Source organism: Rhizobium sp. WSM1274, assembly GCF_025200775.1.
Classification (GTDB): Bacteria; Pseudomonadota; Alphaproteobacteria; order Rhizobiales; family Rhizobiaceae; genus Rhizobium; species Rhizobium leguminosarum_I.
Map to the genome: position 1 here is coordinate 171,685 of NZ_CP104142.1, position 57,088 is coordinate 228,772.

A 57,088-nucleotide genomic window follows, 5' to 3' on the forward strand; every position below is an offset into this window, starting at 1 on the left:
CCTTCGAGCAGCACGCTACCGCCTTCGATCTTCAGCAGCGAGGAGGGCAGCAGGCGCACCAGGGAACGGCAAAACAGGCTCTTGCCCGAGCCGCTCTCGCCGACGAGACCGAGAATCTCGCCCTTGCCGAGGTCGAGCGAGACCGCATCGAGCAGCGTGCGCGGGCCGGAATCGACATGTGCCCTGACGGTGAGATCACGGACGGACAGCACCGAGCCGCTCATTCATGCACCCCCAGCAGTTCGCCGAGCGCGTCGCCCAGCATGCTGAAGCCGAAGGCGAGGCAGACGATGGAGAGGCCGGGAAACAACGTGATCCACCATGCCGTGGTGATGAAGCTCTGTCCTTCCGCGACCATGACGCCCCATTCGGCGATCGGCGGCTGGACGCCGAGGCCGAGATAGCTGACGGCAGCGCCGCTGAGCAGCACCAGCGTCGCGTCGGACATCGAAAAGACGACCGAGCCGGCGATCGCGTTCGGCAGCAGGTGGCGGAACATGATGCGCGGGCGGCTGAAGCCGAGGCTGACGGCGGCAACGGCATAGTCGCTGCCCTTCAGCACCAGCATCTGCGCCCGGATCAGCCGCGCATAGGAGACCCAGCCGACCAGCGCCATGGCAATGTAGAAGCTGCCGAGGCCCGGGCCGAGGATCGCGATGATCGACAGCATCAGCACGAGGAAGGGGAAGGCGAGGATGATATCGACGAGGCGCATGAACAGCGCATCGACGATGCCGCCGAAAAAGCCGGCGATGGTGCCGACCGTCGTGCCGATCACGAAGGGGAAGATGACGCCGATCAGCGCCATCTGCAGGTCGAGGCGCGCGCCCCAGATGACGCGGGAAATGATATCGCGGCCGAAATTGTCGGTGCCGAAGGGATGCAACAGCGAAGGCGCCTGCAGGCGCACCTCGGCGTTCTGCATGATCGGGTCGTAAGGCGCGACAATGGGTGCGCCGATCGCCAGCAGGGCGAAGAACAGCAACAATCCGGCACTGAGAACAAGCATCGGCCGCCGGCCGAAGAACCGGCGCCAGCCAAGAGATGCCGGGGCGATCGCCTCGATGCTCATAGCTTCACCCTCGGATCGACGGCGACAGTGACGATGTCGGCGATGAAGTTGATGAGCACGGTGGCGCAGGCAAAGACCATGGCGACACCCTGGACCACCATGTAGTCGCGCGAGAAGATCGCCCTGACGAGCAGCTGTCCCATGCCGGGCAACGCAAAGACGCTCTCGACCACCACCGTGCCGCCGATCAGCCAGCCGATATTGACGGCCAGCAGATTGATCGTCGGCACCAGCGAATTCGGCAGAACATGCCGCCAGAAGACGATCCCTTCCGGCATGCCGCGGGCGCGCGCCGCGGTCGCAACATCCGATTTCAGCTGCTCGATCATCGCCGCCCGCAGGCTGCGCGTCAGCACGGTCGAGAGCGACAGCGCGACCGTCAGGCTCGGCAGCACGAGATGCGACAGCTTTTCGCCGATCGTTGCACCATAGCCCGAAACCGGCAGCACACCGAGTTCGACGCTGAAGAGGATGATCAGCATCAACCCCAGCCAGAAGGGCGGAAAACCGATGCCGAAGGTCGAGACGACGCGCACTGCATGATCCGGCGCCCAGCCGGCATTGCGTGCGGCAATCGCCGCCATCGGCACGGCGATCAGGACCGAAAGCACGACGCTGGAGACCACGAGCGCAAGCGTCGGCTCGATACGGGTGACGATCAGCTTCAGCACGTCGATCTTGTAAAGGATCGACTTGCCCATCTCGCCGCTGGCGAGGTTCTTGAGGAAATAGACATATTGCAGCCACATCGGCTGGTCGAGGCCGTACTGGGCGCGGATGCTGGCAATTGCTGCCGGAGTCGCGCGCGTGCCGAGGATGTTGCGCGCCGGATCGCCGGGGATCAGCCGGACCAGAATGAAAGTGATGACGCTGATGCCGAAGATGACGGGCAGGAACTGCAGCGGTCGCATCAGAACGAATTTATAGCGATGCATGACGGCGATCGCCCCCTTGTCTTCGTCGGGTTCGGTCCGCTCCCTCTTGCATCAGCCTGCCTTGTGCCGGTCGAGAAAATCGAGAAGCGCCGGATAATAATCCTGCGGGTTCTCATAGAACGGCATATGGCTGGCATTGGCAAATACCTTGAGTTCGGCATTCGGCAGCGCAAGCTTCATCCTGAGCGCACAGGCTGGCGTCAGCTCGTCATGCTCTCCCGTCGTGATGAGCACCGGCAGCGTCAGTCGCGGCAGATCGGGAATGCGGTTCCAGTCCTTGAGGTTGCCGATATAGAGAAACTCGTTCGGCCCCTGCATCGTCTGATAAGGCGCCATGTTCCAATCGTCGAGCGAGCGGCGCACCGGCGCCGGCCATTCCGGCAGACGGCAGACATGGCGATAGTTGAGGATGGTGACGGCAGCGAGATATTCCGGATGATTGTAGGTGCCCTGCGCCTCGTGCTTCTGCATCATCGACACGGTTTCGGGACCGAGTGCCGCGCGCAGCCGTTCCAGTTCCGAAATCAGATGCGGCATGTCGGCGACGGTATCCTCGAGGATCAGCGTCTTCAGGTTCTCGGGATAGGTCAGCGCATATTCAATCGCCAGCCAGCCGCCCCAGGAATGGCCGAGCATGTGGACCTTGCCGAGCCCCAGCGCCTTGCGCACGGTCTCCGTCTCCTCGACGTAACGGCCGATCGTCCAGAGCGAGAGATCGTCCGGACGATCGGAAGCGCCAGTGCCGAGTTGATCGAAGGCGACGACACGATAGCGCTTGTCGGTCAGACAGGAATGCGCCTCGCGCAGGTAATCGCAGGGCAGACCCGGCCCGCCGTTCAGGCAAAAAACCGTCTCGCTGCCGGTTCCGAAACTATAGGCAACGACGCGATAGCCATCGACATCGATCTCGAATCGCTGGTCCGGCCGTATTTCACGCCACATTGATCGCTCCGGCAGAAGATTTCGCTTGCTCAATATTTGGGCATGGCTAAATTTTTACCTCAAATCCCATTCTGTGCCAGCTATAAGAAGTGATAGGGTGGGCGCCATGCCGAACCTGGGAGCAGCCCATGCTTGACGACCCCATTCGTGACGACCCTATTCTTGACGAGATCGGAACGATCAGACGGCAGTTTACAGTACATGAAACGCTGGACGGCAGGATCGACCAGGCCTTCGAGGCGATGAAGCAGATCGGCTTCGAGGCGCTGATCTACGACTATACCCCGGTGCCCTACGATCTCGATGGCGCGATCATGATACCGTCGCTGCTGAAGCTGCGGAATATCTCGGACGACATGCACGACTACTGGTTCAATCGCGGCTATTTCCGTATCGATCCGGTGCAGCAGGTGGCGCTGCGCACCTCCGCACCCTTCTTCTGGAACTATGACCCGGACGCCGACACGCTGATCAACCGCTTCATGAACGACGACACCGCGCCGGTGACGCGCTATCTGAGCGAACGCGATATGTCGACCGGCGTCACCGTGCCGGTTCATATGCCACGCGGCGACTATGCGACCGTCACCGGCATCCGCTTCGGCCGGAACAAAGAGTTCGAACGGCACGCGTTGCGATATATCGCCGACTTCAACCTGCTTGCCCATGTTTTCCATGAGACCGCCTATTCGCTTTTCGACACGCGGGCGAAAAGCGTCGGCACGATCCGCCTGACCGAGCGGGAACGCGAATGCCTGCGCCATTCGGCGGAAGGTTATTCCGCCAAGGAAATTTCCCGCATCATCGACCGTTCCGTACCGACGGTCGTGATGCATCTGAACGCCGCGGCAAAGAAACTTGGCGCCCGCAACCGCACCCAGGCGGTGGTGCGTGCCACCCATTACCGCCTGCTCGAAGACCGGCCGACCCATAATTGGCCACCCTATAACTTGTGATAGCTGCCTTGGCCGTCGCCGCCGCGTTATGATTTTTTTCATGACGCCAAGAGATGGAGACGCCCGTGGGCGAAGTCACAACCAACGAAGCCTATCTGCCCTTTCGCGATTATCGCACCTGGTATCGCGTTACCGGTTCGCTGGAGAGCGGCAAGCTGCCCCTCGTCGTCGCCCATGGCGGGCCCGGCTGCACCCATGATTATGTCGATTCCTTCAAGGATATCGCCACCCTCGACGGCCGTCCCGTCATCCATTACGACCAACTCGGCAATGGCAATTCCACCCGACTTCCGGAAAAGGGCCCGGATTTCTGGACCGTCGAACTGTTCCTCGAGGAGCTGGATGCCCTGCTTTCCCATCTCGGCATTCGGGATCGTTATGCCTTCATCGGCCAGTCCTGGGGCGGCATGCTGGGTGCGGAACACGCAGTGCGCCGGCCGCAAGGCCTGAAGGCGCTTGTCATCGCCAACTCGCCGGCCAACATGCATACCTGGGTTTCGGAGGCGAACCGGCTGAGGCAGGAACTGCCGAAAGAGGTGCAGGACACGCTGCTGAAGCATGAACTGGCAGGAAGCCTCGCCGACCCGGAATATATCGCCGCCTCGCGTGTCTTCTATGACCGCCATGTCTGCCGGGTGGTGCCGTGGCCGCCTGAAGTGGCGCGGACCTTTGCGATCATGGACGAGGACAACACCGTCTACCGCAACATGAATGGCCCGACGGAATTTCACGTCATCGGCACGATGAAGGACTGGACGATCGAGAACAGGCTCGACCGCATCGAAGCCCCGACGCTGCTGATCTCGGGAAAATACGACGAGGCGACACCCTTGGTGGTCAGGCCCTATCTCGAACGCGTTCCGGGCTGCGAATGGGTGCTCTTCGAAAATTCCAGCCACATGCCGCATGTCGAGGAAAAGCAGCTTTGCCTGGCGACCGTTTCCGGTTTCCTGTCCCGGCACGACTGAGAAAACCCGCCCACGCCGCAACACCGTTTCTTGCCGCGAAGGCGACGCTTGGGATAGTCTTGGTCCCATTCGAGAACGACGGAACGGACCGATGAACGATCATCCGCAGGCAGGGAGCGCGACAATCCTCGCATCAAGCGCGGGACGCGGCTGGCGCGGTCTGGAGGCCGATCTGGTGCGCATCCCGCCTGGCCGCACGCATATTTCAGGCACGCCCTATCATCGCCTCGGAATCCATGTCGGCCGGCCGGTGCGGGCGCAATGCCGCTGTGACGGGCGGGAGCATCGCCGACTGCAGAAGCATGGCGATACCGACGTGGTGCCAGCCGGCCTTGATGGAGTCTGGGAGGACGACCGCGAATGCATGATCCTGCGGCTGAAGATCAGCAAGGATCTTTTCCATCGGGCTGCGATCGATCTCGGCCGCGATCCCGCGACGGCAATCGTGCCGCATATAATTAGAGCATAATGTCATCCGAAAACCTCCCACACTTTTCGGCATCATGCTCTGGTCAGCTTGGGAACAGGTTAAGCCGTGATGTTCGGACCAGGCCCATTGCGCGATAATGCCCAACCTCCTCGACGGCGTCATGAAAAACGAAAAGATCTATGTAACGAAGCCCAGCCTGCCGCCGCTCGAAGAATTCATTCCGTCGCTGGAAGCGATCTGGAACAACCGCATCCTGACCAATGGCGGGCCATTCCACCAGCAGCTGGAGCAGGAGCTCTGCGGCCATCTCGGCGTGAAGCACATCAGCCTCTTTTCCAACGCCACGGTCGCGCTGTTGACGGCGCTTCAGGCGCTGCGCGTCACGGGCGAAGTCATCACCACGCCTTATTCCTTCGTGGCCACTTCGCATTCGCTTCTGTGGAACGGCTTGAAGCCCGTCTTCGTCGACGTCGACCCGGTGACGCTCAATCTCGATCCGGCGAAGATCGAGGCGGCGATCACGCAGCAGACAACGGCGATCATGCCGGTGCATTGCTACGGCCACCCTTGCGACGTCGATGCGATCCAGAAGATCGCCGATCTCTACAATCTCAAGGTCATCTATGACGCTGCCCATGCCTTTGGCGTGGAAGACGAGCGGGGAAGCATTCTCAATCACGGCGACCTTTCGATCCTGAGCTTCCACGCGACGAAGGTTTTTAACACATTCGAAGGCGGAGCCATCATCTGCCCTGATATCAAGACAAAGACCCGAATCGACCAGCTGAAGAACTTCGGTTACGTCGACGAAGTGACCGTGGTGGCACCAGGCACAAACGGCAAGATGAGCGAGTTCAACGCTGCGCTCGGCCTGTTGCAGCTGAAATATATCAAATTCGTCCTTGAAAGGCGTGGACTCATCGACAGTGCATACCGTGAGCGGCTCCGCGGCGTGGCAGGCATAGAATGCCTGGAGCGTTCCGGCGAGACCGTCTCCAACTTCTCTTATTTCCCGATCCTCGTACGTCCCGGCTATCCCATTTCACGCGATGGGCTCTATGAACTGTTGAAGGAAAACAGCATTCATCCGCGCCGCTATTTTTATCCGCTGATTTCAAGCTTCTCGATGTACCGCAGCCTGCCTTCCTCGCAGCCGTCGAATCTGCCGGTCGCAACCGAAGCCGCACAACAGGTGCTCTGCCTTCCCATCTATCCGGACATGGAGATGGAGATCGTCGACAAGGTCTGCGCGCTGATCGAGTCGGCTTAAAAAAGGTGTTTCGACCGTCATCGCACCGCAGATCGAAAGTATCTGCGGTGCGAGATCGTGCGCCAATAGGCCGGTTAGAGCGTGATGCCGAAAAGCATAAGCGGTTTTCGGGCGACATCCTGTTCTAGCCGCCTCACTTGTCAGCAAAGACTTGAAGCGCGAGTTCTGCCTGCCAGATAAGAAAATCGCGAGCCGGCGCGTTGCAGGTGGCTGCTCATACGAAAGCGGCGTGACCATCGATCCGCCGCTTTCGTCATCTCATAGACGCCAGATTTAAAGCGCCAGTTGCGGAGGTCGGATTTCGAGCCGCTCCGTCGCCGGGCGCTGTACGCCTCGCGGTTCAATCTCGACCCAGCGGTGTTCAAGCCGCGAGCATTCGATCGCTTCCAGCAGCCGTAATCCTTCCTCCGCCTCCTCTAGCCCAAGCACGTAGGGATGGGGCAGGCGTGCGGTATTGATCTTGCGTTGCAGCAGGGCGTCGGCAAGGTCGACATAATAATTCGCGAAGGCTTCGATGAATCCCGACGGATGGCCTGGCTTGAACCGCTCGTAGCGGATATTGTTAGCGATCATGATATCCGGGCTGGCGCGATCGAGGATCTGCTTGCGGCCGTTGCAGTCATAGAAATAGGCAAGCTCGGGGGTTTCCTGAAGCCATTCGATCGATGCCTTGGAGCCATAGAGCCGCACACGCAGTCCATTGCGTTGCCCGAGCGCGGTCTTGCCGTACCACATGCTGCAATGCAGGCCGCCGGCGCAGCGCACGAGCGCCTGCACATTGTCGAGCACCTGCGGAAAGTGACCGAAACTGTGGCTGGTTGCGCAGACTTCTTCCGACTCCCGCTGCGTGAGGAAATGAAGCAGCGAGTGCACATGAACGCCGAGATCGAGCGAAACCGTCGGCACGGCGCCGTCGCGCAGGCGCCAATCCTGCGGTGTCATCGGCGTGCCGTCACGGCGGAGCCGGAGAAAACTCTCCTGCGGCATCTCAATATGGATCTGCTGCAATTCGCCGAAAACACCATGCTCGACCATGCCGCGGATTTCACGGAGCATGGGATATCCCGTGTAGTTGTAGGTTACGGCCAAAAAGGCCCCGTTACTGCGAGCATTGCCGATCATGCGCGTCTCGGCGCTCGAACCGGCAAGGGCCTTTTCCGAGATCACCGAAACACCTGCCTCAAGTGCGGCGACAACCTGCTTCGTATGCTGCTGCGTCGGCGTTAGCACGACGAGAGCATCGATGTTGTCGGCCTCTTTCGAGAGCAAAGTATCGAAGTCGGCGTGGCAGCGCTCCGGCGAAATGCGGTACTGCCCCGCCGTTTCGCGATTGATGTCGCCATGGCGGCTGAAGCAGCCGGCGACAAGATCGAATTTCTGATCAAGCTCGATCGCATCGCGATGAGCGCGACCCACAGCGGAATTGACGGCACCGCCTAGAAAGGCGAGGCGCAGCTTCTCCGGTACTCCCTGATTTGAGCGGATCATGCGAGATCTCCTTGCATCGTTTGGAGCGAAATGAACGTTTTGAAATCCGGCGCCACCTTCAGCATCTCGTCCCGCGACTCGAAACGGGCGTATAGGATGGCGAGCTTGTCGAGCGGTGCCGCATTCATTGGTTTGCCGGTGGTCTTGAGCTGCGTGATGCGGACATCGGATGATGGAATGGAATGCGAGAAGGAAAACGGCGTCGAGGGCGTGTCGGAGGTGATGGTGTGGCGCCCGAAGAACAGCGGTGGATCGAAGCGCGGTTCGGCCGAAAATTCCTCACCCAGCAGCAGCGTTATGACGAGATCGGCGTAATCGATGCCGAGAGACTGATCGACAAGTGAGCCGTAAAGATCGCCCGGGCAGCGCCGCATGCATTCGACGATCCAGACATCGTCGCCATTCGACAGGAACTGCGTGTGAATGAGGCCGTCCTGCAGTCCGAGCAGCTTGACGACGCGCGCCATAATGGCCCGCGTCTTCGAGCGGACGGTTTCGGAAAGGCGCGAGGGATGGTTCGATGAATCGACCTGGTATGGATAGACCGTGCAATATTCGTCGACGAAGACGTCGAAGACGATCTCCTGGTCCTTGATGAAGGCGGAATGGCTGTGCAGGCTGCCTTCGATGAATTCCTCGATAACGATCTCCGCCGCGCGCGAGTTTCGCCGGGCATCGGCGATGGCGGCGGCAAGTTCAGTCCGGTCGAAAACCTTTGTGACGCCGCGGCCGCTGAAACTATCGCTCGGCTTCACCAGCAGCGGATAACGCAGCGCCTCGGTCTCGATTGGCGAATCGCCCTGCAGGCGCACCGAGCGCGGGGCAGGGATATCGTGCTGCTCAGTAAAGCTACGGAATGCCTGCTTCGTGTGAATGATGGTCGCAGTTTCCATCGAATCGAAGCGTGGGAATCCGAGTTTTTCGGCAACGAAGCTGGTCGACATATATGCAACATCATTGCCCGTCGGCACGATGAAATCGAAATCACCGTTCTCGACGAGGGCGAGCAGCGCGTTCGGATTGCTGTAGTCGATGAAATGCGATTGATGCGCATGCGCATGGCAGGGCTCGTCCGGCCGATTTCCGCAAACGGAAATATGGAGGCCGCGCCTTCTCAAAGCGAATAGAAGAGGAACTGCGCTGAAGTTACTGCCGACGAGCAATGCTCTCTTGGTCATTTTCAAATCCATTCCACGCACCCGGCTGGCCTGTTGAAACGGCACAGCCGAAACAGGGTGTGCAGTCCCACTTCGTCCGTTTTCGATATGCGAAAGACTAAAACGGCCGCGATAGCGAGAGTCATAGGATGCGGGCGTTACCCGAGGCTTGCCGCCTGGAGGTCTGGGCGGCGTCTGTGTTCACCCCGGCGTCGTTGCCTTGCTTGTGGGAAGCAGACGGGCCGCCTTGTTAAGCCGAGTACCATCTCATACGCTTTCGGCTGTGATTCCAACGTCGGCATCGGACAAAGATGCAGACTGCAGCTGCGAAAAGAGACACCGCGCAATGAACGAGAAACTGCCTGATCTGATTGAAGGCGAGCGTATTTTCTTCCAAAAGGTGTTCGAACGGCAGTCCCGCGCGACAATGGAGATGCGGGAGCGATGGCGCGCGGAAACGATTCTTCAGCGTAGAAGACGCGTGTCGTCTGAGATCTACGATCTACTTGGTGGGGTGGTGAAATACGGTCCGTTCAAGGGGCTGTCGCTTGCGAAGAACAACTGGTGGGGCGGTGGCGACTTCGGGTCGATGCTCTTGGGCCTTTATGAGAAGGAAGTACTGGATTTCCTGTTCTCCGAAAGATTGGATGCCGTTGAGAGCTTCGTCGATGTCGGCGCCGCCGACGGATATTACGCGATCGGCATGGTTCGGTCGGGTCGGGCGAAAAACGCCGTTTGCTTTGAACTGAGCGAGGAAGGGCAGCGCACCATTGCATCGAACGCCGAGGCGAATTCGACGTCGGACAGGATCGAAATATTCGGCGCCGCAGACAGGCTATTTCATGAAAAGCTCAGCCATCTTGATCTGGCGAAAACAGTCGTCCTCGTTGACGCCGAGGGTGCGGAGTTCGAAATCCTGGACGATGACTCCTTATCGGCATTGAAACAGGCGACGATTGTCATCGAGATTCACAACTGGGTCGAGGGTTTCTGGGAGAAGTACACCCGTCTCCTCACATCGGCTTCAGCGTTATTCAATGTCGAATTCATTGCGCCCGCCATCAGAGATCTGACGCAATTTCCGGAATTGAACGATTTCACCGACGACAACCGCTACCTCATTTGCTCCGAGGGGCGGCCAAATATTATGCGCTTCATGCTCTTGACGCCCAAAGGCTGATTGCGTCGACAGGTTGGTGCGCACACAAGCGCTCCAGCCTGTCATTCAGGCACGGCATTGCCTTCCAATCTTGCCGATATTCCCACCGAGCTCCAGAAGTCCCGGGTGAAGAGGTAGCCGAATTCCTTTTCCTCGCGCTCTACTTTGAGCTTGGCATTCAAGATATCGTGCAGCTTCGGCAAATTGTAATAGGGAACCGACGGCAGCAGGTGGTGCTCGGCGTGATAATTCATGTTGGCATAGAAGAATGCAATCGGTGTCGGCAGATTGACCGTTCTTGAAAAAAGAAGCGCGCTTTCGTCCTTGTGATCTTCGAGGCCGACGTGCTGCGCTAGCGCCAGAACACGATTTGGGAGCGATCCGACGAACGGTGTGATGAAAAACATGAACGTCAGGGCAGGCGATCGCGTCGCAAGGAAAAACAGCGCCAGCCAGATGGCGTTGAGCGCAAGCATAAAGATCGCATCGGATTGCGCAGCGCGTCGTTCGGCGGGCATCAGTTTCAATCGGATGCCTTTGCCGAAATACGCTTCGTAGCCGAAGGCGTTGCAGAGCGCATAGAGGATCCGCCTGCAAAGGCTTTGATAATCAAGCAGGACGAGACGCGCTGCGCCCAGCAAGTCGAGCGGAAAATCGCGATAGATTTCGCTGTCATCCTCATGGAAAGTGGAAGCGTGGTGGAACTGATGGCTTTTTTCGAAATAGCTCGGATTGTTCCAGGTCACATAGGAAAACAGCTTGAAGAACAGAGTGTTCAGCCATTTCCTGCTGAAGACCTTCTTGTGAAACAGCTCATGGCCGATGCCGGCATAGCCGGCGAACTGCCATAGGACGGCGTTAAGATAAAAGGCTGCGAAAGCAAGCGCAGGATAGCCGCCTTCCCATGCGCGGACCATCGCGAAAAGCAGGCCGGCATGGATGCCGATCCTGAGCGCAAGGTGGGAATAAGCGATCCGGTCGTTCGATGCCGTGAGGTCCCGGAACTCGTCCTTCGTCAACAGGCTGCCCATTCTGATCTCGCTAGCACCCATGATCAGAGCTCTATATTAACCAACGCAAAGGCCACAAGGCTGTTTGCGACATGGAAGACCACCTGCGATTTCGAGAACTCCGCCAAATACTCGGTGACGTCCCCGTGGATCTTGGAATTGTAGTCATGCCAGACGATGACGCCGCGCTTGACGATGCCGAATGCGTTTTCCGTATCCGCCCGGACGATCTGGTTCTCATGTCCGCCATCGATGAAGATCATCTCGGCCGACTGGAAGGCCTCCTTGAAATTGATCGTCGTTGAGTCTTCCTTGACGAGTGTGAGGCGCTTCCTTTGCGTCTCGGTGATCGACGCCAGATAGGCCTCGCCATCGATTTCCTGGCGCTTGCGGAGATAGTCGTCATTCTGCTCGGCGGATGACAAGGCGCTACGCTCGTCCGTCTCGGCTAGATGCGCCGTGAGGCCCTTCGGCAGGTCGATGGAGACCACGTCGCAGTCTTCCGGCGTGTTTTCGATGAAAAGGCGTGTGGTGAAACCTTTGTACGTGCCGATCTCGATGATCTTCCGGGGCTTCACGATCTTGGCGAGCAACACCAGGACAACCTGGTCGACAAGCGTGATGCTGCCGATATCAATCGGCGGCAGACTGGCGGTGTACTCGTTCGCAATTTTCAATTCGTCGGCGAGTTCCAGAAGCGCTCGCAATTTCAGTTCGTAAACTCCCGATTTCGCAGCAAGCGCCGGGCGCAACGCCGCGGCACTTTCAATGAGCTTCTGCATCTCTGATCCCGTGATTCCGTCCATCGTGATTTAATCCTTTGCGATTTCTATTGCGCCTGCGTGGGACTTAGAGACGTGTGCTGATGCGGGCGATCCGTTCATCCAGTTCCGGGAACGATCCTCTCCAGTAGGAATAGTGATTGATGAGGTTCCGATAGGCGATGGGCAGATCGGAGGGCTGCAGGTAGCCCTTCTCGATCGCGAGATCGAGCACTTCCTCGTAGTAGGTGATCGAGTAGATGAAATAGCGGTTGGCCGCTGGATTGGACTGCGAATTGGAATGCTGACGGAAATAGGAGAGGGGCATGGGATGCCCGACGATCGCTCCGCGGAGGGAGAGCCCAACCCAGGATGAAAGATCGAGCGGTCCGGAAATGATGCCGTCCACGACCTTGAAAAGACTGAAACGGCCGGATTCATCAAAGCAATCGGCCGTTCTCAAGAGCGCCGATGAGAACTCGCCAAGCAGATTATGATGCTTGACGGCAGTGATGCGTATGAAGTCGCGGCCCTCGATCACCTTCAGCGAGCCTTCGACCATCAATCCGTTGCCGAGATTTGTAACCTGGTTCCGCTCGTCGATGAAATAGCGCGGGGAAAACGCGAGTTTCGTTCCTCTGTTCTGTGTGGCTTCAAGCGCTTGGAGCAGGTACTGGATACAGAACGGATTAAGGACGTCGTCGTCGAAGAGATACTTGATGTACTCGCCGCCGGCGAGCCCGGCGAGCCGTATGACGTTCTTGTACTCGGCCGGATCCGGATTGCGGCTGTACTGGATAACGCCTGAGTATCTCTCGCAGATTTTCTCGATTGCATCGGTCGGGCAATCGTCAGAGACTATGATTTCCGTGTCATCGAAACTTTGCGCGATTGCGCTCTTCAGGGCGAGTTCAAAGAAATCGGGCTTATAGGCCGGGATACAGATCGATACGCGCGGCAAATGTTTCTCCCCTTGAGACGCCCCCTCCAGCCTCCGTCGGCGAGAGCGGTGATCGGCGCTCCGAACGACCGAAGCAGACTACTTGCCATGATCATAGAGCGCGGACGTTACGCGAGGCTTGTGCAGAGGAAGAGGCACAAGCGGAAAAAAGGCCTTGATCTCGCCCAATACATAGATAATTTTTGGGAGAAACGGGGCACGCCCTCGGGCATTCGCAAGTGCGTTCCACGAGATTCTTACGTATTCAATTCAATCACGAAAATCTGCGATTATCTCGGCATCAAGACAGAATTCATCGTCTCTTCCAAAATGACAATAGATCTTTTCTAAGGCAATTCAGGCGGCTCGAAAGCTGGCTGAGGGTAAAGACAGAATGCTCGCTGGCGTTCGAGAAGCGGCGAATTTCACTCGCCCTATCGCTTTCGCAGGACGTAGCTGTGCTCGTACTCCGGCAATTGACCCAAGATATCATAGCTTTCGAATAAGCCCGCTGCACGTATCCGATCTACGGCGGGTCCTACTTCTGGTGAATGGGCAAAATCGCCATAGTCGTCGAAGACGATATAGCCACCAGGTACGACAAATCGCTCATAAAGAAGGAAATCTGCCCATACATTCTCGCTCGCATGACCGCCATCAATATGCAAAATCTTGAACCGTTGGGAAGCCTGCAGCGTGCGCTCGACTGCATTCTGCGAGTAACCTCTTATCAAAATGCAGGTTCTATAAAGAATGTTTCGCAAATAATCGACTTCTTGAAGCTGCCCTTGCAGTTCGAATGGATCAATTCCAACGAGTTTTGTTGAAGGTGACGAAAGCCTTTGCATAAAGGCGAGAGACTTGCCTTTCCAGACTCCGATCTCAACGATGTCTGCCTCCAGTGAGGCCACGTCGATACTGAGAAATCCCAAAAGCTTGACGTAAGAATGAAAAGACAATTCTGTCCGCGACATGTACTTGGCTGGCATCGCGGCATAAGCTGCGGCAAAATCTGTCCCCAGCTTATCCCATTCATTGTCCACGCGTGCCCGCGTTGCAGGGTCCGTCATCAGCGTTTTAAGACTATCCATTACCCTGTCCATGATTGGCCTGCCAGATTTCTACCATTTCTTCGATGTGTTATTGCTCTGATTCTGTCAATATGGAGTGCCCCATTTCGGCCCCAGCCGGAACCGACTTCAAGTACGATCGCCTAACCGCCGGATCGTATTCACTGATGAAACCCCTGTATAGAGCGTCACCTGTCGGTCAAATCCTGGACGGCGAATGCGATTCCAACCGCACGATTCACGGCCGCCGCAAGAACGGACATGTGGGTCTCGCCGGCATAAAGCTCGAATTCCGTACGCACTCCGTCTGCAGTGCCGTCTAATCGCTCCGCCATCTCCCGCGCCAGGAGGACGGTCCGCTCCGTCTTCCTCTTCTCCAGACGCGCAGGGGCATCCTCGTTTCCGTACTGGAAGGGCGCCAGCTCATCGCCTTCGTATTCTCCGGCGGACAAATGCAGAAAGGGTGAATTCCCCGGCGCCTCTTGACGTTGCGCCTCGTTCTTGAGGATTTCGCTGTTCTCCCAATAGATGGTTGGGCTGGCCGCAATCCAATTGGAAAACAGAGCTGGACGCTCGAACAGGGCATAGAGAGTAAAGAGGCCGCCGAAGGAATGTCCGAAAAGCGATCGGCGTCTCGGATCCAGGATCACCCTCTCTGTAATCCGCGGGATAAGCTCGTTCTCGATGAAATCCAGCAGCTTGCCGGTCCCTCCGATGACCACCGGCGGACCGCCCTCAACGAACGGCGGATAGGATTTGACCGGCGGAGGCCCCAGGTCCCAAGACCGGCGGAGCGGATCATAGGGCTCGTCGGACGGGTAGCCGATCGCCGCGATCACCCCCGACCGACATTCGTCCCCGTCGGATAAGGTGCCTGGGTGACCAAGCTGGCGACCGCGAAGGGAAAGTGGCGTTGCCGTCGGTCATGACGAGAAGCGGCCATCCTCCCGTAGGAATATGCGATAGGGCTGGCCGCCCGCAGCAGGAGCTAGATCGAAAAAACACGTTCCGGGCATCGAATTGACGCTGGTACGATTGATCAGGTTTCTGATGCTTGGATAGGAGGATCGGAGAAGGGACATTGATGTTGGTGCAGTTCATTAGTGGGTTTCGAAGCTTCCAAGGTTGGTGCAACGCTTGCTGATGTCCAGACTTCCGCGAAAGCGCTTCGTGGCTAGGCTGATCTAACCTGGTTCCGGCATGATTTGAAGACCCGGAGCTATCGAGTCGCCGGGCTCGTTCTTCGATCGCTGGCCGTGCTATTCAACGCGCGGGTGTGACATTCCAACTTTGCAGAAACAAGACACGTCAACTTTGCGGCCATGCGGCTACAAAGGATAGAGCGGAACTTAAGTCTTTGTAATAACATAGATGTATCTAGTTCCATAACATGCGTTACGCCGCAAATTTGTGTAGCCGACATTTTATTTCCAACTGCGACATGCCAATGTTTACAATGTTTCGCCTTGGTGATCTTGCGTGTCGCTTTGCTATACCCTTGGCGCTTGCCGAAAACCTGCTCCTCTCAGGAACTCGCCAGCCGCTGACTTGTTTTACATTCTGCACCACCCAGAAGTTTGCCCAAGGCGCAATCGGCGACAGTGGGACTGATCCATGGATATGACGCGCATCCGAGATCGCATGGTGGAGTACCACGTTACGCGCCGTGGCATTCGCGATCCACGCGTGACCGAAGCGATGCGCACGGTGCCGCGCGAAAAATTCGTTCCTCCAGGCTCCGAGGAATGCGCCTATCAGGATGCGCCGCTGCCGATCGGCGAAGGCCAGACAATTTCGCAGCCGTTCATCGTCGCTCTGATGCTCGAAAAGGCCAATCTGGATACCGGCGACACAGTGCTCGAGGTCGGAACGGGCTCCGGCTACGCTTCAGCCCTCCTGAGCCGGATAGCAAGGCACGTCTATTCCATCGAGCGCCATGAAGGGCTGGCGCTTCAAGCCAAGGAACGGTTCGAGAAGCTGGGATACCGCAACGTCGACGTTCGCGTCGGCGACGGCAGCAAAGGCTGGGTGGAAGCCGCTCCGTTCGATGCCATTATCGTTTCTGCGAGCGCGCCCGAGGTGCCAACCGCCTTGAAAGAACAGTTGGGCTTCGGAGGGCGGCTCATCATTCCGGTCGGCCGCGGTGAAGGGCAGCGCCTGAAACGCCTCACCCGTACCGGGGACATCACGTTCGAAGAAGAAGATCTCGGTGGGGTGATCTTCGTTCCCTTGATCGGCGAAGACGCCTGGACTGCAACCCATCCGATGTACACGGCAACGGCCCCCTCATTGCCGGGAACGGTTGCCTCCGAACGAGCTTCTCCGCATGAAGGACAGGGAGGGGGCATGGGAAAGACACAGACATTGCTCGCGTTGCCGGAAGGTGTGGTTGACCACAGCGAATTTCAGCGAACCTTCTGGGAAGTTCAACGTATTTCCTGGATCGTGTTCACGCTTCTTCTGCTGACCTGCTTGCTGGGTTTGCTTGGAAGAGGCGGTCCGTTTTCACGGCAAACACTTTTGTTGCCCGAAGGATCCGTGGATTTTCCGGTCATCTCCCGATGGAATGCTCCCGAGGACATGACGGTGACCTTCGCGCCGTCATCCGAAGACAGGGTCTTCACGATCGATGCCGCCTTTCTTCAAGGCTTTTCGGTCCAGGGCATCGATCCGCCTCAAAAGGCGACCTTCGCGCGCGGTGGCCGGATAGGCTATGTGTTTCCTGCCGACCCGGCAGAACCGACACAGATCGTCTTCCGTCTGCAAACGCAACTCGCCGGCCCTCGCCGCGCCACTATCGGCATGGGCGGGGAGACTCGCAGCCAATCCACGTTCATCTTTCCATGAGGGCGGCACGGTGGATGCAGTATTACGCGGATTGGCAATCTATTTCACGCTGCTTGTGATCACCCGTCTGTCGGGAAGACGGACATTGGCCCAGATGACCCCGTTCGATCTAGTCATCGTGCTGGTGATCTCCGAGACTACCCAGCAGGCGATGCTGGGCGATGACTTCTCGATCACCAACGCCGTTATCCTGATCCTCACGCTGTTTACGACCGACATCGGTCTGTCTTACGTGAAGAGGTGGTGGCCTGGCGCAGCTCATATCATCGATGGCGTTCCGACCGTTCTGGTGACGGATGGCGTCTACGATGAGCGCGCGCTCAAAGGCGCCCGACTGCAGAAGGAAGACGTCATGCAAGCGGCTCGAAGCCAGGAAGGCATTGAGAGTGTTACGGAGATAAAATTTGCCATCCTCGAAGTGAGCGGCAACATCAGCATCATCAAGAAGCAGAAATCCGGCTGACAATTGCCAGCGAAGGAGCATCCCGCGGTATGGCAGGAACTCCCTGGCAATTTCGAGCTGCCAGCTGTGGGACGCGCTTCAGAAGGATAGGTCGAGCACCCTGCCCTCGAACAAGCGGTCCCGGGAGCCTTCGAGATGCGCCTTCATCAGTCTCTGTGCATCGTCAGGCCGGCCATCGGCGATCGCCTTATAGATGGCGTTATGCTCTTCGTAGACCTGTTCTAGCCCTTGGCGGGGGCCAAGCAAAGAGAGGCCATGGAGATGCATGCCAACGGCGATATGGGCCTTCAGCGCGTCGATCGAGGCCGTGTAATAATGATTGTTGGCAGCCTCCGTGACCGCGCGGTGGAAGAGGAAATCGGCGTCGGTGCGGTGAAGCTGATGGCTGGTCGCTTCGCGCAGATCCGCAAGCGCGCTGGCGATCTTTTGGATCGCCTGCTCATTGCGGCGCTTGGCGGCAAAATAGGCGGCCGCCGGCTCGATCGTCAGGCGGAATTCGTAGCAGCGCTGAATGTCGGCGATCGTCTTCACCGGCGAATAGGCAAGCTGCGTCGTCGGCGATCCATGTGCGCTGACGAAGGTGCCGGCGCCCTGCCGGGCATAGACCATACCCTGATCGCGCAGGCGCGCTAAGGCATCACGGACGATCGGCCGCGACACACCCAAAATCGAGGCAAGCTCATGCTCGCCGGGAAGGCGTGAATCCGGCGGATAGTTTCCGCCGCGGATACGCTCGAGCAACTGGTCGAAGACGCGATCGACCAGCTTGACGGCCTTGCCGCGTTCGGGCTTGCCCGGTGGGCCGGCTTCCGCGTTCAAAGATTCGCCATTCACTTCAGCCACGTCATTCTCCCCGGCGGTATCTTGCTATGCCGCCCGATTCCAAAGAACCAGTCTTAACAAACTATCGGGCTTGCCGAAGCCCCCCGACTTCACGGCGCACCGAAAATGCCGCCCGTCGGCTGCCGTGACATCGAACCACGGCACGCCGGCTTCTATTTCGCCCTGGGGCGCCAGAACTCTGACCCCGAGCGCCAGGAAAACGGCAAGCGCCGTATCGCCGCCGCCGACCATCAGCATATCAGGCCTCGTGTCGTCGATGACCGTTCTGACGCCTGCCGCAAAACGGCGAGCGACCAGTGCCGCATCGGCCGCCATATCGCCAGTGCAACGCAGCAGCGCCGGCAGCGCTATGCCCTCTCCGACTTCGACCTGCCCCTTCGGCGCGTCCACGACCATGCGTAGGACACCCGAGGCTTGGAGCCGGTCCATCTGGATAGCAGTAATCGGGTCGCGCGAGCCAAAGGCGAACAGGGTGCGCCGGGTCGCCGCAAATTCCGGCAGCGGCTGCCGCCCCATTTCGCCGAGCCGGCGGGCAAGCGCGGCCCCGAGGCCCCTTGCGCCGACAGCAAGTGTCGTCAGCCAGTCATGCCCCTCCGCGATCTGGTCGAGATCGCCATCGTCCTCGGCATCGGCAATCACGACGCCGTCCGCGCTGATTTCGAACAGCTCAGCGATCGGTAGCGGCTGGTTGATGCCGCGGCCGACGACACACCCTCGGTAGGTCAACCGCTCCTGATCGGGAATGGCGGGCGCTACTAGGATGGTCTTCAGATCGAATGCCTTCGCCAGCGCCAGGCTCTCGGCCGCGACATTGCCCTTGAGCCGGGAATCGATCTTCTTCATGATGACCGCCGGCTTCTCGCGACGAAACACCGCTGCCGCCGACCGTACTCTTTCGGCGGCTTCGCGCTCATCCAGCGCGCGGGAGGCGGTGTTGATGACGACAACGTCACAGCCGGTGGCGATCGCATCCTCTGCGGCCTCGACATCGACGGCGACCGCAACCGAAAGCCCGGCTTCGACGAAGGGCGTGCCGGTATCGAGCGCGCCCGTCAGATCATCGGCAATAATGGCCGCCTTCAGCGTCATGCGGTCTGTCCGGTGTTGACGGCGTGGCAGGCGACGAGATGGCCGGGCTTTGCCTCCTTCCACGCGGGAATGATCTTGCTGCAGACGTCCATGGCGATCGGGCAACGCGTGTGGAAACGGCAGCCCGACGGCGGGTTCAGCGGGCTCGGCACATCACCCTGCAGGATCTGGCGCTGGCGCGTGCGCTCATGCTCCGGATCGGTTTCCGGGACGGCCGACAGCAACGCCCTGGTATAGGGGTGCAGCGGATTGTCGAAGAGTTCCTCGCGGGTGGCAAGTTCGGCGAGCCGCCCGAGATACATGACGCCGACGCGGGTGCTGATATGGCGCACGACTGCGAGATCATGGGCGATGAACAGATAGGTCAGCCCGTATTTTTCCTGCAGATCGAGCAGCAGGTTGATGATCTGCGCCTGGATCGACACGTCGAGCGCCGAGATCGCCTCGTCACAGACGATAAATTTCGGCTGGCAGGCGAGCGCGCGGGCAATGACGACGCGCTGTCGCTGGCCGCCGGAAAGCTCATGCGGGTAACGCTGGGCAAATCGCTTGGGCAGGCCGACATCGGTGAGCAGCGTTGCCACCCTGTCCTTCAGCTCGGCCTTGGTGCAGAGCCTATGAAAAAGGATGGGTTCGCCGATCGCCTCACCCACCGTCATGCGCGGATTGAGCGTCGAATACGGATCCTGGAAGACGATCTGCAGGTCCCGGCGGAAGGGCCGCATCTGTTTTTCATCGAGCGTCGCGAGGTCCTGGCCCTTGTAGACGACCTTGCCGCTGGTCGCCTTGTAGAGGTTGAGGATGGTGAAACCTGTCGTCGACTTGCCGCAGCCGGATTCGCCGACGAGGCTCAGCGTCTCGCCTTCCATGATGTCGAGGTTGACATTGTCGAGCGCATAGACGGTCGCCGAGCGTTCGCCGAAGGCGCCGAGCTTGACGTGGAAATGCTTGACCAGGTTTTCGATCTTGAGCAGCGGTTGAGCGCCCATCACGCGGCCTCCTGCATTCTCTGGACGACGAAACAGGCGGCGCGGTGATTGGCGCTGCCGCTCAACGGTTCGAGCTGCGGCACCTTCTCGTGACAGATGTTTTCGGCAAGCGGGCAGCGCGGCGCAAATGGGCAACCCTTCGGCCGGCGGCCAGGCTCCGGCGGCGTGCCGCCGATCGAGCTCAGCCGGCTTGCCGGCGGATCCGAGAGTTTCGGGATCGAAGACAGCAGGCCGCGCGTATAGGGATGGCTCGGTCGGGCATAGAGCTCGTCGACCGGCGCATCCTCGACGACCGTGCCGGCATAGAGCACGGCGACGCGATCGACGAGGCCGGCGATAAGCGCCAGATCATGGGTGATCCAGACGACCGACATGCCGAGCTTGGCCCTGAGATCCTTCACCAGATCGACGATCTGGGCCTGGATGGTGACGTCGAGCGCCGTCGTCGGCTCATCGGCAATCAAAAGCTTCGGATTGCAGGCAAGGCCGATCGCGATCATCACGCGCTGGCGCATGCCACCGGAAAGCTCGTGCGGATAGGCCTGCAGACGCTCTTCCGGACCGGGAATGCCGACGAGACGCAAGAGTTCGACGGCGCGGGTGCGAGCTTCGGCCTTTTTCATTCCGCGGTGATAGATCAGCGGTTCGCAGATCTGGTCGCCGACGCGCATGACCGGATTGAGCGAGGTCATCGGATCCTGAAAGACGAAGCCGACATCGCCGCCGCGCACCTTGCGCAGCTCGCGATTTGACATCGTCTGCAGGTCGTGGCCATCGAATGTCGCCGATCCCCTAGTGACTTTGATCTTGTTCGGCAACAGCCGCATCAGGCTCAGCATGGTCAGGCTCTTGCCGCAGCCGGATTCGCCGACCACGCCAAGGGTCTCACCCCTGTCGACATGGAGATCAATACCATCGACGACCACGGCCGGGCCATTGCGGCCGTCGATCTCGACGGTGAGGTTCCTGACATCGAGCAGGCGGTCGGTGTCTTTCGTATCCATCATTTGCTGCCCCGCGGATTGAGCGCGTCGTTAAGGCCATCGCCGAGGAAGCTGAAGGCAACCGAAGCAAGGCCGAGCACGGCCGCCGGAGCGGCGAGAAGGTGGGGATAATGCTGCCAGACACGCAGGCCGTCGGAGATCATGTTGCCCCAGCTCGGTGTCGGCGGATTGACCCCGACGCCAAGGAAGCTGAAGGCGCTTTCCAGCACCATCGCCGTGCCGAGGCCGGCGCTGACCGAGACGATCAAAGGCCCCAGCGCATTCGGAATGACATAGCGCTTGATGATGATCCAGTTCGACAGGCCGAGCGCCTGCGCCGCGGTGATATAGGGCCGGCTGCGGATCGACAGCACCTGGGCGCGGACGAGACGGGCGTAAGGCGGCCAGGAGATCAGCGCCATCGAGCCGAAGACGAGGATGAAATCCACCCACATGGTTTCGCGGTAGAAGGGATTGAGGGTCGCGAGGTAACGCGCCTCCATCCATTTGCTGATCGGCGATTTCAGCGAGGCGTTGATGACGACGACGAGCAACAGGTTGGGAACCGACATCGTCACGTCGGTCAGCCACATGATGACGCGATCGAACGGATTGCCGAAGAAACCGGCGACTGCCCCGAGCACCAGGCCGATCAGCACGGCGAAGACGGTGACAATGACGGCGACGAGGAAAGCGGTGCGCGTGCCGAAAACCACCCGGCTGAAGACGTCGCGGCCGAGATCATCGGTTCCGAAGAGGTGGCTCATCGACGGCAGGACGTTGCGGGCGTTGAGATCCTGGCTCAGATAATCATAGGGCGTGAGGTAAGGCCCGAAGATCGCCGTGAAGGCGAGGATCACGACGATGACGAGGCCGAAGATGGCAAGCCTGTTGCGCTTCAGCCGATACCAGGCGTCGCGCCACAGACTGACCGGTTCTTCGACGGTTTCGATGGTGGAAAGAGGGATGGCGGACATGGTCAGCGGCTCCTTCTTGAATCGTTGGCGCGCGGATCGAGCAGCGGATAGAGCACATCCACCAGGAGGTTCGAGACCATCACCAGGAACGATCCGATCAGTGTGATCGCCAGAATGACGGGATAATCGGAATTGATCAGCGCCTGCACCGTCAATCGGCCGAGGCCCGGCAGGCCGAAGACAAGTTCGACGAAGATCGCGCCGTTGACGATGGTGATCATGATCAGGCCGAGCTGCGTGACGACGGGCGTCAGCACCGGCCGCAAGATGTGGCGGAGCGCCACGATGATCTCTGGCACGCCCTTGGCGCGGGCGGTGCGGACGAAATCCTCCGACAGAACCTCGATGACGGCGGCGCGCGTCTGACGCACGATTAGCGCGATCGGCTGGAAGGAAAGGACGAGCAGCGGCAGCAGGATACGGACATCGAGGATGCCGCCCCAGCCATAGGGCACGCTCGCACCCGGCAGCAGCACGATCAGGCCGACCATCAGCAGCGGACCGGCGACATAGGCCGGGATCGCCCAGAGGAAGAGCGCGGAGCCCAGAATGGCATAGTCAATGCGCGAATTCTGGTTGAGCGCGGCGATCATGCCGAGCGGGATCGCAACGACGGCGGTCAGGATGATGGAACAGAGGGCAAGCTGGAAGGAGACGGGTGCTGCGGCGGAGACCATCGCCCAGACAGAGCGGCCCGAGGTCAACGAATTGCCGAACTGACCGTGCAGCAAGTTCCAGATGTAAAGGCCGAACTGGATGATGAAGGGTTTGTTGAGGCCGGCACTTTCGCGAATGGCTTCGATGCGCTGCGGATTATAGGCGACGTCGCCCGGCGCGCGCAGGAAGATCAGCTTGATCGGATCGCCGGCGCCATAGAAGGCCAGCGCGTAAACCGCCAGCATCACCACCAGAACGGACGGAATCCAGATGGCAAATCGGGTTAGCACGTAGCGCAGCAAGGCCACCTCCCACCTGTTGTTCGATGCGTTCCCGCTTTTGGCTGCGATCGCATCTCTTCTTCTTGAAACTTGCGCGAAGGCCTTGCGGCCTTCGCGCGGGTTATTGCCGATTGGAACGATTTCCGCCGGATCAACCGATGGAAATGTTCCAGGGTTCGACGACCTGCCAGTCAAGGTTCTTTTCCAGGCCCTTGACGTCCTTGGTGGCCCAGCGCGACATCGCCTGAGAATACCATGGAATGAAGGCCCAATCCTCGCGGAACGCCTTCTGGGCTGCCTGAGCGAGAGCGATACGCTGCGGATCATCCGCAGCCTTGGTCGTGGCTTCGGCCAGAGCGCTGTCGACCTTGTCGTTTTTGTATCCGCCAAGCTTGTTTTGCGCATTCGACGAGGTCGAGGCGATGCTGCCCGCCAGATAGGAGACGGCATCCGGCACACGGGTGCCGACGTCGTCGCGAAAGATCTGGATCGAATTCTGATCCGGACCCGCATAGGCGTCCTGCTGCGGCTTCATGTCGACGGCCGTGATGCCGAGATTCTGGCGCCACTGCTCGGCGATGAACTGGGCGGCAGCCTGAATGGCCGGCCCCGAGATGCCGACGAATAGGATCTTCGGCAAGCGCTCCGGGCCGCCATAGGTCGATTCCGCAAGCAGCTTCTTGGCAGCCGCCGGATCGTAAGGGTATGGCTCGAAACCGGAATTCTCCGCACCCGGAACCGCGTTGAGGATCTGGTCGGCCTTCTTGTGCGGCCCGTCGGGGTAGGACGCCTTGAACAGGCCATCGCGATCGACCGCCATGATCAGTGCCTGGCGGACCTTCGGATCGTCCATCGGCGCACGGGAGATGTTGAACCAGAAGTGCTGGCTGGTCGGGATCAGCGGGCCGGCGGAAAATTCCGGGCCGAGATCCTGGATGATGGTCGAGGTGATCAGTTCGGTATGAGCGTTGAACTCGCCCGACTTGATCAGCGACGTCGCGGAGACATTGTCCTCGATCGAGGTGATGTCGATGCGCGCAAGCTTCGGCTTCGGTCCGAAGAAGTTCTCATTCGGCTCGAACGTGATCTTGCCGGCGTCGATGTCGATGCTGGTGAGTTTGAACGGACCCGAAAAGACCGGCTTGTTGTCAGGCTTGTACCAGTCGATAATCTCCTCGCCGTCGCTGCCGCGCGACTGCGACGCCTTGGTGATCGGCGCGATGTGGTTTGCCAGGCGCATGAAGAAGATCGGATCGGCGGCTGCCAGCGTCACGACGACCGTTCCATCGTCGGGCGTCGCGACACCCGTCAACTCGTTGCCGGAGCCGGAGGCGATTTCTGCATAACCCTTGACCTTGCTCAGCACCTGGTCGGCGCGCTGGCTCTTGGTGTTCGGCATCGAGGCGACTTCCCACGATCCCTTGACGTCCGCCGAGGTGATCTTGCTGCCGTCGGAGAAGACGGCCTTGGGGTCGATTTTGAACGTCCAAACGGTGTTGTCAGCCGATTCCCAGCTGGTGAAGACGTAAGGTTTGATATTGCCTTTGCTGTCGAAATACATCGGCGATGCCCACCAGATCGAATTCCAGCGGAACGTCCTGCCGCCGCCGCGCAGCGGCGACCAGTCCTGGTCGAAGGCCGGATGCGCGACCTTCAGGACCTGGCCTTCATCGGCCATGACGATGCGGGCATTCATCCCGAATACGGTGAGGCCGACGCCGGCTGCAAGGCCGAGCTTCAGCGCGTTGCGACGTGATATATTGGTTTTATCCGATTGATCAGACATGGCATTCCTCCCAAAGTGAATTCGGCAGCGCTCTCCCTGCACCTGCCAGGCGCAGCACAATCCGTTCCGTATCGTTCTCTCGTTATTGTAAATATGTCAACAAAAAATCTCTATTTTCATCCAATCAATATTTTATCTTAAAAATATACAAATTATAACAGACAGATAGGTTTTAGCAGCTGCATCGCCGCGTTTTGTCTTCTTGACAAAAGCGCGGCGATGGAAAAGTTCTTGCTCTCCATGGCGACAAACGAATGACATCGAATGCGCAGCCGGGCGTTCGAACACGGATCCCCGGACAGGACGCGCCGAGGAGGGCAAAATGAGCCATCACAGGATTACAGGCGTATTCAGCGCGTCCGCAACGCCGCTGACTGCAGACAATTCACCCGATCTCGCACTATTCACCGATCATTGCCGACAGCTGCTGGCCGAGGGATGCCATGGCGTGGCGCTGCTTGGCACGACGGGCGAGGCCAATTCGTTCTCCGGAGCCGAGCGCCGCGCCATTCTGGAAGCAGCACTTGAGGCTGGTATTCCCGCCGACAGGCTTTTGCCGGGCACCGGCGTTGTGGCCATTCCCGAGACCGTGGAATTGACTCGGCACGCGCTGTCGCTTGGCGTCACCAAGGTGGTGATGCTGCCACCCTTCTACTACAAGGGCGTCTCCGACGATGGTCTCTTCGCCGCCTATTCGCAGGTGCTGGAAAAAGTCGCCGACACCCGCTTGCAGGTCATCCTCTATCATATTCCGCAGGTTTCAGGCGTTCCGCTATCCATTCCGCTGATCGGGCGGCTGATTGCGGCCTTCCCGGAAACGGTCGTCGGCATCAAGGAATCTGCCGGAGATTTCAACAACATGCAGGCGATCATCGCCGCCCATCCAGGCTTCTCGGTGCTGGCGGGCGCCGACCCGCTGCTGCTGCCGTTGCTGAAGGCGGGCGGTGCTGGCTGCATCACGGCCACCTCCAATCTCGTCGCGAATTCGCTCCGCACCGTCTACGACCATGTCCATGACGAGGCGCGCGCCGCAGATGTCGAGGCGGCACAGGCCCGGATCAACGCCTATCGCACGCTTTCCAATTCCTACGTCCAGATCCCCACAATCAAGGCGATGGTGGGACTGAAGACCGGCAATCCCGCCTGGAAGCGCACGCGCGCACCGTTGATGCCGCTCGGCGATGCCGACTATGCCGCACTCGCCGAAAGCTACGCCAAGCTGCCTTGAGGAGATCCGTCATGAGTTTTACCGGCCTGCCTTCGGAAGCCGTTCCGGCCCTGATGACCGGGGTCATCGCCCCCCACCCCACGGTCGAGGGTCGTGCGGATGCCTATCTGCCCTCCCCCTGCATCCAGAACCATGCCGCAAATCTAGCCTTTCTGCGGGACGGCACGCTGACCTGCGTCTGGTTCGGTGGCACGATGGAGGGCATGGGTGATATCTCGATTTACATGTCGCGGCTGGCTCCGGGCTCCGAGCGCTGGTCGGTGCCGGAAAAGATGAGCGACGATCCGGAGAAATCCGAACAGAACCCGTTGATTTTCAAGGCTCCGGACGGAAAAATATGGCTGCTCTATACCTCGCAGACCTCGGGCAATCAGGACGGCTCGGTTGTCAAATGCCGGATTTCAGGTGATGGCGGCCAGACCTTCGGCCCGGTTCGTATCCTCTGCGACAGCCCCGGCACATTCATTCGCCAGCAGATCGTCGTCAACGGCAAAGGCGACTGGCTGCTTCCGGTGTTCCGCTGCGTCGGCCTGAATGGCCAGCGCTGGAGCGGCGATGCCGATACGGCAGCCGTGCTGGTGTCGCGTGATGGCGGCGCCAGTTGGGAAATGCGCGATATTCCAGACAGTATCGGCGCGGTGCACATGAATATCTTGCCGCTTGGCGGCGACGAGATGATCGCCTTCTACCGCAACCGTTTCGCCGAAAACATCCTGTCCAGCCGATCATCCGACGGCGGCGAGACATGGAGCGCGCCCGAGCCTGCCGAATTGCCGAACAACAATTCCTCGATCCAGGCCACTGTCCTGAATGATGGAGCAATCGCAATGGTTTACAACCATTCGAATGCCGCCATGTCGGACGCGCGGCGCCAGTCTCTCTACGACGAAATAGAGAGTGGCGAGGCTGGAGAGACCGCCGTCGTTGCCGATACCAGCTCACGCAAGGCCGTCTGGGGTGTTCCGCGCGCGCCGCTGAGCCTTGCGATATCAAGGGATGGCGGCAAGAGCTTTCCGCATCGCATCGACCTCGATACCGGCGACGGCTTCTGTCTCAGCAACAATTCGAAGGATTCGCTGAACCGCGAATTCTCCTATCCCTCGATCATCCAGGGCAGCGACGGCACGCTCCATATCGCCTACACCTACTACCGACGCGCCATCAAATATGTGCGCCTCGCCCGGCAATTCCTGCCGTAAACAAAGCGGCAGCCGGAAAATTGTCGTCCTGCATCCGCTCGCATGCGCAAGCATGCGGGATGACAGCGGGTGTGGGGCTGGCTGACAGAAAAATTGACAACAGGTTTGGGCAATTCACCGCCGCCGCAAAGTTGATGGCTAGTTGGTGTCTGACATGTCGTTTCATCACTACAGACTTAATAATACTTTGATATCTTTATCGATACGAGCGCGAAACGCCGCCTTTAAAGCCCGCGGCCGAGCGCACATCCGATGATAAAAAATTCCGCTCGCTGGAATGTCGGCTTGACATTGATCTTACAACTTTACATTAAAGAGGGCGACGATAGTGCCGCAAGATCTTGCAGGGAGGACTGGTTCATGGCCAGCTGGGATTCGCCGATCACGATAGTTCGGCCGCATCTGATCGAATTCGGGGTCGGCACGGCGGGAAAGCTTGGCAAATGGGCTGATGAAAAGGGCTATCGGCGCACGCTCGTCATCTCCGATGCCTTCAACGCTTCGCGCGTCGACGTGCTGGAGCTGAAGGGCGAGGTTACGGTCTTTGCCGAAGTGACGCCTGAACCGGATACGGCCAATCTCGAAAAGGTCCTGGCGGCGGCAAACGCCGCCGATGCCGAACTGATCGTCGGCTTCGGCGGCGGCAGCGCCATGGATCTGGCAAAACTCGCCGCAGTGCTTGCCGGTTCCGCCCAGACGCTGCGGGAGGTCGTCGGTCCGAACAAAGTGCATGGGCCGCGCAAGGTCGCGCTTGCCCAAGTGCCGACGACATCGGGCACCGGCAGCGAGGCCGGCATCCGCGCGCTCATCACCGATCCGGCGACGATGGCAAAGCTTGCCGTGGAAAGCCTGCATATGCTGGCCGATATCGCCGTCATCGATCCTGCTTTGACCTTCAGCGTCCCGGCCCGCACGACGGCGGCAACCGGCGTCGATGCCATGGCCCATTGCGTCGAGGCCTTCACCAACCGCAAGGCCCATCCGATGGTCGACATCTATGCGATCGAGGGAACCCGCCTCGTCGGCAAATATCTCGCCCGCGCCGTCAAGGACGGCAATGACGCCGAAGCGCGCGCCGGCCTCTCGCTCGCCTCGCTTTACGGCGGCTTCTGCCTCGGCCCGGTCAACACTGCCGGCGGCCATGCGCTCGCCTATCCCCTCGGCACGCGCTGGCATGTCGCCCATGGCGCAGCCAATGCGCTGATTTTTCCGCATGTTCTCGCCTTCAATACACCGTCCGCGCCTGAGAAAACCAAGGCGGTAATGGAAGCGCTTGGGCGTGAAACCTCCGGGAACGTCACCTCCGTCTTCGATGCGGCTTACGCTTTCTGCGCCGAACTCGGCATCGAGATGAAGCTCTCCGGTCTCGGCGTGCCGGAAAGCGACCTCGACGCCATGGCCGATGACGCCTTTGCCATTCGCCGTCTGCTCGATAACAATCCGCGCGATCTCTCGCGCGCCGACATTCGCTCGATTTACGCAGCCGCGTTCTAGGCCACAAAGTTTTCAGGAGGAATTCGATCGATGGACAGGAATGCTAAAGTCGCGGTAACGCTCGGCGATCCGGCCGGCGTCGGCCCCGAGGTGATCGTCAAGGCCTTGGCAGCCCTTCCAAGAGAAGAGCGCCGCGATTTCGTCATCGTCGGCAATGTCGAAGCGCTGGAGCGCGCCGACCGCGTCAGCGGCACCGGACTGCGGTTCGGACCTGCCGATGCACTCGGTGACGGCAGGATCGCCGTCGACGAAGTCGCGCTCGGCGCTGCCCTCCCCGAAATCGGCAAGGTCAGCCCCGTCGCCGGCGATGCCTCGGTGCGCTACATCACCCGCGCCGTCGATCTCGCCATGTCGGGTCAAGCCGACGTCATCGTCACCGCGCCGATCAACAAAGAGGCGATGAACCTCGCCGGCCATCACCATGACGGCCATACCGGGCTGCTCGCGCATCTCACCGGCTCGAAGAGCTCCTTCATGCTGCTCGCCTCCGAGCGGTTGAACACCATCCACGTCTCCACCCATATCTCGCTGAAGGGTGCGATCGAGCGCGCCAAGACCGAGCGGGTGCTGGCAACCATCGAAGCCGGCCACCGGCATTTCCTGCGGCTCGGCCGCAAGGCGCGCATCGCCGTCGCCGGCCTCAATCCCCATTGCGGCGAAAACGGCCTGTTCGGCACCGAGGACGCGGAATTCCTGGCGCCCGCCGTCGAGCAGGCGCAGGCAAAGGGCATCGACGTCGTCGGGCCGATCTCGGCCGATACGGTGTTTGCCCGCGCGTATAACGGCGCCTTCGATCTGGTCATCGCCCAGTATCACGACCAGGGTCATATCCCGATCAAGCTCGTCGCCTTCGACACGGCGGTCAACGTCTCGCTCGGCCTGCCGATCGACCGCGTCTCGGTCGATCATGGCACCGCCTTTGACATTGCCGGCACCGGCAAGGCAAACCACGTCAACATGCTCTCGGCCATCGCCTATGCTAGGCTGATGGCCCGCTCGCCGCGGCAGAGAGCGTGATCGCGGCTTCCAGTAAGACCGACAGGCGCCGATCACCAACACAACGATGTCGAACTTTGTTATGACACCTCATAGCAGAACCGGACTCTGTCGTTCAGGAACGTCCCGCCGTTGACGTACAAGCATTCCGCTGCCTACATAGCTAGACAGTCTAGCTAGGAGCGGAATCGATGGAATGGCAACTGCAGGACGCCAAAAACCAATTTTCGAAGGTCGTGCAGAAGGCCCGACAAGAAGGGCCGCAGGTAGTGACCGTGCGTGGCGAGCGCACGGCCGTCGTTTTGTCCGCCCGCGACTATGACGCCTTGCGCGCCGGCAGGCCGACGCTCGTCGACGACCTTCTCGGTGGCCCCGCCTGGGACGATGAGTTCGCCGATGCGGTCGAAGCACGCAACAAGACGCCAAGCCGCGACGTTGCCTTCTGATGTATCTGGTCGACACCAACATCATCTCGGAGGCGCGACGCGGCACGCCGCAGGCGGTCTCCTGGCTGCGCTCCGTCGATCCGCTCACCATCCACCTGAGCGCGCTGACGCTTGGCGAGATCATGCGCGGCATTGCCCTCAAACAGAAATCGGATCCGAAGACCGCGGCGCATCTCGCCGAGTGGCTACGCAAGCTGCGTTATGATCATGGCGACCGGATCCTGCCGGTGACCGACGAGATCGCCGTCGAATGGGGCCGTATCGCCGGCATCCGGCCGCGTGGCGATATCGACGGGCTGATCGCCGTAACCGCGATCGTTCATGATCTGATTGTCGTCACTCGCAATGTCGGTGATTTCGATGACACCGGCGCAGCGGTGATAAATCCATGGGAGACGGACGCGTGAGTAGTCGAAGCAGCGCTCACCGCAGAAACCCAGTCTGGCGGCACCTAAAGGGAAGAAAATGTTTTCAGCAGAGAAATATCTTGATACCGGTGGCGCTGTTGTCGGCACGATAATCTTGTCGATTGTGGTTTTATTTTTGGTTATTCAGGAAGTTCGAGAGGTTATATTCTATAAAAGAAATAATTGGAGCTTTGATTTAGACAGCAACGTCGGGATTAGGTTGTATAATGGCGATTCAACCGACGAAAAAGATCTAGTTTCGAACAAATCAAGGGTTTGTTTCGGTACTCCGTTCATGATTTTCGGATTCGGAGTACTGCTGACCGCGTGTGGGGCGATTATATTGTCGCAGTAAATTTCGTTTTATCTAACCGGGAATTTCAGGGTTCGCGATGGCAAGCCAAGGCGCAATGTACATTCTGCTACAACGGACGATGGGTTCTTTTCGGTCCATGATTCCCAATTTACTAAGTGCCTGGCATCCTCAACGGTAAGATTGCCGGGGCTCGCGACCGATGCCATTCCGGAGCCCGATGCACAGCAGCTTGAAGGCCAGCCCGCAAAGGAGCTCCAGAGCGTGATCCCGATCGGGGATGCAGGAGCGCTGACTGAAGGGCCCTCCCCATCACATGCCGAACAAGCGACGATCCCAGAAGACCGGTTGGTGGAGGCTTACCGCGATCGAGGCGAATTCCGGATGGGCCGGATTGATCAATATGTTGCGGTCGACTCGGGCGACGACGCTTGGGACCAGCAGGATGGCGCTGCGTTTTTCCTGGCACCATTTTTCGCCGAAAGCCTTGCTGACAACAGCCGGCATGCTGTCCCAGCCGGGCAGCGCGGGCTCGGAGAAGACTTCGTAGCTTAGCCCACGCGGCAGGGTGATCGTGACATAGTGCTGGTTGGGCGGCAGCCGCCCGCTGCCATGGACGAGCTTTTCCAGCAGCGCCGTCGAATAGTGCTCGCTCGTATAGATGATCGGGCTGCCCGACATGTTCCACCGTCCCGGCGCGATGGTCGAGCCAGTGGCGTCGAAGATCGGATAGCTTCCGTTGGGATCTCCGATGCGGACGGATGTCAGTATGCGGTCAAGAACCTGTGCGCTCACGCAGCGCTGCCGTATTTCAGGCTTCCGAGAATATCGAGCACGAGCTCGCCGCCGATCTCGCTCTGGATGACCACGTCGATTGGCCGCCTGTCCTCCAGCATTGCATGCGGCCGAAACAGGAAATCACGTGCCTCGGTCTCGGTCTGCCAGACATCGAGCGCCGATCCCCAGACGCGCGCCAGACGGGCGAGCTTTATGCCCTCGTCGGAGGAGAGCCGATGCTTGGTCTTGCGCCGCTCATAGGTGGCCTTTGGAACGAGCCTATATTTGAACTGGGTATCATCAGGCGCCAGAAGCAGCGCCATGCGATCAAGCGCCTTGACCGGCAAGCCTTCCTCAATGCTGGAGAGCAGGCCAAAGGCTGAGCGCGATGCGGGTTCCCTGGCGGGCAATCCGAGAACGTCGGCGATGACTGCAAATCCCATCATGGCAAAGCTCCTTCCCACTTGAGGCTATATTTAGTCTCAATTGAGCCAATCTTCAAGAGCGCCATTCGGCTTATCTTCGATAGCGGCAGGTTGCCGTGCACGCCGGAGACCACTATCTTTTCCAAAGGCACACGAACAACGAAGGAGGTTGCCTATGTCACCGCGGGACGCCTGATCCAGCAATATCAACAGTTCTGCCTTTCCAAAGGCATCGATTTCATACGCATCCAATCCGTACGGCCGCATGATGATACCACGCTCTTCTGCAGCGCTGGAATGCAGCAGTACAAGCCCCTCTTCTCCGATCCCTCCCATAGTGGAACCGTCGCAAACAGCCAGGCTTGCCTGCGCATGGGCGACCTCGACGAGATCGGCGACGGAACCCATCTTCTCCATTTCACCATGCTCGGCCTTTTCTCCTTCAGGGAAATGACCGTCGGCAACGCCATCGATTTCTGGCTCGAATTTCTGGGAACGCTGGGGCTCGTGCCGGATCATGTAACGATCCATCCGGACCGCCTGGTGGAATGGACGCCGCTCTATGGTGGGCGCGTGCCCATCATGCCGGATCCGGAATGCATGTGGAGCGATGGCAGCATCAGCGGATACTGCACCGAGTTTTACAAGGATGGCGTCGAGATCGGAAACATCGTCAATCCGCTCGGAACCTGCATCGACGTCGGCTTCGGCGCAGAACGGCTCGACATGATCGTCAACGGCACGCCGCAAGACGATGCGCTTGGGACACTGTGCGAGACAGTCATGACAATCGTGGAAAGCGGCTACCGGCCGAGTAATAAGGAGCAGGGATATGTCTTGCGAAAACTGCTCCGTCGCATCCACAAGATGGGCGGCACGCTCGATCACCCCTTCTTCAAGGAAGAGGTCGAGCGCCAGAAGCGGCTGCGCGCCAAATATCTGCGTCTGCGTGAACGCCATTCCGAGATGAGTCCCGACTGGTGGTTCGACACCCATGGCATCGATCTCTTCGACATCAGTGAGAGCATGGAGGAGTAGCAACGGACAAGGCTTCCCGCAGATAACACCGGGAGGCCTTGTCATATTCTGGAAAGCGTCAGCGTTGCGGCGCCCGCATTGAACGCTTTCAGCTCTGCCCCGGCTGCAGCCGACGGAAAATCCGCTCGATCTGGGCAACAGCGGCAAAAAAGACGATGCCGGAGAAAGAGGCGAGCACGACGGCGGCAAAAAGCCTTTCCGCCTGATAGTTGAATGTCGACTGGATGATGACAGCGCCCAGCCCCTGGTTCGAACCGATCCACTCCCCGACGATCGCGCCGATCACACAGGTGGTTGCCGAAATGCGCAGCGACGCAAAAAGCAAGGGGGCAGACCGTGGGGCGCGCAGGCGCCAGAACGTCTCCCACCCGCTCGCCGAAAGCACATGCATCAGGTCAAGCTCGCTCGCAGTAGCCAGATTGAGGCCCCGGGCGGTATTCACCAGGGTTGGGAAGAAGCAGATCAGAGCGGCAATGATTACCTTCGGCAGCATGCCGAGGCCGAAGATGAGGATGATGATCGGCGCGAGCGCCAGCACGGGAATGGTGTTGAAGAGCAGGACAACGGGAAAATAGGCGGCCTGGAAGCGCGGATTATAGACAAAGGCAATTGCAATGATCACGGCGAGACTGTTGCCCAGGAGGAAGCCGAGGCCCGCCTCACCCCACGTCGGGATCGCATTCGACAGAAGGAAGCGCCATTCCGTTCCGAGCGTGCGCAGGATCGCCAGCGGTGTTGGAACAATATAGGCCGGAATACCGAGCGCTGGCACCAGCCATTGCCAGGCGAAAAGCAGCGAGAGGGCGCCGATCACAGGAAGGCCGATTGCCTCGGCGAATGACAACGGACGATGCATCATGCAGCCGAACTCCCCTGCTGCAGCAATTGGCGCAGATGGGCGGCGGTCTCCTGGACATCGAGGCTCTCGCGCCGACAGAGCCCACGCTCGTCTTTCAGCGGTGCAAGGTCGATCAGCGCCTGAACGCGGCCCGGATTGGCCGCCAGGACCAGCACGCGTCCGCCGAGATAGATCGCCTCGACGACGCTGTGGGTGACAAACAGGATGGTCGTGCCGGTCCGGCGCCAGACGTCCAGAAGCTCGTCGTTCAGTCGTTCACGGGTGATCTCGTCGAGCGCACCGAAGGGTTCGTCCATGAGCAGGATATCCGGCTCGCATTGAAGCGCGCGCGCTATGGCGACGCGTTGGCGCTGGCCCCCGGACAATTGATGCGGATAGCGATCGGCCAGATGCGACAGGCCGACCAGTTCGATCCAGTGGTCGGGCCGCGGATCGACCGATCGCGAGACGCTCTTCTTCCCCACCTGCAGCGGCAGCGCGACATTCTCCCTCACAGTTCGCCACGGCAGCAGCGTTGCGTCCTGAAAGACGAAGGCGACCTCGCGCCGCCGGCGCGCCTCCGACGCTGTCCTGCCGAGCACCGACAGCCGCCCGTCAAGCGGCGGAAGAAGTTCCGCCACCGCACGCAGCAAGGTCGACTTGCCGCAGCCGGAAGGGCCGAGAATGGTCAGAAACTCGCCCCTGCCGACGCTGAGGTCGACGCCGGACAGAATGCGGGTCGTCTCGGCGGTGCCAGCATACCCGACAGCCAGATCCTTGGTTTCGATGGCCGCTGCTTCAGGCAAATTCGCTCTCACGCAATCTTCGGGCGGTCACCCGCCGTCATGTCGAGTATCTCAGTCGTATAGCAGTCCTCCAGCTTCGGAGCGCCGCTCTTGAACTGACCGATCTTGTCGTAAACGGAAATCTGCTCGCCAAGGGCGGCCGGATCAAAGCTGCCCCAACCATCCTTGCCGGTCGCTGCGTCGAAGCTCAGTGACAATATGCGCGGCACCGTCTTCAGCTCCACGGCAAGGTCGAGCTGCGGATAGGCCTCCACCGTCAATTTGACCGCCTCTTCAGGATGTTCATGCGTCCAGGCCCAGCCCTTGGCGACGGCACGCAGCACCTTTGCCAGCGTCTCGGCATGGCCGCTCACGGCATCGTCGGTGGCGAAATAGACATTGGCATAGGAGGGCAGGCCCGTGTCCTTCATCATCAGATCGATGCGGTCGGGGCCGATGATGGAAAGGGCCTGTGTGTTGGTGATCCATCCGGTCACGGCATCGACCTGGCCGGTCATCAGCGGCGTCATGTCGAAGCCGATATTGGTGATAGTCAGGCTGGAAGGATCGATATTGTTCTTCAGCAGGATGGCATCGAGCACATAACGGGCCGTCGGCTGGATGCCGATGCGCTTGCCGATCATGTCTTTGACGGTGCGGATCGGCGCCTTCGGCAGCGAATAGAAGGCGAAAGGCGCCATGCGGAAACCGCAGGCGAAGATCTTGATCGGCACGCCGGATGACCTGGCCAGAAGAAGCTGTGCCGAATCCGAGAATTGGCCGAGTTGCGCATCACCCGTGATCACGGGCGGCACCGTTGCCGAATTGGGACCGCCGGGGGAAAACTCGACCTCGAGACCCTCGGCCTGGAACAGGCCCTGCTTGACTGCGACGATATCGCCGATCTGTCCGTTGCTCATCAGCCAGTCATATTTGATGACGACCTTGGATGCGGCGGCTTTGGAGTGACGCGGCACGAACACGCTGATCCCTGCCGTCGCTGCAGCAAGGGCAAAGGCTCCGCCCTTCAGGACGGTACGCCTGCCGACCACGATTTGCTTGTCATCCCCGTTCATTTGCTTGCCTTTCCCATTGTTGGATTGTTGGACGACCGGCCGATTGCGCTTCGCTATTGCGGGCCGATGTCACCGATCGGGCCACCTGCGGACCACGCATAGATTTCCCAGAGATTGTCGTCAGGATCGGCGAAATAGACGCATCGCGCGTTCCAGACATAGTCCTGCGGCGGCGCGTGGAAGAGCACGCCCGCAGCTTTGAGCTCCGCATAGGCAGCATCGACCTGCTCTGGCGAGGCGAGCTCGATGGCCGCGCAGGCCTTGTGCGCACCTGGAGGGGCACGGCGGCTTGAGACACCGGTATTCTCGGCAATATGCTCGATCTCCCAGAGCGCCAGCGTCACGCCCGCCCCTTTGAAATCGGCAAAGCCGGGAGCACGGCGGCGTGGTTTGAAGCCAAGACGCTCGACATAGAAAGCCGATGCTTTGTCGATATCCTCGACCAGGAAGCAAATGTCGGTAATCGGATTGGTTTGGGCAAAAGCGGTCATATGGGCCTCCTGATGGGAAAAGCCTCGCAGACCGCAGCCTCAAGAGATTTCAAATTCGTGCGGTTGTCTTTCGCAAAGCTGCTGATCTGTCATCGGCAAGAGCCGTCTCAAAGACGGACCGAACGCTGGTATTCCTTCGGGGTCGCCCCCATCAGACGGCGAAAGACGCTGGAGAAATGCGCCTGGCTGGAAAAGCCTGTGGCATAAGCGATGTTTGCGAGCGTCTCCTTGCTATCGGCGAGGTAAAGTCGCGCCCGCTCGATCCTGCGTTCGAGAACGAAGCGATGCGGCGCCATGCCGGCTGCCCGTTTGAATTCCCGGCTGAAGTGAAAGGGGCTCATATGGGCCACCCCGGCCAGCTCCTCGACACTCAGATCGGATTTGCCAAGCAGGTTCTCGATGTAATCGATCACACGCCGGAGATTGTCCGATGTCAGCGGACGATCGCCGGCTTCAGGTTTGGCGCCCAGCAGTTTTACGACGCAACAGGCGAGCGCCATCCCCAGATGCTGCATCAAAAGCGGGTCGTCGCACCCGGTCTTCTCGGCGGCAAATGCAAGGGAAAGCGCGACCTGCAGCGTTGTCGGATCAGTCGTCGCGCTGAGCGCGTCACTATCCCAATGCTCGGGATCGAAGCGAGAGCCGCCTATGCCGCTGTAGAGCGCAGGTGACTGGAAGATCGAGATATAATCCGCTGCATCGCCATCGACTTCGAGGACCGTGGCGGCCGGTTGAAATCCCAGGGTGAACGGCGGCCTCTCAACTTTGCGGAACGCCCCGCTTCCAAGCCGATAGGCATATTTGCCGTGCGCCGTGCGGTTGATCGAAATTCTATGAAGGGAGCCCCTCGAAACCATTTGCCCCGCGGCGCTGCGATAGGTCTCAACGATCATGTCGCGTTGAACGAAGGCCTTGTAGCCTCCGAGGGATGGCCGGCTTATTGAGAAAATCTGCGGGTCGATATCGGGCATTGTTTCATTCTCCCTGGCAGCAGAGAGGCAAGTTGCGCGCCAAGTGGAGCCAAGCGTTGCGCTAGATATCAACGTCGCAGCCCAAAACCCAACGGTACCCATTAAATCGTGATTTTACGCCTGCTGTCGCGCCGCACGGCACCGCGGCCTGGCAGGAGTTCGCCTTCGGCAACTTTGGTCGCATGCGCAAGAATTATGCAGTGCATGTTCTTCTTGATCGGTGGCTGCAGACTCATCGACCGCTCTGAAAACCGCCGAGGCCTCCGAAATCATCCCTGGTCGCGGGAAACCGCGGCCAGGGATGAGCTTTAATTCCGTCCACTCTTTCCCCCGGAGATCGTTCTTTTGGAAATTCGTTCCTATCCACCGGCATTAATCTATTTAATCTATAGAAGAACTGTAGCTGAAAGGCAAGCGTATCGCCATCAGCGCAACCGGCACCGATCACTTCTTCGATCTGCAGGCCTATAATGCCCAGATCGAAGAGGTAAAGCGCCTCGGCGGCGAGCCGATCGCCGTCGATGCCGGTCGCAATGACGGCAAGCTGGTCTCGCAGCTGCAGACACTGATTGCCCAGAAGCCGGATGCGATCGTTCAAATCCTCGGCACGCTCAGCGTCATCGATCCCTGGCTGAAGAAGGCGCGCGATGCCGGAATCCCGGTTCTGAGCGTCGACGTCGGTTCGACCAATTCGATCAACAACACCACTTCCGATAACTGGGGCATCGGCAAGGACCTGGCGCTGCAGCTCGTCTCCGATATCGGCGGCGAAGGCAATATCGTCGTCTTCAACGGCTTCTACGGCGTAACGCCCTGCGCGATCCGCTACGACCAGCTGGTCAATGTCGTCAAATATTTCCCGAAGGTGAAAATCCTCCAGCCGGAACTGCGCGACGTCATCCCGAATACTGTGCAGGATGCCTTCACGCAGATCACGGCCATCCTCAACAAATATCCGGAAAAGGGTTCGATCAAGGCGATCTGGTCGGCTTGGGACATTCCGCAGCTTGGCGCGACCCAGGCTTTGGCAGCCGCCGGGCGGACCGAGATCCGCACCTACGGCGTCGATGGCAGCCCGGAAGTGCTGCAGCTCATCGCCGATCCGAATTCGCCGGCCGGCGCCGATGTCGCCCAGCAGCCGGCGGAAATCGGCCGCACCGCCATCCGCAATGTCGCCAAGCTGCTCGCCGGCCAGACCCTGCCGCGCGAAACCTATGTTCCGGCCCTGCTCGCCAACAAGACCAATGTCGGCGAAGTCACCAAGAAACTCGGCATCGGCTGACCCTGAACACGAGCGATCCGGTCATCGCCGGATCGCTCGCAATCTGCCCGCCCGGAGAGATCGACATGACGGCCATTTCGTTGAAGCAGCCGGTGACGGCACGCGACGACATCATCCGCTTTGAAGGCATCGTCAAGCATTTCGGCGGTGCGCAGGCGCTTGCCGGTGCGTCGCTGATCGTCAGGCGCGGCACCATCCACGGTCTCGTCGGCCAGAACGGCGCCGGCAAGTCGACGCTGATCAAGCTGCTTGCCGGTCTTCATCAACCGGATGGCGGCCGGATCGAGATCGAAGGGCAAACATTCGACAGGCTGACACCGCATCTTGCCGAAGAGCTTGGCATCCATTTCATTCACCAGGATCGGCTGCTGGTGCCAACCTTCACCGTTGGCGAAGCCCTGTTCCTTGGTCGGGAGCCGCGAATATCGGGCACGCCGTTCCTCGACCGGCGACTGATGCAGCGCCGGGCATCTGACATTCTCAACGACTATTTCGGTATCCGGTTGCCAAACGCCGCCTTGATCGGCGAATTGTCGACTGCCGAAAAGCAGATCGTGCAAATCACCCGCGCGCTCCTCAATCAGCCGAAGGTGCTCGTCTTCGACGAGCCGACGGCCGCCTTGGTGCGCCGCGAGGCCGATATCCTCTTCCGGTTGATCCGCCGTCTGCGCGACGAAGGCGTCACCATCATCTATATCTCGCATTACCTGAACGAAATCGAAGAGCTCTGCGATCACGTCACTGTGCTGCGCAATGGGCTCGACGTCGCCTCCGTGCCGATCGGGGAGACTTCGGCCGGTGCGATTGCGCGGCTGATGGTCGAACGTGATATCAAGAAGATGTTTCCAAAGCCGCAGGTGACACCGGGCGAAGACATCCTCAAGGTCGAGCAGCTGTCGGCGCCAGGGAAATATAGCGACATCAGTTTCACGCTTCGCCGCGGCGAGGTGCTCGGCCTCACCGGCCTGCTCGGCTCCGGCGCAAAGGAGCTGGTCCGCACGCTCTTCGGTCTGGAGACCCCGGCTTCCGGCCATATCGAAATCAGCGGCAAGGCGGCCCGTTTCACCAATCCCACCCAGGCGGCCGGCCGCGAGATCGCCCTGGTGCCGGAAGATCGGCGTCGCCACGGTTCGCGCTCGACCTCGGCGTCGCGGAAAATATCAGCCTTTCGAGCCTTGGCCGCTTCACCCGTTTCGGCTTTCTCGATCGCAGACGCGAACAGAGAGAAGTGGACGCTTTGATTGCGCGGCTGCAGGTGAAGACCAATGGGCGCGATGCCCTGCTGCGCACGCTTTCGGGCGGCAACCAGCAGAAGATCGCCATCGCCAAGTGGCTGAGCCGCCATTCCGAGGTCTATCTGCTCGACGAGCCAACGGTCGGGGTCGATATCGGCTCCAAGGTCGAGATCTATACGCTGATCGGCGAACTCGCGTCGCGTGGCGCCGGCGTCATCGTGCTGTCTTCGGATCTGCCCGAACTCGTCGGTATCACCGATCGCATCCTGGTGCTCTTCCGGGGTCGCGTGGTGCGGGAATTCATCTCGTCGCAGACCACGGCAGATGCGGTGCTGGCTCAATCGACCGGATCATCCGAGGGACAACGCCATGTCGGCTGAAGTGGAATTCGCGCCTTCCGTTTTTTCCGCTGCGGAACCGCCTCTCCGGCCGGCCGGCAATATTGCGGCTGCGGCATTGCGCTTCGGATCGCTGATCGCATTTGCCGCCATCCTGCTCATCTTCTCGCTGACCGCACCCTATTTCCTCAGCATCGGCAATATCGGCAACGTGCTTGGCCAATCGGCCATCTCCGGTGTGCTTGCCATCGGGTTGACGATCGTGCTGATTGCCGGCGGCTCCAATGTCGTCACCGGCGGCATCGACCTGTCGCTCGCGGCCAATATGGGCCTCAGCGCCGCCGTCTATGCGAGCCTGACGCAACTCGGCTACGGCGATGCGACGGCGATCGCCGCGACAATCCTCACCGGCGGGCTGATCGGCACGGTCAATGCCATTGCCGTCGTCTATGCCGGCATCGTGCCGCTGCTGGCCACGCTGGCCGTCATGAACGTCGTCGCCGGCCTGGAATTGGTGCTGACCGGCAATACGGTCCTGCCGGCCTCGACGCCTTTCCTGTCGGCGCTCTCGGCCTCGGATCCTTTCGGCATCCCGGTTCTTGCCTATGTGCTCCTCGGCTTCACGACGATCACCACGGCGATCGCGCAATATACGCCGCTTGGCCTGCGCCTCTATGCCGTCGGTGAGTTTCCGGATGCGGCGCGTGCCGCCGGTCTGCCGCTTCGCCGGCTGCTGGCCGGCGCCTTCGTCGCCAGCGGCGTCTCCGGCGGCATCGCCGGCATCCTGTCGGTTTCCTATCTGAGCGGCAGCACGACCGGTGCTGGCGAGATGCTGTTGCCCGTCGTCGTGACGGCCCTGCTCGGCTCGGTCTTTTCGCGCCGGCTGATTCCGACGATCACCGGGACGCTGCTTTCGGCCCTTTTGGTCGGCTTCCTGGTCAATGGTTTCCAGCTGCTGAACATTTCGAGCACGCTGGTCAGCGGCGTCCAGGGCGTGCTCATTCTCATCGTCGTTTCCGCGACCACGCTGCTGCGCCGGCAGGAGGCCTGACCATGTCGCTCCAGATCCCTCCCCCCGCCAGCATCGACTTGCCGCGTCTCATCGCCGGCGGCCTGGTGCGCTATGGGCTGATCCTCGCCCTGGTTGCGGTGTTTGCCGCCTTTTCCGTGGCAACGCCGACGTTCCTGTCGCCGGCCAACCTGCAGAGCATCCTGGTCAACAATTTCACGCTGCTTGCCATCGTCTCCGTCGCCATGACCTTCGCCGTCGCGTCGGGCGGCATCGATCTTTCGGTGGGAACGGCGATGGATTTTGCCAGCTTTGCCTTCGTCTCGCTCGTCCTCGCCGGGCAGCCGGTGGCAGTCGCTGCACTCGCGGGAATGGCCGCCGGAGCGTTCGTCGGTGCCTTCAATGCGCTGCTGATTTCAGGGATCGGCGTGTCGCCGTTCCTCGCCACGCTCGGCACGCTGTTCATCGGCCGCAGCGTTCAGCAACTGCTGACCAATGGCGGCAATCCGGTCTATCTGCCGCCGAACGGCGTGCCGGAAGCCTTCCGTTTCCTCGGCCACGGCACGATCGCCGGCTTCCCGATGCCGCTTGCCGCGGCCATCGTCGTCATCGCCGCTGCTGCCATTGTTTTTGCCCGCACGCGTTTCGGTCGCGTCATCCTATCGATCGGAATCCAGCCGGGCGTCGTGCGCTATTCCGGCATCGCCGCGCCGGCCCATGTCGCGGTGACATTCATCCTGGTCGGGTTGATCGCGGCAATCGCCGGCCTGATCCTGACCGCAACCGTCACCACCTACATCCCTTCCTCCGGCAATGCCTTCCTGCTCAATGCCATCGGCGCGACTTTCATCGGCACGACGCTCAGCCCACTCGGACGGCCGAATGTCGGCGGGACCGTTCTCGGCGCGCTGCTGCTCAGCATCGTCGCCAATGGGCTTCTGCTGACCGATCTGAACTTCTATTGGCAGCAGGTCGGCACGGGAACGCTGATCTTCGCCGTGCTCGCGCTGAGCTTCATCAACAGAAAGGCTGCCGGCGCGTAAGAGAGCCGGAAGCGGTCCTATCCCGCGGAGGCGTCTGAAATCATTCTGGATACGGCATTCTTCCAGCCGATGATCTTGCCCTGCCGCTCGGTCTCGTCCATCGAAGGGCTGAAGCGGCGGTCGCAGGCCCAGGCCTGCGCAAAATCCCGTTTGCCGGGCCAGATGCCGACTTTCGAGCCGGCAAGCCAGGCAGCGCCAAGCGCCGTCGTCTCGCGGATCGCCGAGCGGTCGACAGGATTTCCGGTCATGTCGGCCAGGCACTGCATCGTCCAATCCGACGCCGCCATACCGCCATCGACGCGCAGCACCGTTTCCAGGTGGTTGACGCCCCAGTCCTTCTTCATCGCCACCAGCAGATCGAGCGTCTGGTAGGCGACGGATTCGAGCACGGCGCGGGCGAATTCCGCCGGCCCGCTGTTTCGCGTCAGACCGAAGATCGCGCCGCGCGCAGCCGGATCCCAATAGGGAGCGCCGAGGCCGGTGAAGGCCGGAACGATGTAGACCTGCTGTCCGGGATCGGCCTTGGCGGCAAGCACCCCGGCCTCGGATGCCTGGCCGATGATGCCGAGGCCGTCGCGCAGCCATTGCACAGCGGCACCGGCGATGAAGATCGAGCCTTCGAGCGCATAGGTCGTCTCGCCGTCGAGCCTGCAGGCGATCGTCGTCAACATCCGGTTGGAGGAGGAAACACGATCCCGGCCGGTGTTCAACAGGGCAAAGCAGCCGGTGCCGTAAGTGGATTTCATCATGCCGGGTTCGAAACAGGCATTGCCCATCGCCGCTGCCTGCTGGTCGCCGGCGACACCAAGGATCGGAAGTTCCGCGCCGAACAGCGCCTTGGCGACGCGGCCGAAATCATCTGCGCATTCCATGACGTCAGGAAGCATGGCGGCCGGAATGCGGAGAATGCCGAGAAGCTCCTCATCCCAGGCATCGTCATCGATATTATAGAGCAGCGTTCGCGACGCATTGGTCGCATCGGTGGCATGCACGCGTCCATCAGTCAGATTGTAGATCAGCCAGCTATCGATCGTGCCGAAGCAGACCCCACCGGCCTCGGCCTTCTCACGCAGACCATCGACGTTGTCGAGCAGCCAGCCGAGCTTCGTTCCGGAGAAATAGGGGTCGAGCAGCAGGCCGGTCTTGGCGCTGAACAGCTTCTCATATCCATCGGCCTTCAGGCTCTCGCACATTTCCGCCGTGCGCCTGTCCTGCCAGACGATCGCCCGGTGAAGCGGCGCGCCTGACCGTCGGTCCCAGATGACCGCCGTCTCGCGCTGATTGGTAATGCCGATCGCGGCAATGTCGGCGGCATCAATACCGGCATCGGCGATCGCCCTGCGCACAGTATCGACGACGGACTGCCAGATTTCGGCGGCGTCGTGCTCCACCCATCCGGGCTGCGGATAATATTGGGTGATCTCTGCCTGCGCCGAGCCGGCCATTTTCATGTCGCCATCAAAGATGATCGCGCGCGACGACGTTGTGCCTTGGTCGATCGAAAGAATATAGCCGCTCATATCCGTCTCCGGCTCGCACGAAACCGCTCCGCCCGGCAAAGCGGGCGGATGCGGAGATTTCATAGAGAAAGATTTTGGGTGCCACCGGCTTGCGGCCGGTGGCGGGAAGTGATGGCCGGAAGCCTCGTTGCCTCCGGCCGAGGTCCGCCTTACTTCGACTGCCAGCTCTTGACGAGTTCGTCGTAGTTGACCGTGACCGGCTTTTCCTTCTCGTTCTCGATCTTCAGCTGCGGCGCAAGATTGCCCTTCTTCACCGCATCCGCGTTCCAGTAAGCGAGGTCATGCTCTTTGGCGAGTTTCGGGCCGATATCGCCCTGGACGCCCGATTTCTCGATACGGCCCATGACCTTCTCTTGCTCGCCGCAAAGAGAATCCATGGCTTCCTGTGGCGTCTTGGCGCCGGCAGCGGCGTCACCGATAGCCTGCCACCAAAGCTGAGCCAGCTTCGGATAGTCGGGAACGTTGGTGCCGGTTGGCGACCACTGAACACGCGCAGGCGAACGATAGAACTCGATCAGACCGCCAAGCTTCGGAGCGCGCTCCGTGAAGCTCTTGTCGCGAATGGTGGATTCGCGGATGAAGGTGAGACCGAGCTGGCTCTTCTTCACGTCAATCGTCTTCGAGGTCACGAACTGTGCATAGAGCCACGCGGCCTTTGCACGGTCCGTCGGGGTCGATTTCATCAGCGTCCAGGAACCGACGTCCTGATAGCCAAGCTTCATGCCGTCTTTCCAGTAAACGCCATGCGGACTCGGTGCCATGCGCCATTTCGGCGTACCGTCTTCGTTCATGACAGGCAGGCCAGGCTTGACCATGTCTGCGGTAAACGCCGTATACCAAAAGATCTGCTGCGCGACGTTACCCTGTGCCGGCACCGGACCGGATTCCGAGAAGGTCATGCCCTGAGCTTCCGGCGGTGCATAGGCCTTTAACCAATCGAGATACTTCTGGATCGAATAGACGGAAGCTGGGCCGTTGGTATCGCCGCCACGCGCGACGCACGAACCGACGGGACGCGACTTTTCGTCGACTTTGATACCCCATTCGTCGACCGGAAGACCGTTCGGCAGACCCTTGTCACCATTGCCGGCCATCGAAAGCCAGGCGTCGGTGAAGCGCCAGCCGAGCGACGGGTCCTTCTTGCCGTAATCCATATGGCCGAAGACCTTCTTGCCGTTGACGTCACGGCCGGTAAAGAATTCGGCGATGTCCTCATAAGCGGACCAGTTGACCGGAACGCCAAGATCGTAGCCATACTTCGCCTTGAAATCGGCCTTGTTCTTCTCGTCGTTGAACCAGTCATATCGGAACCAGTAAAGGTTTGCGAACTGCTGGTCGGGAAGCTGATAAAGCTTCTTGTCCGGTGCCGTCGTAAACTTGGTGCCGATGAAGTCGTCGATATCGAGGCCGGGGTTGGTAACGTCCTTGCCTTCGCCGGCCATCCAGTCGGTCAGGTTGCGCACCTGCTGATAGCGCCAGTGGGTGCCGATCAAGTCGGAGTCGTTGACCCAGCCGTCATAAAGGTTCTGACCGGTCTGCATCTGCGTCTGGATCTTCTCGACAACGTCACCCTCTTGAATGACGTCGTGCGTGACCTTGATCCCGGTAATCGCAGTAAAGGCCGGAGCCAGAACCTCGGACTCATACTTGTGGGTGGTCAAGGTTTCCGAAACAACCTTGATGTCCATCCCCTGGAAAGGCTTCGCAGCATCGATGAACCATTGCATTTCCTTTTCCTGGTCGGCGCGAGAGAGCGTCGACACGTCGCCGATCTCTTTGTCCAGAAAAGTCTTTGCCTCGTCCATGCCGGCATAGGCCGACCCGGTCATGGCCAGCAGCACGGCTGCTGTCGTCGTCAATAAATGCCTTCGCATGATATCCTCCCAGGGTTTTGCGATTGCAGTCTTCACGTCTCAGGCGGCCAGAAAAACCCCGGCCATCTGCATCAGTTTGCCTCACACGTAACGGAATACGCCGACGGCGTAGATAACGGAGAGAGCGAGAGCCCACCAGAGGCTTGATCCAGCGAGACCAAGCCAGGCAAGATGGATAAAGGCGCTGCCGAGCAGCGAAAGGAAAAGCCGGTCACCGCGCGTCGTCTCGAAGCGCAGGATTCCGATCCGGGGATTGCCGCCCGGAGCGGCGTATTCCCAGACCCCCATGCCGATCAGCAGCAATGCGATGACGACGAAGAAAGTGGCCGTCGGCCAGGTCCATGCCATCCATGAAAAATCGGGAAGCGAAAAACTCATCAAACCCTCCCTAGGGCGAAGCCCTTGGCGATGTAATTGCGCACAAACCAGATCACCAGCGCCCCTGGGATCAAGGTCAGAACACCGGCGGCGGCGAGCAGGCCCCAATCCATGCCGGACGCAGAGACGGTACGGGTCATGGTGGCAGCGATCGGCTTCGCGTCGGTCGTCGTCAGCGTGCGTGCGATCAGCAACTCGACCCAAGAGAACATGAAGCAGAAGAAGCAGGCGACACCTATGCCGCTCGCAATCAGCGGCGTGAAGATCTTCAGGAAAAAGCGCGGGAACGAATAGCCATCGATATAGGCCGTTTCGTCGATTTCCTTCGGCACGCCGGACATGAAGCCTTCAAGGATCCAGACCGCAAGCGGCACGTTGAAGAGGCAATGCGCCAATGCCACGGCGATGTGCGTATCGATGAGCCCAAAGGCTGAGTAGAGCTGGAAGAACGGCAGGGCAAAGACCGCCGGCGGCGCCATCCGGTTCGTCAGCAACCAGAAGAACAGATGCTTGTCACCAAGGAACCGATAACGGGAGAAGGCATAGGCCGCCGGCAGCGCGGCTGCCACCGAGATCACCATGTTGATCACGACATAGGTGATTGAATTGATGTAGCCGGAATACCAGGCCTTCTCCGTGAAGATCGTCACGTAATTGGCGATCGTCGGGTTATGAGGATAAAGCGTCAGAGAATTGACGATTTCCGCGTTGGTCTTGAAGCTCATGTTGACGAGCCAATAGATCGGCAGCAGGAGCACAATGATATAGATCGTTGGAACCAGCCACCACCAGCGCGATTCCTCGCCGCGCCGGCGCATCAGACGGCCGACTTCATCGGCGGAGAGCCCGCTTGCGACACTGGTAACGCCAGAGATTTTTCGGCTCGCTGTCGTTTCGTTGGAGGCGCTCATTTCAATTCTCCGCGTCGTGGCTTGTCATGACGGTGTAGAACACCCACGAAAGCAGCAGGATGATCAGGAAATAGACCAGCGACATGGCAGCGGCCGGACCGAGGTCAAACTGTCCGAGGGCGGTCTTGACCAGATCGATCGACAGGAAAGTGGTCGCGTTGCCGGGACCGCCACCAGTGACGACAAAAGGCTCGGTGTAGATCATGAAACTATCCATGAAACGCAGCAGCACGGCGATCAGAAGAACGCGCTTCATCTTTGGCAGCTGGATATAGCGGAACACAGCCCAACGAGAGGCACCGTCGATCTTGGCTGCCTGATAGAAGGCATCCGGAATGGAAACGAGGCCTGCATAGCAGAGCAAGACGACCAGGCTCGTCCAGTGCCAGACATCCATTATGATGACCGTCACCCAGGCGTCGAGCGGATCCTGCACATAGTTGTAATCGATGCCGATGGCATTGACGTAATAGCCGAACAAACCAATGTCGTTGCGGCCGAACACCTGCCAGATCGTGCCGACCACGTTCCACGGGATCAACAGCGGCAGCGCCATCAGAACCAGGCAAACCGGCACGCCGATGCCTGACTTCGGCATGTTGAGCGCAATGAAGATACCGAGCGGGATCTCAAGAGCGAGAATGATCAACGAAAAAATCAAGTTTCGCTGCAGGGCGGCCCAGAATCGGTCGGAATGCAGGATTTCGGTAAACCAGTCCGTTCCGTTCCAGAAGAACTGGTTGTTTCCGAAAGTGTCCTGAACGGAATAGTTCACAACCGTCATCAAGGGAATGACAGCCGAGAAAGCCACCAGCACGAGGACCGGCAGAACCAGAAACCAGGCTTTGTTGTTCCAGGTTTTTTCCATGATTAAGCCTCCGGTCCGGCACGCCAGGAGTCGGCATAGATACTGATGCCCGATGGCTCGAAGGTCACCCGGGGATCAGCCGGAATTTCCTCGTCCTCAGGAACGATGACTGCGATTGCCTGGCCGGCAAATTGCGCGCGGACGATCTTCTGCCGGCCGATATCTTCCACTTTGCTGACCGTCACAGGCATACCCTCGCGGCCGACCCGGATAAATTCGGGCCGGATGCCAAGCTCTACCTTGGACGCCGACGAAGTCTTTGGCGCATAGTCGAGCGACAGCGCGTGCTCGCCGACCCGAACCGTACTGCCCTCTACCTTGGCCGGCATAAAGTTCATGCCCGGCGAACCGATGAAGTAGCCGACGAAGGTATGGCTTGGACGCTCGAAGAGTTCGGTCGGAGTGCCGATCTGCACGATCTCGCCGTCGTACATCACAACGACCTTGTCGGCGAAGGTCAGCGCCTCCGTCTGGTCATGCGTGACATAGACCATGGTAAAACCGAACTGCTTATGCAGCCGCTTCAGCTGCGATCGCAGCACCCATTTCATATGCGGATCGATAACAGTGAGCGGCTCGTCAAAGAGAATCGCGTTCACATCCGAGCGCACGAGTCCGCGGCCGAGCGAAATCTTCTGCTTTTGGTCCGCAGTCAAGCCGCGCGCCCGCCGCTTGGCCCAGCCGGCAAGATCAATCATCTCGAGGATCTCGCGGACGCGCCGGTCGACTTCCGCCTCGGCCACGCCGCGGTTGCGCAGAGGAAAGGCGAGGTTGTCGTAAACCGTCATCGTGTCGTAGATGACCGGAAACTGGAATACCTGCGCGATATTTCGCTGCTGCGTCGGCAGGTTGGTAACATCCTGCCCGTCGAAGAGAATCCGTCCTTCGGAAGGCTGAATGAGGCCGGAAATGATATTGAGCAGCGAGGTCTTTCCGCAGCCCGAAGGCCCGAGCAGCGCATAGGCGCCGCCGTCGTTCCACTCGTGATGCACTTCCTTGAGAGCGTAATCCTTCTCGCTCTTCGGGTTTGGCCCATAGGCATGGCGAATATGATCGAGGGTGATACGTGCCATGATCTTCTCCTAGCCCCCTTGCCTGGCTGTGGTGATCGCCCGGCCGTCCGCGCCGAACGCCATCAGGTGACGCGTATCGATGAAAACGGAGATGTCCGTATCCGGGTCGATATTGTGGATGCCGTGCGCAAGCATTACCCAGCGGGTGTCGGCAAATTGCAGGTGGACGAAACTTTCCGACCCGGTGATCTCCGAAACCTGCGTCCTTGTCGTCATCCGCGCTGAACCAGCCGTCTGGGCGGTTGGTGCAAGATGATGCGGGTGAAACGCGATCGTTGCCGGCCCGTCCGGCACATTCCGAAGATGCGGCGGCACTGCAAGAAGCAAAACGCCATCGCGCAGGAAGTTGCCTTCCGATTTGACCAGATCAATGAAATTCAGCGGCGGATCGGCAAAGGTTTTCGCCGTCGTCAGATCGAGCGGATGACGATAGACCTCGACCGTCGGGCCAAACTGGGTGATCCGGCCCTCGCTGAGCGCTGCCGTATTACCGCCCAGCAACAAGGCTTCGGAGGGTTCGGTCGTGGCATAAACGAAGATTGCGCCGGACTGCGCGAAGATGCGCGGCAATTCCTGCCGCAGTTCCTCACGCAGCTTGTAATCGAGGTTGGCAAGCGGCTCGTCCATCAAAACGAGGCTCGCATTCTTCACGAGTGCACGGGCAAGCGCCGTGCGCTGCTGCTGGCCACCCGAGAGGTTGAGCGGCGTGCGATCGAGATAAGGCCCGAGTTTCAGAAGTTCGGCGGCCTTGCGCACCTCCAGATCGATGGTCTTGGCATCCTTGCCGGCAATCCGCAGCGGCGAGGCAATATTCTCGTAGACCGTCAATGCCGGATAATTGATGAACTGCTGGTAGACCATCGCGATGTTGCGCTTCTGGACAGGCATACCCGTCACGTCAGCGCCATCAAAATGGATCGTACCGGTCGTCGGCCGATCAAGGCCGGCCATCAGACGCATCAACGAGGTCTTGCCCGACAAGGTCGGCCCAAGCAGAACGTTTAGCGTTCCTCTTTCAAAAACAAGATCGGTTGGGTGGATATGATAGTCTCCTCCCACCATCTTTGCGGCCTTCCGCAGTTCCAGCATTCCTGTTCCCGTGCCTCCACGCAGCGGGGACCACACGCCGCCTATCCGACCATCGCCGGTATGGCAGCCATGTACTCCTCCAGTGACTGGGCCTGCTCCTTCGAAAGGCGCAGACCATCCTTTGTTCTCCTCCACAGCACGTCTTCAGCGTGCCGGGCCCATTCATGTTTGACCAGATAGGTTACCTCGGCCTCGTAGAGATCGCCGCCGAACAGCCGTCCGAGATCGTCGAGGCCGCGGGCTTCGCCGAGCAGCATCTTGGTCCTGGTGCCGTAGCGGCGCACCAGCCGGCGGGCATGCCGATCTGCGAGGAACGGATAATGCCGTTTCAGGTCGGCGACCTCGGCATCGTAACCCCGGACCGGGAAGTCGCCGCCGGGCAGATGGCTTTTCGCCGTCCACGGGGCGCCCTTGACGCCGATCGCAGCGCCGATCTTCTCCAGCGCATGTTCGGAAAGCCGGCGATAGGTGGTGAGCTTGCCACCGAAGACGTTGAGCAGCGGCGCGGCATTTCCTTCGCCCTCCAGCTTCAACACGTAGTCGCGCGTCGCCTCCTGCGCCTTCGAGGCGCCGTCGTCATAAAGCGGCCGGACCGCCGAATAGGTCCAGACGATATCCTCCGGCCCGACCGGCTCCTTGAAATATTCCGACGCCGCATTGCAGAGATAGACCGTCTCCTCCTCCGAAATCCTGACATCCTTGGGATCGGCGGTGTAGTCGCGATCCGTGGTGCCGATCAGGGTGAAGTCGCCCTCATAGGGGATGGCGAAGATGATGCGGTTGTCGGGATTCTGGAAGAAATAGGCGCGCGGATCGTCGAATTTCTTCTTCACGACGATATGGCTGCCCTGGACGAGGCGGACATGGTGGGCTTCGTTTTGGCCGAAAGCAGAACGTATGACATGGTCGACCCAGGGACCGGCGGCATTGACCAGCATACGAGCCTGATGGCTATCGTTGCGGCTGGCGACCGTGTCGGTGGTCTCGATATGCCACAGACCGTTCTCGCGCCTTGCCGACACCACCTTGGTGCGCGGCATGATGGTCGCGCCCTTGTCGGCGGCATCGCGGGCGTTCAGCACCACCATGCGGGCATCGTCGACCCAGCCGTCGGAATATTCAAAGGCCTTGGAAAACAGCGCCTTCAGCGGCTTGCCGGCCGGATCGCGGCGCAAGTCAAGCACCGATGTCGGTGGCAACAGCTTGCGGCCGCCAAGATGGTCGTAAAGGAAGAGACCGAGCCGGATTAGCCAGGCCGGCCGGATGCCGCCCTTGTGGTAAGGCAGTACGAAACGCAGAGGCCAGATGATGTGCGGCGCCATCGCCCAGAGGATCTCGCGCTCCATCAGCGATTCTCGCACCAAGCGGAACTCGTAATGCTCGAGATAACGCAAGCCGCCATGGATCAGCTTGGTGGCGCCCGACGAGGTACCCGAGGCGAAATCGTTCATTTCCGCCAGCGCCACCGAATAGCCGCGCCCGACGGCATCGCGCGCGATGCCGCAGCCGTTGATGCCGCCGCCGATGACGAATATGTCGTAAATCTCCCGGCCCAATATCCCCTCCGAGCCCATTCCAAATTTCGCATCGCACAAAACTTGCGCAATTGCGAAAGCAACATCAGTTAAAACGAAAGAGATCCGAATGTCAAACGAATGTTTGGCGGGAGATGGTCGTCTAGCGAAATCTGCTGTTGGTTTCGATCAGCTTCACATTGTTTTCGAGGCAGAGATTGCGGATCGACGGCACCGGACAGTGATCGGTGATGAAGGTATGAACCTGGGAAAGCTGGCCGATCCTGACTGGTGCGGTGCGTTCAAACTTCGTCGAATCGGCAACGAGAATGACATGTCGGGCATTGGCGATGATTGCCTGAGCGACCTTCACTTCGCGAAAATCATAGTCAAGAAGCGCACCGTCGATGTCGATCGCAGACGCGCCGATCACGGCGTAGTCGACCTTGAACTGGCGGATGAAATCGACGGCCGCCTCGCCGACGATCCCGCCGTCCGCACCGCGCACGACCCCGCCTGCGATTACCACCTCGATCGCCGGGAAAAGGCGCAACCTATTGGCAACGTTGATATTGTTGGTGATTACCATCAGCTCGTGATGGTTGGCGAGCGCCTCGCCCACCGCTTCTGTCGTCGTTCCGATGTTGATGAAGAGCGAGGCGCCGCTCGGGATGAGCTCGACCGTCGCAATGCCGATTGCCTGTTTCTCGGAAGCGGCGATCTGGCGGCGCGCTTCGTATTTGACATTCTCCGTCCCACTCGGGAATGTGGCGCCGCCATGGATGCGCGTCAGCAGCTGCGCATCGCAGAGATCGTTCAGGTCCTTGCGGATCGTCTGGGGCGTCACCGAAAAGCGGGAGGCGAGCTCCTCGACTAGAACCCTGCCGCTCGATTTCGCAATCGCCACGATTTCAATTTGCCGGTCGGTCAAGAACATCAGCGCGCGCCTTTCGATCTGCTTTCGTTTTAAAGAAAGCGAACCGCAACGCAATGCCTAACTGGTACCGGGCAGCCTTCCCCGCCCGAATTCGACGCTTACCGCTTCCGCATCACGTTGACGACCAGCACGCCGAAGATTGCCATGACGCCACCGACCGCGCCGAGCACCGTCGGCGTTTCGCCCAGCCAGACGAACCCGATCAGCGTGGCAACCGGCGGAACGCCATAGAGGAAATTCGAGGCGCGGGCGGCGGTCAACCGCTTCAGGGCGATCGCCCAGGTGAAGTAGCCGATCGCGGTTGGGAAGATGACGAGATAGGCAACCCCCCAGTTCACCTCCGCCGGTGCGGCGGCCAGCGCCTGGATCGTCGCCGGAACGGCTGGAAACAGCGGCACGGAACCGATCATCAGGATCCAGGCAGTGACGGCAAGCGCCGGCAGCCGCCCGAGCAGCGGCTTCTGCAACACGCTGGCGATCGATGAGCAAAGCGCTGCGCCAAGGATGAGGACGGCATTTGGATCGAGCTTGAAACCTCCGTCGGAGGCGACTGCAATCAGCGCCACGCCGCCGAAGGAAATCGCGGTGCCCGCCCAGCCCCATCGGCCGAAGCGCTCGCCGAGCGCGAATGTGGCAATGAGGGCGGTGAAAACCGGCATGGTGTTGATGATGAAGCTCGCCGGTCCTGCCGCAACGGTCTGCTCGCCTGTGTTCAGCAGAACCGCATAGGCAGCAATGAAAAGCACGGCGGCAACGGAGAGGCGAACGAAATCGCGTTTTTCCGGCATCGGCCGGTAGATAACGAGATAGACGAGCGCGATGACACCGGCTGCCACATAGCGGGCCGTCGCCAGTTCGATCGGCGTCAGCGGTCCGAGACAGATACGGATCACCACGAAGGAGGACGCCCAGAAGAGGATGGTGACGAGGATCGCCACAAAGGCCACCAGATCAAACCCGCCTTGCTGTTTCGTCGAAATCGGTGCGCTTGCCGCCATGCTCATTTTCGCCTCCATATGTTCCTGCGACAGTGATTAGGTCTTCGAGGCGTGCTTGAAAAGCATCGCAATCGATGATCAAATGTGCGTATGGTTCACAGCTCGCCAGTGCTTCCGCCGCTCGATACGCTCGAGACCTTTGCCCGCGCCGCCCGGCTCGGATCGTTTTCGGCTGCAGCCGAGGAAAGCGGCATCACCCACGGCGCGGTGTCGCGACAGGTCTCGCGCCTGGAGCGCTGGATGGGCGTACGGCTGTTTGCGCGCGAAGCTCGGGGCGTGCGCCTGACGCCGGAAGGTATGCGGTTCTTCGCGCGGGCGGAGGAAGCGCTCGCGCTGCTCGGCAACAGCGGCGAGCGCTGGCTGCCTCGTCGCAACAAGGCAGTGGTGCGCCTTTCGGTGACGCCCTCCGTCGCCTCTCTATGGCTGTTTCAGCGCCTGCCGAAGCTCGAAGGAAACGAGCTGCATGTCGAGCTGACGCTCGAACACCGGCTGGCGGATTTCGGCGAAGGCACGGATCTTGCCATTCGCTGCGGCAAGGGGCCGTGGGCCGGCGTGCGTGCCCTGCCGCTCTGGCAGGAGAAATCGTTTCCGATCGCCGCCCCGATGCTGGCGGACCGGCTCGGGCAGCGCTCCGATGCCTTTTCGCTGCTCGAGATGCCGATCTTGCATGATTCGAATATTGAAGGCTGGCGCCGCTGGCTCTCCCCTGAGGGTGTCGACTACACGCCGCGCGGCCACGACCGGCGCTTCGAGGACTACAATCTGGTGATCGATGCCTGTGCACAGGGGCTCGGCATCGCGCTCGCGCGCCCGCCGCTGTCGGATGCCGCGCTGGCCATCGGGCGCGTTGTCGCTGTCTCGGAGCGGACGCTCGATTACCATGTGGCTTTTCACCTGATTAGACCGGACGATGCGCTTAGAAGCCCTGCCATCGAATTCGCCAGCCGCTTTCTGCGCGAGGCTGGCCATGATGAGGCAACGATCGCCGCCTTTGTCGCACCTGGTAGGGTGAAAGCGTAGGAAGCCCAGCCGCGGCTCCGGCGATCATACTCCGGCGAAAACTTCAGGGGCATTTCCTTCACCAGTTGGAAACCAGCGGCCCCATAGATGGGTAAGCCTGGATCCGGGGCATGAATGACGGCGGCGGTGCAGCCAATCGACCTCAGATAGTCGACAGCCTTGTTGGTCAGCGCCAGTGCGATTCCGCGCCGGCGGAAAGCGTCTCCGACATAGACGGACCAGATGTAACCGTGCAGCCGCCGCTCCGGCCGGATGACCCCGGAAACGACGATTGGTGCAGCTGGCAGGATGCGGAACCCGGCGATGGCCCTGTCGATGATGGCAAGGAACGAGGTCAGCCGGCGCTCTTCGCGACCGATGAACGACAAGATCCGCGCCGCCGCATCAGGCCTGTAGTGTTCCGGTGGTGTGCCGTAGCTCTCCCAGATATTCAGATAGTGCCCAACCAGGATCTCGTCCTCGCCGGCGTTGCCATTCGAATATCCATGATGTCGTGATCCGGCTTGGGCATGCGAGGGCGCGAAATCGCTCCTCAGAAGAGGTGGCGGCGCCCCCTTGCCGCCATGCGGCGGGAGGCGCCAAAAAGGCATATCAATTCGCTGCCGTCAGCGTCATCGAGGCACTGCCGGCCGCAACGTTGAGGCCGAGCTGACCGGTCAGGCTGACCGTCTGCAGATGGATCGAACCGGAGGTGCCGCCAACCAGGAGATTAGCGCCGACACCAGCGCCGAGCGTCGCTTCGGCTGTAGCGCCGACATAGAGGCCGGCGAGCGATCCGCGGTGATAGCCGGCCGTCGGCGCGAACACCGCCCAGATCAGGCGGCTGCGCGTGGTGAAGCCAATGTCGATGCCGAGCTTTCTCACTTCGCCGGTATAACGATCCGAAAGTTCGTTGCCGACGGTCGACTGGAAGATGCAATCAGCTTCCTTGGATGAACCAAGCACATAACCCGTGCCGCCACCAATATCGCAGGTGAGGTAGCCGATTTTCACGCCATTGCGCAGGTCCGGCTCTTCATATGTCCTCGTGACGAGGTCAGCGGCATTGACCGCCCCTGCGCCGACAAGCGTCAACGATACCGCGGCAAACGCCGTCGCAACAATTTTCTTCATAAGTCTCTCCTTCTCAAATCGTGACGGGAGCATACCCGGCTACTCGCCACCAGATTCGGCAACAGATAACGGACGGAACCGCAAAACGATCCCGAACCGGCATCATTTACGCATCGCATGTCGAAGCGCGTGGGAGGGCGCAAGCGACAAACACGCTTACGGTTCAGCCCCCTTTGGGACATTTCGAAGGCATCTTTTCGCGTCATCCGGTTATTTAACGATGTTATCAGCGATGGTTGCCGGAAAGGCACGATCCCGAGCGCTGTCAACTCTCAACGAGCGGTATTATGCACATCGCAGGCACCCCTATTTGCGTAGACGATCGATGATCGCGTAGGTTGCCATGCCATATAGATATCTGTACTATTTGAAGATACTCTCCATGCGGCACTGTAACTGGAGAGGAAACGGCATGATGTCTTGGCATTGCCGCAGAATTTCCGCTTGCTTTCCGGAATTATGCTTCTGTTCGAACAGAAACTAAGTTTGAATTTGAGAAATATAATCAGGCGATATTTTCTCGGGGGGCGGACAATCGTACGCCCCCCGATCTCTATTGGAGATGGCGGGCAATCTATCGGGAGGGAAAGATGGGCATAAGCAGGACAAATATCATACTGGCGGGATGCCTTGCCGTCTCCGCCTGCCAGTCCGGGCCGACGTCGCAGGCCGTCTCGGATCGTAATTCCGAATTCGGCTGCATTGCGGGAACCGTCGGCGGCGATTGTCGGCGGCTTGATCGGCAGCACGATCGGCGCCGGAACCGGGCAAGTGCTTGCTATCGGCGCCGGCATCGGCGGCGGCGGTTACGTCGGCAACCGTCTGGCTTGCCGCTAATTGGAGAGGGATAACAAGCGATGAAGACCTTGGCTTTGGTGACCACATTCATACTGTGCCAATGCGTTGGGGCAGTGGCGCAACAACAGCAACAGCCTGGATCGATGTATCAGGGCCAGATGGATCGGCTTGACACGAATACCACCAAGACCGTCGACCGATCAGAATACGAGACCTTCATGGGCACGGCTTTCGGAAGTCTCGACAAAAACAACGACGGCAGCCTGCAGTCCGATGAGACGGTGCAGATTCTGACGGTCGCGCAATTCACTTTGACTGACGCGAACCACGACGGCCGCATCAGCCGCAGCGAATTCATGCAGCGGGTGATGGCGGATTTCGCGACAGCCGACCACGACCGGGACGGAAACCTTCAGTGACGGAGGCGTCAAACCGGATGTGGCAATGAAGAAAAACCCGGCAATGTTCGCCGGGTTTTATGCTCGATTTGTTCGCACTAGGTTCTTCTCATCAGTTGCATAACGAGCGAGA

General features: G+C 59.9%; 55 protein-coding genes and 5 pseudogenes (2 of these 60 running past the window's edge). 22 read left to right on the plus strand and 38 right to left on the minus strand.

All coding sequences use genetic code 11. The annotated features are described in order from the left end of the window. The 4 genes in view from N2600_RS33995 to N2600_RS34010 are tightly spaced (at most 51 nt apart) and all read right to left on the minus strand, a layout consistent with a single transcriptional unit that may run on beyond the window. Positions 1–224: the beginning of a dipeptide ABC transporter ATP-binding protein gene (locus N2600_RS33995; RefSeq protein ID WP_260111695.1), read on the minus strand. The gene continues 1,486 nt to the left of window position 1, outside the view; only the first 224 of its 1,710 coding nucleotides appear in the window; its start codon is at positions 222–224; its stop codon lies off the left edge, out of view. After that, the gene (locus tag N2600_RS34000; RefSeq protein ID WP_260299860.1) at positions 221–1,072 is read right to left on the minus strand and encodes an ABC transporter permease; all 852 of its coding nucleotides are present in this window, start codon (positions 1,070–1,072) and stop codon (positions 221–223) included. Before N2600_RS34000 ends, N2600_RS33995 begins: the two co-directional genes overlap by 4 nt. After that, on the minus strand, positions 1,069–2,007 hold the full coding sequence (locus N2600_RS34005; RefSeq protein WP_260299861.1) for an ABC transporter permease: 939 nt from the start codon (positions 2,005–2,007) through the stop codon (positions 1,069–1,071). Before N2600_RS34005 ends, N2600_RS34000 begins: the two co-directional genes overlap by 4 nt. A gap of 51 nt (positions 2,008–2,058) precedes the next feature. Then, the gene (locus tag N2600_RS34010) at positions 2,059–2,949 is read right to left on the minus strand and encodes a proline iminopeptidase-family hydrolase (RefSeq protein WP_260299862.1); all 891 of its coding nucleotides are present in this window, start codon (positions 2,947–2,949) and stop codon (positions 2,059–2,061) included. Positions 2,950–3,107: 158 nt separating this feature from the next. Here N2600_RS34010 and N2600_RS34015 point away from each other — a divergent pair, with 158 nt between their 5' ends. The 4 genes from N2600_RS34015 to N2600_RS34030 all read left to right on the plus strand — a co-directional run bounded on the left by N2600_RS34015 (position 3,108) and on the right by N2600_RS34030 (position 6,573). Continuing rightward, positions 3,108–3,905 carry a helix-turn-helix transcriptional regulator gene (locus N2600_RS34015; RefSeq protein ID WP_026154676.1) on the plus strand — a complete coding sequence of 266 codons (798 nt, stop codon included), beginning with the start codon at positions 3,108–3,110 and terminating at the stop codon, positions 3,903–3,905. A gap of 65 nt (positions 3,906–3,970) precedes the next feature. After that, complete coding sequence (locus N2600_RS34020; protein WP_222386003.1) at positions 3,971–4,873, plus strand: proline iminopeptidase-family hydrolase; 903 nt, start codon at positions 3,971–3,973, stop codon at positions 4,871–4,873. A 91-nt stretch (positions 4,874–4,964) separates the two neighbouring features. After that, entirely contained in the window at positions 4,965–5,342 is a 378-nt protein-coding gene (locus N2600_RS34025) for a hypothetical protein (protein WP_017969165.1), read from the plus strand. 121 nt (positions 5,343–5,463) lie between these two features. After that, on the plus strand, positions 5,464–6,573 hold the full coding sequence (locus tag N2600_RS34030) for a DegT/DnrJ/EryC1/StrS family aminotransferase (protein WP_260111692.1): 1,110 nt from the start codon (positions 5,464–5,466) through the stop codon (positions 6,571–6,573). Between the two features lie 273 nt (positions 6,574–6,846). Here the strand turns inward: N2600_RS34030 and N2600_RS34035 are convergent, their stop codons facing one another. Together N2600_RS34035 and N2600_RS34040 are read right to left on the minus strand one after the other, a co-directional pair. After that, on the minus strand, positions 6,847–8,061 hold the full coding sequence (locus N2600_RS34035) for a Gfo/Idh/MocA family protein (protein ID WP_260111691.1): 1,215 nt from the start codon (positions 8,059–8,061) through the stop codon (positions 6,847–6,849). Then, positions 8,058–9,239: an ATP-grasp domain-containing protein gene (locus tag N2600_RS34040; protein WP_260111690.1), complete on the minus strand. Its 1,182-nt coding sequence runs from the start codon at positions 9,237–9,239 to the stop codon at positions 8,058–8,060. The genes N2600_RS34035 and N2600_RS34040 overlap by 4 nt, the downstream gene beginning before the upstream one ends. Before the next feature lie 325 nt (positions 9,240–9,564). On the opposite strand from N2600_RS34040, the gene N2600_RS34045 reads away from it, so the two are divergent. Continuing rightward, positions 9,565–10,398 carry a hypothetical protein gene (locus tag N2600_RS34045; RefSeq protein WP_260111689.1) on the plus strand — a complete coding sequence of 278 codons (834 nt, stop codon included), beginning with the start codon at positions 9,565–9,567 and terminating at the stop codon, positions 10,396–10,398. Between the two features lie 41 nt (positions 10,399–10,439). Here the strand turns inward: N2600_RS34045 and N2600_RS34050 are convergent, their stop codons facing one another. From N2600_RS34050 to N2600_RS34070, 5 genes and pseudogenes are all read right to left on the minus strand, one after another. Continuing rightward, positions 10,440–11,429: a fatty acid desaturase family protein gene (locus tag N2600_RS34050; RefSeq protein WP_260111688.1), complete on the minus strand. Its 990-nt coding sequence runs from the start codon at positions 11,427–11,429 to the stop codon at positions 10,440–10,442. Between the two features lie 2 nt (positions 11,430–11,431). After that, the gene (locus tag N2600_RS34055; protein ID WP_162116645.1) at positions 11,432–12,169 is read right to left on the minus strand and encodes a class I SAM-dependent methyltransferase; all 738 of its coding nucleotides are present in this window, start codon (positions 12,167–12,169) and stop codon (positions 11,432–11,434) included. 67 nt (positions 12,170–12,236) lie between these two features. Next, the gene (locus N2600_RS34060; protein ID WP_017969158.1) at positions 12,237–13,109 is read right to left on the minus strand and encodes a glycosyltransferase family 2 protein; all 873 of its coding nucleotides are present in this window, start codon (positions 13,107–13,109) and stop codon (positions 12,237–12,239) included. Between the two features lie 413 nt (positions 13,110–13,522). Further along, a complete protein-coding gene (locus N2600_RS34065; RefSeq protein WP_260299863.1) occupies positions 13,523–14,179 on the minus strand; it encodes a class I SAM-dependent methyltransferase in 657 nt (218 codons plus the stop codon). Between the two features lie 167 nt (positions 14,180–14,346). Then, positions 14,347–15,201, minus strand: a pseudogene (locus tag N2600_RS34070) (alpha/beta hydrolase). Between the two features lie 571 nt (positions 15,202–15,772). Here N2600_RS34070 and N2600_RS34075 point away from each other — a divergent pair. Both N2600_RS34075 and N2600_RS34080 read left to right on the plus strand, forming a co-directional pair. Beyond that, the gene (locus N2600_RS34075) at positions 15,773–17,005 is read left to right on the plus strand and encodes a protein-L-isoaspartate(D-aspartate) O-methyltransferase (RefSeq protein ID WP_260299864.1); all 1,233 of its coding nucleotides are present in this window, start codon (positions 15,773–15,775) and stop codon (positions 17,003–17,005) included. 10 nt (positions 17,006–17,015) lie between these two features. Then, positions 17,016–17,468: a DUF421 domain-containing protein gene (locus N2600_RS34080; RefSeq protein ID WP_260299865.1), complete on the plus strand. Its 453-nt coding sequence runs from the start codon at positions 17,016–17,018 to the stop codon at positions 17,466–17,468. Between the two features lie 78 nt (positions 17,469–17,546). Here the strand turns inward: N2600_RS34080 and N2600_RS34085 are convergent, their stop codons facing one another. From N2600_RS34085 to N2600_RS34115, 7 genes are all read right to left on the minus strand, one after another. Next, positions 17,547–18,311 carry a FadR/GntR family transcriptional regulator gene (locus tag N2600_RS34085; RefSeq protein ID WP_170256962.1) on the minus strand — a complete coding sequence of 255 codons (765 nt, stop codon included), beginning with the start codon at positions 18,309–18,311 and terminating at the stop codon, positions 17,547–17,549. Between the two features lie 24 nt (positions 18,312–18,335). Next, entirely contained in the window at positions 18,336–19,400 is a 1,065-nt protein-coding gene (locus N2600_RS34090; protein WP_260299866.1) for a four-carbon acid sugar kinase family protein, read from the minus strand. Then, positions 19,397–20,389, minus strand: a complete 993-nt coding sequence (locus N2600_RS34095; protein WP_260299867.1) for an ABC transporter ATP-binding protein — start codon at positions 20,387–20,389, stop codon at positions 19,397–19,399. Before N2600_RS34095 ends, N2600_RS34090 begins: the two co-directional genes overlap by 4 nt. Then, the gene (locus N2600_RS34100; RefSeq protein ID WP_260299868.1) at positions 20,389–21,396 is read right to left on the minus strand and encodes an ABC transporter ATP-binding protein; all 1,008 of its coding nucleotides are present in this window, start codon (positions 21,394–21,396) and stop codon (positions 20,389–20,391) included. The genes N2600_RS34095 and N2600_RS34100 overlap by 1 nt, the downstream gene beginning before the upstream one ends. After that, entirely contained in the window at positions 21,393–22,349 is a 957-nt protein-coding gene (locus N2600_RS34105) for an ABC transporter permease (protein ID WP_130676566.1), read from the minus strand. The genes N2600_RS34100 and N2600_RS34105 overlap by 4 nt, the downstream gene beginning before the upstream one ends. A gap of 2 nt (positions 22,350–22,351) precedes the next feature. Beyond that, complete coding sequence (locus tag N2600_RS34110; RefSeq protein ID WP_026154671.1) at positions 22,352–23,308, minus strand: ABC transporter permease; 957 nt, start codon at positions 23,306–23,308, stop codon at positions 22,352–22,354. A 130-nt stretch (positions 23,309–23,438) separates the two neighbouring features. Continuing rightward, positions 23,439–25,073: an ABC transporter substrate-binding protein gene (locus tag N2600_RS34115; RefSeq protein ID WP_260299869.1), complete on the minus strand. Its 1,635-nt coding sequence runs from the start codon at positions 25,071–25,073 to the stop codon at positions 23,439–23,441. Between the two features lie 322 nt (positions 25,074–25,395). Here N2600_RS34115 and N2600_RS34120 point away from each other — a divergent pair, with 322 nt between their 5' ends. The 7 genes from N2600_RS34120 (at position 25,396) to N2600_RS34150 (ending at position 31,198) form a co-directional block, all read left to right on the plus strand. After that, positions 25,396–26,301 carry a dihydrodipicolinate synthase family protein gene (locus tag N2600_RS34120; protein ID WP_260111681.1) on the plus strand — a complete coding sequence of 302 codons (906 nt, stop codon included), beginning with the start codon at positions 25,396–25,398 and terminating at the stop codon, positions 26,299–26,301. An 11-nt stretch (positions 26,302–26,312) separates the two neighbouring features. Further along, a complete protein-coding gene (locus N2600_RS34125; RefSeq protein ID WP_260111680.1) occupies positions 26,313–27,500 on the plus strand; it encodes a sialidase family protein in 1,188 nt (395 codons plus the stop codon). Between the two features lie 360 nt (positions 27,501–27,860). Further along, on the plus strand, positions 27,861–28,994 hold the full coding sequence (locus tag N2600_RS34130; protein ID WP_162116635.1) for an iron-containing alcohol dehydrogenase: 1,134 nt from the start codon (positions 27,861–27,863) through the stop codon (positions 28,992–28,994). 30 nt (positions 28,995–29,024) lie between these two features. Continuing rightward, positions 29,025–30,011 carry a 4-hydroxythreonine-4-phosphate dehydrogenase PdxA gene (gene pdxA, locus N2600_RS34135; RefSeq protein ID WP_260299870.1) on the plus strand — a complete coding sequence of 329 codons (987 nt, stop codon included), beginning with the start codon at positions 29,025–29,027 and terminating at the stop codon, positions 30,009–30,011. 170 nt (positions 30,012–30,181) lie between these two features. Beyond that, complete coding sequence (locus N2600_RS34140; protein WP_011649626.1) at positions 30,182–30,436, plus strand: type II toxin-antitoxin system Phd/YefM family antitoxin; 255 nt, start codon at positions 30,182–30,184, stop codon at positions 30,434–30,436. Beyond that, on the plus strand, positions 30,436–30,843 hold the full coding sequence (locus N2600_RS34145; RefSeq protein ID WP_260299871.1) for a type II toxin-antitoxin system VapC family toxin: 408 nt from the start codon (positions 30,436–30,438) through the stop codon (positions 30,841–30,843). The genes N2600_RS34140 and N2600_RS34145 overlap by 1 nt, the downstream gene beginning before the upstream one ends. Positions 30,844–30,901: 58 nt before the next feature. Beyond that, a complete protein-coding gene (locus tag N2600_RS34150; RefSeq protein ID WP_260299872.1) occupies positions 30,902–31,198 on the plus strand; it encodes a hypothetical protein in 297 nt (98 codons plus the stop codon). Positions 31,199–31,468: 270 nt separating this feature from the next. Here the strand turns inward: N2600_RS34150 and N2600_RS34155 are convergent, their stop codons facing one another. Continuing rightward, the gene (locus N2600_RS34155) at positions 31,469–31,951 is read right to left on the minus strand and encodes an RES family NAD+ phosphorylase (RefSeq protein ID WP_260299873.1); all 483 of its coding nucleotides are present in this window, start codon (positions 31,949–31,951) and stop codon (positions 31,469–31,471) included. Beyond that, entirely contained in the window at positions 31,948–32,379 is a 432-nt protein-coding gene (locus tag N2600_RS34160; protein ID WP_170280656.1) for an antitoxin Xre-like helix-turn-helix domain-containing protein, read from the minus strand. Before N2600_RS34160 ends, N2600_RS34155 begins: the two co-directional genes overlap by 4 nt. Positions 32,380–32,469: 90 nt before the next feature. Here N2600_RS34160 and N2600_RS34165 point away from each other — a divergent pair, with 90 nt between their 5' ends. Then, entirely contained in the window at positions 32,470–33,396 is a 927-nt protein-coding gene (locus N2600_RS34165; RefSeq protein WP_260111675.1) for an alanine--tRNA ligase-related protein, read from the plus strand. An 88-nt stretch (positions 33,397–33,484) separates the two neighbouring features. On the opposite strand, the gene N2600_RS34170 is transcribed toward N2600_RS34165, so the two are convergent. The 5 genes from N2600_RS34170 to N2600_RS34190 form a co-directional block, all read right to left on the minus strand. Continuing rightward, complete coding sequence (locus tag N2600_RS34170; protein WP_260111674.1) at positions 33,485–34,255, minus strand: ABC transporter permease; 771 nt, start codon at positions 34,253–34,255, stop codon at positions 33,485–33,487. Then, complete coding sequence (locus tag N2600_RS34175; protein ID WP_260111673.1) at positions 34,252–35,040, minus strand: ABC transporter ATP-binding protein; 789 nt, start codon at positions 35,038–35,040, stop codon at positions 34,252–34,254. The genes N2600_RS34170 and N2600_RS34175 overlap by 4 nt, the downstream gene beginning before the upstream one ends. A gap of 8 nt (positions 35,041–35,048) precedes the next feature. Beyond that, a complete protein-coding gene (locus N2600_RS34180) occupies positions 35,049–36,095 on the minus strand; it encodes an ABC transporter substrate-binding protein (protein WP_260299874.1) in 1,047 nt (348 codons plus the stop codon). Positions 36,096–36,148: 53 nt separating this feature from the next. Next, positions 36,149–36,586 (minus strand): VOC family protein, encoded by a 438-nt coding sequence (locus N2600_RS34185; protein ID WP_130676558.1) that lies wholly within the window; start codon positions 36,584–36,586, stop codon positions 36,149–36,151. Positions 36,587–36,693: 107 nt separating this feature from the next. Next, the gene (locus N2600_RS34190) at positions 36,694–37,557 is read right to left on the minus strand and encodes a helix-turn-helix transcriptional regulator (protein ID WP_260111670.1); all 864 of its coding nucleotides are present in this window, start codon (positions 37,555–37,557) and stop codon (positions 36,694–36,696) included. Between the two features lie 403 nt (positions 37,558–37,960). Between N2600_RS34190 and N2600_RS34195 the strand changes: the two are divergent. The 4 genes and pseudogenes from N2600_RS34195 to N2600_RS34210 form a co-directional block, all read left to right on the plus strand. Next, positions 37,961–38,839, plus strand: a pseudogene (locus N2600_RS34195) (sugar ABC transporter substrate-binding protein); the annotation flags it as partial. Positions 38,840–38,904: 65 nt separating this feature from the next. After that, positions 38,905–40,454, plus strand: a pseudogene (locus N2600_RS34200) (sugar ABC transporter ATP-binding protein). Then, positions 40,444–41,463, plus strand: coding sequence for an ABC transporter permease (locus N2600_RS34205; protein WP_260111667.1), 1,020 nt, complete (start codon positions 40,444–40,446; stop codon positions 41,461–41,463). The pseudogene N2600_RS34200 and the gene N2600_RS34205 overlap by 11 nt, the downstream one beginning before the upstream one ends. 2 nt (positions 41,464–41,465) lie before the next feature. Further along, on the plus strand, positions 41,466–42,464 hold the full coding sequence (locus tag N2600_RS34210; RefSeq protein ID WP_260299875.1) for an ABC transporter permease: 999 nt from the start codon (positions 41,466–41,468) through the stop codon (positions 42,462–42,464). Positions 42,465–42,481: 17 nt separating this feature from the next. Here N2600_RS34210 and glpK read toward each other — a convergent pair whose 3' ends face one another. The 10 genes from glpK to N2600_RS34260 form a co-directional block, all read right to left on the minus strand. After that, on the minus strand, positions 42,482–43,984 hold the full coding sequence (glpK, locus tag N2600_RS34215) for a glycerol kinase GlpK (protein ID WP_260299876.1): 1,503 nt from the start codon (positions 43,982–43,984) through the stop codon (positions 42,482–42,484). A gap of 149 nt (positions 43,985–44,133) precedes the next feature. Beyond that, the gene (locus N2600_RS34220; RefSeq protein WP_162116629.1) at positions 44,134–45,858 is read right to left on the minus strand and encodes an ABC transporter substrate-binding protein; all 1,725 of its coding nucleotides are present in this window, start codon (positions 45,856–45,858) and stop codon (positions 44,134–44,136) included. Between the two features lie 81 nt (positions 45,859–45,939). Further along, a complete protein-coding gene (locus N2600_RS34225; protein WP_222281239.1) occupies positions 45,940–46,236 on the minus strand; it encodes a DUF2160 domain-containing protein in 297 nt (98 codons plus the stop codon). Then, positions 46,236–47,147: a carbohydrate ABC transporter permease gene (locus N2600_RS34230; RefSeq protein ID WP_017969350.1), complete on the minus strand. Its 912-nt coding sequence runs from the start codon at positions 47,145–47,147 to the stop codon at positions 46,236–46,238. Before N2600_RS34230 ends, N2600_RS34225 begins: the two co-directional genes overlap by 1 nt. A gap of 1 nt (position 47,148) precedes the next feature. Then, a complete protein-coding gene (locus N2600_RS34235; protein WP_162116627.1) occupies positions 47,149–48,015 on the minus strand; it encodes a carbohydrate ABC transporter permease in 867 nt (288 codons plus the stop codon). 2 nt (positions 48,016–48,017) lie between these two features. Then, the gene (locus tag N2600_RS34240; protein WP_260299877.1) at positions 48,018–49,088 is read right to left on the minus strand and encodes an ABC transporter ATP-binding protein; all 1,071 of its coding nucleotides are present in this window, start codon (positions 49,086–49,088) and stop codon (positions 48,018–48,020) included. Between the two features lie 9 nt (positions 49,089–49,097). Next, a complete protein-coding gene (locus N2600_RS34245; RefSeq protein ID WP_222385976.1) occupies positions 49,098–50,177 on the minus strand; it encodes an ABC transporter ATP-binding protein in 1,080 nt (359 codons plus the stop codon). A gap of 41 nt (positions 50,178–50,218) precedes the next feature. Then, positions 50,219–51,733 (minus strand): glycerol-3-phosphate dehydrogenase, encoded by a 1,515-nt coding sequence (gene glpD, locus N2600_RS34250; protein WP_260299878.1) that lies wholly within the window; start codon positions 51,731–51,733, stop codon positions 50,219–50,221. Positions 51,734–51,854: 121 nt separating this feature from the next. Further along, positions 51,855–52,628 carry a DeoR/GlpR family DNA-binding transcription regulator gene (locus N2600_RS34255; protein ID WP_222385974.1) on the minus strand — a complete coding sequence of 258 codons (774 nt, stop codon included), beginning with the start codon at positions 52,626–52,628 and terminating at the stop codon, positions 51,855–51,857. Positions 52,629–52,726: 98 nt separating this feature from the next. After that, positions 52,727–53,644 (minus strand): DMT family transporter, encoded by a 918-nt coding sequence (locus tag N2600_RS34260; RefSeq protein ID WP_260299879.1) that lies wholly within the window; start codon positions 53,642–53,644, stop codon positions 52,727–52,729. Positions 53,645–53,716: 72 nt separating this feature from the next. On the opposite strand from N2600_RS34260, the gene N2600_RS34265 reads away from it, so the two are divergent. Beyond that, positions 53,717–54,646: a LysR family transcriptional regulator gene (locus N2600_RS34265; RefSeq protein WP_260299880.1), complete on the plus strand. Its 930-nt coding sequence runs from the start codon at positions 53,717–53,719 to the stop codon at positions 54,644–54,646. A 176-nt stretch (positions 54,647–54,822) separates the two neighbouring features. Here N2600_RS34265 and N2600_RS34270 read toward each other — a convergent pair. Together N2600_RS34270 and N2600_RS34275 are read right to left on the minus strand one after the other, a co-directional pair. Continuing rightward, positions 54,823–55,236 (minus strand): annotated as a pseudogene (locus tag N2600_RS34270) (hypothetical protein); the annotation flags it as partial. 1 nt (position 55,237) lies between these two features. Then, positions 55,238–55,759, minus strand: coding sequence for a DUF992 domain-containing protein (locus N2600_RS34275; RefSeq protein WP_017969341.1), 522 nt, complete (start codon positions 55,757–55,759; stop codon positions 55,238–55,240). A 590-nt stretch (positions 55,760–56,349) separates the two neighbouring features. On the opposite strand from N2600_RS34275, the pseudogene N2600_RS34280 reads away from it, so the two are divergent. Both N2600_RS34280 and N2600_RS34285 read left to right on the plus strand, forming a co-directional pair. Then, a pseudogene (locus N2600_RS34280) lies at positions 56,350–56,596 on the plus strand (hypothetical protein). A 20-nt stretch (positions 56,597–56,616) separates the two neighbouring features. Then, positions 56,617–56,976, plus strand: coding sequence for an EF-hand domain-containing protein (locus tag N2600_RS34285; protein ID WP_260299881.1), 360 nt, complete (start codon positions 56,617–56,619; stop codon positions 56,974–56,976). Positions 56,977–57,053: 77 nt separating this feature from the next. Here the strand turns inward: N2600_RS34285 and N2600_RS34290 are convergent, their stop codons facing one another. Continuing rightward, positions 57,054–57,088, minus strand: partial view of a DUF1328 domain-containing protein gene (locus tag N2600_RS34290; RefSeq protein WP_162116620.1) — the end only. 130 nt of this gene lie beyond the right edge of the window; only the last 35 of its 165 coding nucleotides appear in the window; its start codon lies off the right edge, out of view; the stop codon is at positions 57,054–57,056.

Coding starts and splice junctions, on each gene's coding strand:
- N2600_RS34040 (WP_260111690.1), bottom strand. CDS start 9,239: ATGACCAAGAGAGCATTGCTCGTCGGCAGTAACTTCAGCGCAGTTCCT.
- N2600_RS34170 (WP_260111674.1), bottom strand. CDS start 34,255: ATGATGCATCGTCCGTTGTCATTCGCCGAGGCAATCGGCCTTCCTGTG.
- N2600_RS34220 (WP_162116629.1), bottom strand. CDS start 45,858: ATGCGAAGGCATTTATTGACGACGACAGCAGCCGTGCTGCTGGCCATG.
- N2600_RS34140 (WP_011649626.1), top strand. CDS start 30,182: ATGGAATGGCAACTGCAGGACGCCAAAAACCAATTTTCGAAGGTCGTG.
- pdxA (WP_260299870.1), top strand. CDS start 29,025: ATGGACAGGAATGCTAAAGTCGCGGTAACGCTCGGCGATCCGGCCGGC.
- N2600_RS34100 (WP_260299868.1), bottom strand. CDS start 21,396: ATGATGGATACGAAAGACACCGACCGCCTGCTCGATGTCAGGAACCTC.
- N2600_RS34035 (WP_260111691.1), bottom strand. CDS start 8,061: ATGATCCGCTCAAATCAGGGAGTACCGGAGAAGCTGCGCCTCGCCTTT.
- N2600_RS34235 (WP_162116627.1), bottom strand. CDS start 48,015: ATGGAAAAAACCTGGAACAACAAAGCCTGGTTTCTGGTTCTGCCGGTC.
- N2600_RS34160 (WP_170280656.1), bottom strand. CDS start 32,379: ATGATGGGATTTGCAGTCATCGCCGACGTTCTCGGATTGCCCGCCAGG.
- N2600_RS34055 (WP_162116645.1), bottom strand. CDS start 12,169: ATGCAGAAGCTCATTGAAAGTGCCGCGGCGTTGCGCCCGGCGCTTGCT.
- N2600_RS34000 (WP_260299860.1), bottom strand. CDS start 1,072: ATGAGCATCGAGGCGATCGCCCCGGCATCTCTTGGCTGGCGCCGGTTC.
- N2600_RS34025 (WP_017969165.1), top strand. CDS start 4,965: ATGAACGATCATCCGCAGGCAGGGAGCGCGACAATCCTCGCATCAAGC.
- N2600_RS34090 (WP_260299866.1), bottom strand. CDS start 19,400: ATGACGCTGAAGGCGGCCATTATTGCCGATGATCTGACGGGCGCGCTC.
- N2600_RS34150 (WP_260299872.1), top strand. CDS start 30,902: ATGTTTTCAGCAGAGAAATATCTTGATACCGGTGGCGCTGTTGTCGGC.
- N2600_RS34010 (WP_260299862.1), bottom strand. CDS start 2,949: ATGTGGCGTGAAATACGGCCGGACCAGCGATTCGAGATCGATGTCGAT.
- N2600_RS34005 (WP_260299861.1), bottom strand. CDS start 2,007: ATGCATCGCTATAAATTCGTTCTGATGCGACCGCTGCAGTTCCTGCCC.
- N2600_RS34240 (WP_260299877.1), bottom strand. CDS start 49,088: ATGGCACGTATCACCCTCGATCATATTCGCCATGCCTATGGGCCAAAC.
- N2600_RS34045 (WP_260111689.1), top strand. CDS start 9,565: ATGAACGAGAAACTGCCTGATCTGATTGAAGGCGAGCGTATTTTCTTC.
- N2600_RS34255 (WP_222385974.1), bottom strand. CDS start 52,628: ATGTTCTTGACCGACCGGCAAATTGAAATCGTGGCGATTGCGAAATCG.
- N2600_RS34260 (WP_260299879.1), bottom strand. CDS start 53,644: ATGGAGGCGAAAATGAGCATGGCGGCAAGCGCACCGATTTCGACGAAA.
- N2600_RS34225 (WP_222281239.1), bottom strand. CDS start 46,236: ATGAGTTTTTCGCTTCCCGATTTTTCATGGATGGCATGGACCTGGCCG.
- N2600_RS34285 (WP_260299881.1), top strand. CDS start 56,617: ATGAAGACCTTGGCTTTGGTGACCACATTCATACTGTGCCAATGCGTT.
- N2600_RS34230 (WP_017969350.1), bottom strand. CDS start 47,147: ATGAGCGCCTCCAACGAAACGACAGCGAGCCGAAAAATCTCTGGCGTT.
- N2600_RS34120 (WP_260111681.1), top strand. CDS start 25,396: ATGAGCCATCACAGGATTACAGGCGTATTCAGCGCGTCCGCAACGCCG.
- N2600_RS34275 (WP_017969341.1), bottom strand. CDS start 55,759: ATGAAGAAAATTGTTGCGACGGCGTTTGCCGCGGTATCGTTGACGCTT.
- N2600_RS34125 (WP_260111680.1), top strand. CDS start 26,313: ATGAGTTTTACCGGCCTGCCTTCGGAAGCCGTTCCGGCCCTGATGACC.
- N2600_RS34180 (WP_260299874.1), bottom strand. CDS start 36,095: ATGAACGGGGATGACAAGCAAATCGTGGTCGGCAGGCGTACCGTCCTG.
- N2600_RS34095 (WP_260299867.1), bottom strand. CDS start 20,389: ATGGGCGCTCAACCGCTGCTCAAGATCGAAAACCTGGTCAAGCATTTC.
- N2600_RS34205 (WP_260111667.1), top strand. CDS start 40,444: ATGTCGGCTGAAGTGGAATTCGCGCCTTCCGTTTTTTCCGCTGCGGAA.
- N2600_RS34190 (WP_260111670.1), bottom strand. CDS start 37,557: ATGCCCGATATCGACCCGCAGATTTTCTCAATAAGCCGGCCATCCCTC.
- N2600_RS34065 (WP_260299863.1), bottom strand. CDS start 14,179: ATGGATAGTCTTAAAACGCTGATGACGGACCCTGCAACGCGGGCACGC.
- glpK (WP_260299876.1), bottom strand. CDS start 43,984: ATGAGCGGCTATATTCTTTCGATCGACCAAGGCACAACGTCGTCGCGC.
- N2600_RS34115 (WP_260299869.1), bottom strand. CDS start 25,073: ATGTCTGATCAATCGGATAAAACCAATATATCACGTCGCAACGCGCTG.
- N2600_RS34185 (WP_130676558.1), bottom strand. CDS start 36,586: ATGACCGCTTTTGCCCAAACCAATCCGATTACCGACATTTGCTTCCTG.
- N2600_RS34050 (WP_260111688.1), bottom strand. CDS start 11,429: ATGGGTGCTAGCGAGATCAGAATGGGCAGCCTGTTGACGAAGGACGAG.
- N2600_RS34210 (WP_260299875.1), top strand. CDS start 41,466: ATGTCGCTCCAGATCCCTCCCCCCGCCAGCATCGACTTGCCGCGTCTC.
- N2600_RS34105 (WP_130676566.1), bottom strand. CDS start 22,349: ATGTCCGCCATCCCTCTTTCCACCATCGAAACCGTCGAAGAACCGGTC.
- N2600_RS34030 (WP_260111692.1), top strand. CDS start 5,464: ATGAAAAACGAAAAGATCTATGTAACGAAGCCCAGCCTGCCGCCGCTC.
- N2600_RS34130 (WP_162116635.1), top strand. CDS start 27,861: ATGGCCAGCTGGGATTCGCCGATCACGATAGTTCGGCCGCATCTGATC.
- N2600_RS34145 (WP_260299871.1), top strand. CDS start 30,436: ATGTATCTGGTCGACACCAACATCATCTCGGAGGCGCGACGCGGCACG.
- N2600_RS34075 (WP_260299864.1), top strand. CDS start 15,773: ATGGATATGACGCGCATCCGAGATCGCATGGTGGAGTACCACGTTACG.
- N2600_RS34245 (WP_222385976.1), bottom strand. CDS start 50,177: ATGCTGGAACTGCGGAAGGCCGCAAAGATGGTGGGAGGAGACTATCAT.
- N2600_RS34265 (WP_260299880.1), top strand. CDS start 53,717: ATGGTTCACAGCTCGCCAGTGCTTCCGCCGCTCGATACGCTCGAGACC.